54 protein-coding genes, 1 tRNA gene and 1 other RNA gene (1 of these 56 cut by a window edge) are annotated in these 57,671 nt (G+C 38.7%); 24 read left to right on the forward strand and 32 right to left on the reverse strand.

Features of this window, described 5'->3' with window-relative positions:
* Positions 1-40: 40 nt before the first annotated feature.
* Positions 41-2,071 (reverse strand): FAD-dependent oxidoreductase, encoded by a 2,031-nt coding sequence (locus tag ACB088_RS10940; RefSeq protein ID WP_375036966.1) that lies wholly within the window; start codon positions 2,069-2,071, stop codon positions 41-43.
* Between the two features lie 447 nt (positions 2,072-2,518).
* On the opposite strand from ACB088_RS10940, the gene argG reads away from it, so the two are divergent.
* On the forward strand, positions 2,519-3,877 hold the full coding sequence (gene argG / locus ACB088_RS10945; protein ID WP_080595329.1) for an argininosuccinate synthase: 1,359 nt from the start codon (positions 2,519-2,521) through the stop codon (positions 3,875-3,877).
* A gap of 62 nt (positions 3,878-3,939) precedes the next feature.
* On the opposite strand, the gene ACB088_RS10950 is transcribed toward argG, so the two are convergent.
* Positions 3,940-5,202 carry a GGDEF domain-containing protein gene (locus tag ACB088_RS10950; RefSeq protein WP_375036967.1) on the reverse strand — a complete coding sequence of 421 codons (1,263 nt, stop codon included), beginning with the start codon at positions 5,200-5,202 and terminating at the stop codon, positions 3,940-3,942.
* A 149-nt stretch (positions 5,203-5,351) separates the two neighbouring features.
* Here ACB088_RS10950 and pyrC point away from each other — a divergent pair, with 149 nt between their 5' ends.
* The 5 genes from pyrC (at position 5,352) to ACB088_RS10975 (ending at position 10,323) form a co-directional block, all read left to right on the forward strand.
* Positions 5,352-6,386, forward strand: a complete 1,035-nt coding sequence (gene pyrC, locus ACB088_RS10955; RefSeq protein ID WP_003652801.1) for a dihydroorotase — start codon at positions 5,352-5,354, stop codon at positions 6,384-6,386.
* Complete coding sequence (rnt, locus tag ACB088_RS10960) at positions 6,371-7,033, forward strand: ribonuclease T (protein ID WP_003652803.1); 663 nt, start codon at positions 6,371-6,373, stop codon at positions 7,031-7,033. Before pyrC ends, rnt begins: the two co-directional genes overlap by 16 nt.
* An 18-nt stretch (positions 7,034-7,051) precedes the next feature.
* A tRNA-Glu gene (locus ACB088_RS10965) sits at positions 7,052-7,127 on the forward strand.
* A gap of 183 nt (positions 7,128-7,310) precedes the next feature.
* The gene (locus tag ACB088_RS10970) at positions 7,311-9,425 is read left to right on the forward strand and encodes a TonB-dependent siderophore receptor (RefSeq protein WP_375036968.1); all 2,115 of its coding nucleotides are present in this window, start codon (positions 7,311-7,313) and stop codon (positions 9,423-9,425) included.
* 214 nt (positions 9,426-9,639) lie between these two features.
* Complete coding sequence (locus tag ACB088_RS10975) at positions 9,640-10,323, forward strand: glutathione binding-like protein (RefSeq protein WP_375036969.1); 684 nt, start codon at positions 9,640-9,642, stop codon at positions 10,321-10,323.
* A 5-nt stretch (positions 10,324-10,328) separates the two neighbouring features.
* Here the strand turns inward: ACB088_RS10975 and ACB088_RS10980 are convergent, their stop codons facing one another.
* The 6 genes from ACB088_RS10980 to ACB088_RS11005 form a co-directional block, all read right to left on the reverse strand.
* The gene (locus ACB088_RS10980) at positions 10,329-11,573 is read right to left on the reverse strand and encodes an NADH:flavin oxidoreductase/NADH oxidase family protein (protein WP_004641875.1); all 1,245 of its coding nucleotides are present in this window, start codon (positions 11,571-11,573) and stop codon (positions 10,329-10,331) included.
* Positions 11,574-11,758: 185 nt separating this feature from the next.
* Positions 11,759-13,354 (reverse strand): ABC transporter ATP-binding protein, encoded by a 1,596-nt coding sequence (locus ACB088_RS10985; RefSeq protein WP_375036970.1) that lies wholly within the window; start codon positions 13,352-13,354, stop codon positions 11,759-11,761.
* A complete protein-coding gene (locus ACB088_RS10990) occupies positions 13,329-14,339 on the reverse strand; it encodes an ABC transporter permease (protein ID WP_045434482.1) in 1,011 nt (336 codons plus the stop codon). The genes ACB088_RS10985 and ACB088_RS10990 overlap by 26 nt, the downstream gene beginning before the upstream one ends.
* Positions 14,339-15,391 carry a microcin C ABC transporter permease YejB gene (locus ACB088_RS10995; protein WP_375036971.1) on the reverse strand — a complete coding sequence of 351 codons (1,053 nt, stop codon included), beginning with the start codon at positions 15,389-15,391 and terminating at the stop codon, positions 14,339-14,341. Before ACB088_RS10995 ends, ACB088_RS10990 begins: the two co-directional genes overlap by 1 nt.
* Before the next feature lie 31 nt (positions 15,392-15,422).
* Positions 15,423-17,258, reverse strand: a complete 1,836-nt coding sequence (locus tag ACB088_RS11000; RefSeq protein WP_375036972.1) for an extracellular solute-binding protein — start codon at positions 17,256-17,258, stop codon at positions 15,423-15,425.
* A 15-nt stretch (positions 17,259-17,273) separates the two neighbouring features.
* On the reverse strand, positions 17,274-20,486 hold the full coding sequence (locus ACB088_RS11005; RefSeq protein ID WP_375036973.1) for a LysM peptidoglycan-binding domain-containing protein: 3,213 nt from the start codon (positions 20,484-20,486) through the stop codon (positions 17,274-17,276).
* A gap of 232 nt (positions 20,487-20,718) precedes the next feature.
* Here ACB088_RS11005 and dnaQ point away from each other — a divergent pair, with 232 nt between their 5' ends.
* The 3 genes from dnaQ (at position 20,719) to nudC (ending at position 24,613) form a co-directional block, all read left to right on the forward strand.
* Entirely contained in the window at positions 20,719-22,095 is a 1,377-nt protein-coding gene (gene dnaQ, locus ACB088_RS11010) for a DNA polymerase III subunit epsilon (RefSeq protein WP_375036974.1), read from the forward strand.
* 131 nt (positions 22,096-22,226) lie between these two features.
* Complete coding sequence (locus ACB088_RS11015) at positions 22,227-23,870, forward strand: chemotaxis protein (protein ID WP_375036975.1); 1,644 nt, start codon at positions 22,227-22,229, stop codon at positions 23,868-23,870.
* The gene (gene nudC / locus ACB088_RS11020; RefSeq protein WP_004641863.1) at positions 23,870-24,613 is read left to right on the forward strand and encodes an NAD(+) diphosphatase; all 744 of its coding nucleotides are present in this window, start codon (positions 23,870-23,872) and stop codon (positions 24,611-24,613) included. Before ACB088_RS11015 ends, nudC begins: the two co-directional genes overlap by 1 nt.
* Before the next feature lie 28 nt (positions 24,614-24,641).
* Here nudC and ACB088_RS11025 read toward each other — a convergent pair whose 3' ends face one another.
* The 3 genes from ACB088_RS11025 to ACB088_RS11035 all read right to left on the reverse strand — a co-directional run bounded on the left by ACB088_RS11025 (position 24,642) and on the right by ACB088_RS11035 (position 26,695).
* Positions 24,642-25,505, reverse strand: a complete 864-nt coding sequence (locus tag ACB088_RS11025) for an alpha/beta hydrolase (RefSeq protein WP_092707513.1) — start codon at positions 25,503-25,505, stop codon at positions 24,642-24,644.
* A gap of 3 nt (positions 25,506-25,508) precedes the next feature.
* Entirely contained in the window at positions 25,509-26,216 is a 708-nt protein-coding gene (locus ACB088_RS11030; RefSeq protein ID WP_003652832.1) for a BON domain-containing protein, read from the reverse strand.
* A 77-nt stretch (positions 26,217-26,293) separates the two neighbouring features.
* Positions 26,294-26,695: a YraN family protein gene (locus ACB088_RS11035; RefSeq protein WP_005042129.1), complete on the reverse strand. Its 402-nt coding sequence runs from the start codon at positions 26,693-26,695 to the stop codon at positions 26,294-26,296.
* A gap of 209 nt (positions 26,696-26,904) precedes the next feature.
* Between ACB088_RS11035 and rsmI the strand changes: the two genes are divergently transcribed.
* On the forward strand, positions 26,905-27,741 hold the full coding sequence (rsmI, locus tag ACB088_RS11040; protein WP_092707515.1) for a 16S rRNA (cytidine(1402)-2'-O)-methyltransferase: 837 nt from the start codon (positions 26,905-26,907) through the stop codon (positions 27,739-27,741).
* Between the two features lie 131 nt (positions 27,742-27,872).
* Here rsmI and ACB088_RS11045 read toward each other — a convergent pair whose 3' ends face one another.
* Positions 27,873-28,763, reverse strand: a complete 891-nt coding sequence (locus tag ACB088_RS11045) for a LysR family transcriptional regulator ArgP (RefSeq protein WP_375036976.1) — start codon at positions 28,761-28,763, stop codon at positions 27,873-27,875.
* Positions 28,764-28,868: 105 nt separating this feature from the next.
* Here ACB088_RS11045 and ACB088_RS11050 point away from each other — a divergent pair, with 105 nt between their 5' ends.
* A complete protein-coding gene (locus ACB088_RS11050; RefSeq protein WP_133746547.1) occupies positions 28,869-29,471 on the forward strand; it encodes a LysE/ArgO family amino acid transporter in 603 nt (200 codons plus the stop codon).
* A 57-nt stretch (positions 29,472-29,528) separates the two neighbouring features.
* Here ACB088_RS11050 and ACB088_RS11055 read toward each other — a convergent pair whose 3' ends face one another.
* Positions 29,529-30,170, reverse strand: coding sequence for a cation transporter (locus tag ACB088_RS11055; protein WP_004641857.1), 642 nt, complete (start codon positions 30,168-30,170; stop codon positions 29,529-29,531).
* Positions 30,171-30,235: 65 nt separating this feature from the next.
* Here ACB088_RS11055 and ACB088_RS11060 point away from each other — a divergent pair, with 65 nt between their 5' ends.
* Positions 30,236-30,637 carry a MerR family transcriptional regulator gene (locus ACB088_RS11060; protein WP_375036977.1) on the forward strand — a complete coding sequence of 134 codons (402 nt, stop codon included), beginning with the start codon at positions 30,236-30,238 and terminating at the stop codon, positions 30,635-30,637.
* A gap of 60 nt (positions 30,638-30,697) precedes the next feature.
* On the opposite strand, the gene ACB088_RS11065 is transcribed toward ACB088_RS11060, so the two are convergent.
* The 5 genes from ACB088_RS11065 to ACB088_RS11085 form a co-directional block, all read right to left on the reverse strand.
* A complete protein-coding gene (locus tag ACB088_RS11065; RefSeq protein WP_003652849.1) occupies positions 30,698-30,949 on the reverse strand; it encodes a hypothetical protein in 252 nt (83 codons plus the stop codon).
* 206 nt (positions 30,950-31,155) lie between these two features.
* A complete protein-coding gene (locus ACB088_RS11070) occupies positions 31,156-32,388 on the reverse strand; it encodes an FAD-dependent monooxygenase (RefSeq protein ID WP_375036978.1) in 1,233 nt (410 codons plus the stop codon).
* Positions 32,385-33,593 carry a 2-octaprenyl-6-methoxyphenyl hydroxylase gene (gene ubiH / locus ACB088_RS11075; protein ID WP_375036979.1) on the reverse strand — a complete coding sequence of 403 codons (1,209 nt, stop codon included), beginning with the start codon at positions 33,591-33,593 and terminating at the stop codon, positions 32,385-32,387. The genes ACB088_RS11070 and ubiH overlap by 4 nt, the downstream gene beginning before the upstream one ends.
* Before the next feature lie 31 nt (positions 33,594-33,624).
* Complete coding sequence (pepP, locus tag ACB088_RS11080) at positions 33,625-34,944, reverse strand: Xaa-Pro aminopeptidase (RefSeq protein ID WP_375036980.1); 1,320 nt, start codon at positions 34,942-34,944, stop codon at positions 33,625-33,627.
* Between the two features lie 67 nt (positions 34,945-35,011).
* Positions 35,012-35,641 (reverse strand): UPF0149 family protein, encoded by a 630-nt coding sequence (locus tag ACB088_RS11085; protein ID WP_005042155.1) that lies wholly within the window; start codon positions 35,639-35,641, stop codon positions 35,012-35,014.
* Between the two features lie 64 nt (positions 35,642-35,705).
* Here ACB088_RS11085 and ACB088_RS11090 point away from each other — a divergent pair, with 64 nt between their 5' ends.
* The 3 genes from ACB088_RS11090 to ssrS all read left to right on the forward strand — a co-directional run bounded on the left by ACB088_RS11090 (position 35,706) and on the right by ssrS (position 36,920).
* The gene (locus ACB088_RS11090; protein WP_042898254.1) at positions 35,706-36,266 is read left to right on the forward strand and encodes a hypothetical protein; all 561 of its coding nucleotides are present in this window, start codon (positions 35,706-35,708) and stop codon (positions 36,264-36,266) included.
* Positions 36,263-36,547, forward strand: a complete 285-nt coding sequence (locus ACB088_RS11095; protein ID WP_003652859.1) for a cell division protein ZapA — start codon at positions 36,263-36,265, stop codon at positions 36,545-36,547. Before ACB088_RS11090 ends, ACB088_RS11095 begins: the two co-directional genes overlap by 4 nt.
* A gap of 189 nt (positions 36,548-36,736) precedes the next feature.
* A non-coding RNA gene (gene ssrS / locus ACB088_RS11100) (6S RNA) lies at positions 36,737-36,920 on the forward strand.
* A 125-nt stretch (positions 36,921-37,045) separates the two neighbouring features.
* Here ssrS and ACB088_RS11105 read toward each other — a convergent pair.
* The 3 genes from ACB088_RS11105 to ACB088_RS11115 form a co-directional block, all read right to left on the reverse strand.
* Complete coding sequence (locus ACB088_RS11105; RefSeq protein WP_375036981.1) at positions 37,046-37,366, reverse strand: hypothetical protein; 321 nt, start codon at positions 37,364-37,366, stop codon at positions 37,046-37,048.
* A 92-nt stretch (positions 37,367-37,458) separates the two neighbouring features.
* Entirely contained in the window at positions 37,459-37,572 is a 114-nt protein-coding gene (locus tag ACB088_RS11110; protein ID WP_004641844.1) for a hypothetical protein, read from the reverse strand.
* Between the two features lie 114 nt (positions 37,573-37,686).
* Positions 37,687-38,031, reverse strand: coding sequence for a hypothetical protein (locus ACB088_RS11115; protein ID WP_375036982.1), 345 nt, complete (start codon positions 38,029-38,031; stop codon positions 37,687-37,689).
* A 222-nt stretch (positions 38,032-38,253) separates the two neighbouring features.
* Between ACB088_RS11115 and ACB088_RS11120 the strand changes: the two genes are divergently transcribed.
* The 5 genes from ACB088_RS11120 to ACB088_RS11140 all read left to right on the forward strand — a co-directional run bounded on the left by ACB088_RS11120 (position 38,254) and on the right by ACB088_RS11140 (position 44,678).
* Positions 38,254-38,838, forward strand: a complete 585-nt coding sequence (locus ACB088_RS11120; protein WP_375036983.1) for a 5-formyltetrahydrofolate cyclo-ligase — start codon at positions 38,254-38,256, stop codon at positions 38,836-38,838.
* Positions 38,839-39,296: 458 nt separating this feature from the next.
* Positions 39,297-41,726: an endopeptidase La gene (lon, locus tag ACB088_RS11125; RefSeq protein WP_045434518.1), complete on the forward strand. Its 2,430-nt coding sequence runs from the start codon at positions 39,297-39,299 to the stop codon at positions 41,724-41,726.
* Between the two features lie 305 nt (positions 41,727-42,031).
* A complete protein-coding gene (gene rlmH, locus ACB088_RS11130) occupies positions 42,032-42,511 on the forward strand; it encodes a 23S rRNA (pseudouridine(1915)-N(3))-methyltransferase RlmH (RefSeq protein WP_375036984.1) in 480 nt (159 codons plus the stop codon).
* A gap of 112 nt (positions 42,512-42,623) precedes the next feature.
* Complete coding sequence (locus ACB088_RS11135; protein WP_056478551.1) at positions 42,624-43,400, forward strand: class III extradiol ring-cleavage dioxygenase; 777 nt, start codon at positions 42,624-42,626, stop codon at positions 43,398-43,400.
* A gap of 168 nt (positions 43,401-43,568) precedes the next feature.
* Complete coding sequence (locus ACB088_RS11140; RefSeq protein ID WP_375036985.1) at positions 43,569-44,678, forward strand: META domain-containing protein; 1,110 nt, start codon at positions 43,569-43,571, stop codon at positions 44,676-44,678.
* Between the two features lie 55 nt (positions 44,679-44,733).
* Here the strand turns inward: ACB088_RS11140 and gdhA are convergent, their stop codons facing one another.
* The gene (gdhA, locus tag ACB088_RS11145; RefSeq protein ID WP_375036986.1) at positions 44,734-46,137 is read right to left on the reverse strand and encodes an NADP-specific glutamate dehydrogenase; all 1,404 of its coding nucleotides are present in this window, start codon (positions 46,135-46,137) and stop codon (positions 44,734-44,736) included.
* A gap of 272 nt (positions 46,138-46,409) precedes the next feature.
* On the opposite strand from gdhA, the gene ACB088_RS11150 reads away from it, so the two are divergent.
* Together ACB088_RS11150 and nth are read left to right on the forward strand one after the other, a co-directional pair.
* Positions 46,410-47,201, forward strand: coding sequence for an RnfABCDGE type electron transport complex subunit B (locus ACB088_RS11150; RefSeq protein ID WP_045434527.1), 792 nt, complete (start codon positions 46,410-46,412; stop codon positions 47,199-47,201).
* Positions 47,202-47,891 carry an endonuclease III gene (gene nth, locus ACB088_RS11155; protein ID WP_199990210.1) on the forward strand — a complete coding sequence of 230 codons (690 nt, stop codon included), beginning with the start codon at positions 47,202-47,204 and terminating at the stop codon, positions 47,889-47,891. It begins immediately after the preceding gene.
* Between the two features lie 37 nt (positions 47,892-47,928).
* Here the strand turns inward: nth and ACB088_RS11160 are convergent, their stop codons facing one another.
* From ACB088_RS11160 to ACB088_RS11175, 4 genes are all read right to left on the reverse strand, one after another.
* Complete coding sequence (locus ACB088_RS11160) at positions 47,929-48,066, reverse strand: hypothetical protein (protein WP_375036987.1); 138 nt, start codon at positions 48,064-48,066, stop codon at positions 47,929-47,931.
* Positions 48,067-48,138: 72 nt separating this feature from the next.
* Positions 48,139-48,792 (reverse strand): adenylate kinase, encoded by a 654-nt coding sequence (gene adk, locus ACB088_RS11165; protein ID WP_003652994.1) that lies wholly within the window; start codon positions 48,790-48,792, stop codon positions 48,139-48,141.
* An 86-nt stretch (positions 48,793-48,878) separates the two neighbouring features.
* Positions 48,879-50,192 carry a hypothetical protein gene (locus ACB088_RS11170; RefSeq protein WP_375036988.1) on the reverse strand — a complete coding sequence of 438 codons (1,314 nt, stop codon included), beginning with the start codon at positions 50,190-50,192 and terminating at the stop codon, positions 48,879-48,881.
* A gap of 59 nt (positions 50,193-50,251) precedes the next feature.
* The gene (locus ACB088_RS11175; protein ID WP_375036989.1) at positions 50,252-50,770 is read right to left on the reverse strand and encodes a hypothetical protein; all 519 of its coding nucleotides are present in this window, start codon (positions 50,768-50,770) and stop codon (positions 50,252-50,254) included.
* A gap of 235 nt (positions 50,771-51,005) precedes the next feature.
* On the opposite strand from ACB088_RS11175, the gene mrdA reads away from it, so the two are divergent.
* A complete protein-coding gene (mrdA, locus tag ACB088_RS11180; RefSeq protein ID WP_375036990.1) occupies positions 51,006-53,003 on the forward strand; it encodes a penicillin-binding protein 2 in 1,998 nt (665 codons plus the stop codon).
* Positions 53,003-53,548: a 16S rRNA (guanine(966)-N(2))-methyltransferase RsmD gene (gene rsmD / locus ACB088_RS11185; protein WP_092707554.1), complete on the forward strand. Its 546-nt coding sequence runs from the start codon at positions 53,003-53,005 to the stop codon at positions 53,546-53,548. Before mrdA ends, rsmD begins: the two co-directional genes overlap by 1 nt.
* A gap of 73 nt (positions 53,549-53,621) precedes the next feature.
* Here the strand turns inward: rsmD and ACB088_RS11190 are convergent, their stop codons facing one another.
* From ACB088_RS11190 to ureC, 6 genes are all read right to left on the reverse strand, one after another.
* Complete coding sequence (locus ACB088_RS11190) at positions 53,622-54,077, reverse strand: hypothetical protein (RefSeq protein WP_199990310.1); 456 nt, start codon at positions 54,075-54,077, stop codon at positions 53,622-53,624.
* 57 nt (positions 54,078-54,134) lie between these two features.
* Positions 54,135-54,704 (reverse strand): HupE/UreJ family protein, encoded by a 570-nt coding sequence (locus tag ACB088_RS11195; RefSeq protein ID WP_375036991.1) that lies wholly within the window; start codon positions 54,702-54,704, stop codon positions 54,135-54,137.
* 9 nt (positions 54,705-54,713) lie between these two features.
* Positions 54,714-55,328: an urease accessory protein UreG gene (ureG, locus tag ACB088_RS11200; protein ID WP_002117800.1), complete on the reverse strand. Its 615-nt coding sequence runs from the start codon at positions 55,326-55,328 to the stop codon at positions 54,714-54,716.
* A 24-nt stretch (positions 55,329-55,352) separates the two neighbouring features.
* Positions 55,353-56,018 (reverse strand): urease accessory protein UreF, encoded by a 666-nt coding sequence (locus tag ACB088_RS11205; protein ID WP_375036992.1) that lies wholly within the window; start codon positions 56,016-56,018, stop codon positions 55,353-55,355.
* Positions 56,005-56,487, reverse strand: a complete 483-nt coding sequence (gene ureE, locus ACB088_RS11210) for an urease accessory protein UreE (protein ID WP_133746562.1) — start codon at positions 56,485-56,487, stop codon at positions 56,005-56,007. The genes ACB088_RS11205 and ureE overlap by 14 nt, the downstream gene beginning before the upstream one ends.
* Before the next feature lie 70 nt (positions 56,488-56,557).
* Positions 56,558-57,671, reverse strand: partial view of an urease subunit alpha gene (gene ureC, locus ACB088_RS11215; RefSeq protein ID WP_375036993.1) — the 3' portion only. Its footprint extends 587 nt past the window's final position; only the last 1,114 of its 1,701 coding nucleotides appear in the window; its start codon lies off the right edge, out of view; it ends in the stop codon at positions 56,558-56,560.

Genomic DNA, 57,671 nt, shown 5'->3' on the forward strand with positions numbered 1-57,671 from the left:
TCATCGCTTTGTGTTCAAGTGCGTATTGTTTCATCAAATATTACAATCGAGCAGCCAATTCTGCTCCTTCTTTGATCGCACGCTTCGCATCTAGCTCCGCTGCGAGCTTTGCACCACCAATAATGTAGTAGTTCGCTATAGTCGACTCACCTTCTTTTGGCATCAAGTCTTTTACCGACTCTTGACCTGCACATACCACAATCGTATCGACACGTAAAAGCTGGTCTTGACCATTATGCTCAATCCAAAGCCCTTCATCAGTGACTGCTTTATATTGCACACCACGGAGCATACGCACTCCATGCTTTTTAAGCTGTGCACGGTGTACCCAACCTGAAGTCTTGCCAAGACCAATTCCTAATGGCGTAGTCTTACGTTGCAGTAAATAAATCTGGCGAACTGGAGGTTCAATCTGAGCAGGTTGTATGCCTCCCTCAGAAATATAGTCAGGATTTGGGTCTATCCCCCATTCACGTTGCCAATCTGCTAAAGGTTGAGGCTGTGGTTGATGTGGAGGTTTAAGTAAAAACTCAGACACATCAAAACCAATACCACCAGCACCAATCACTGCAACTTTTTGCCCAACTTCTGCCCCTTTTAAAACCTGAGCATAAGAAAGAACTTGTGGTGCATTGCTTCCTTCAATTTTTAATGCACGAGGGATTACACCTGTTGCAACAATGACTTCATCAAAACCTTCACGTTCAAGTTGCTCACGGTTCACGCGAGTATTTAAACGTACATCCACCCCAGTTTTTTCGAGTTGGACTTTAAAGTAGCGAATCGTTTCGTGAAACTCTTCTTTACCCGGCACTACCTTGGCAAAGTTGAACTGCCCACCCACATCTAAAGTCGCTTCAAATAAAGTGACCGCATGACCACGGCTCGCCGCAACTGTCGCTGCTGACATTCCCGCAACCCCGCCACCGACAACTGCAATACGTTTAGGCTGCTTGGTTTTTAAATACACCAGTTCAGTTTCATGGCCTGCACGCGGGTTCACTAAACAAGACACTCGCTTATTTTTAAAAGCATGGTCTAAACACGCTTGGTTACAAGCAATACAGGTATTAATTTCATCAACACGGTTAGTCGCAGTTTTATTTACCCAAAAAGCATCAGCCAATAATGGACGTGCCATTTGAACCATATCTGCTTTACCACTTGCCAAAATTTCTTCAGCAGTTTCAGGCATGTTAATACGGTTCGACGCAATAATCGGAATAGAAATATGTTGTTTTACATGAGCCGTGTAATCGACAAAAGCTGCGCGAGGCACAGACGTTACAATGGTCGGAACACGGGCTTCATGCCAGCCAATGCCGGTATTTAATAAAGTTACACCTGCCTTTTCTAGAGCTTTGGCAACAATCACGACTTCTTGCATGGTATTACCATCGTGCACAAGGTCGAGTAAAGACAAGCGGAAACAAATAATAAATTTCTCGCCAACTTTTGCACGAATAGCCTTAACAATCTCGACCGGAAAACGCATACGGTTTTCAATTTCACCGCCCCAACGATCAGTACGTTGGTTTACGTGGCTACTTAAAAACTGGTTAATTAAATAACCTTCAGAACCCATAATTTCGACACCGTCATAACCTGCTTTTTTGGCAATGTCGGCGCACTGTGCATAATCTTCAATTGTGCTAAGAATATTTTTTTCAGAAAGCTGGCGTGGTTTAAATGGCGAAATTGGAGATTTAATGGCTGTTGAAGACACAACGAACGGTTGGTAACCATATCGTCCTGCATGCAAGATTTGCATTAAGATTTTAGAGCCATGTTTATGAACAGCATGCGTTACCAGACGGTGCTGAGGAACATCAAATAGACTGTTCATGGTTCCACCAGCAGGTGCTAACCATCCTTGACGGTTCGGTGAAATACCACCAGTCACAATCAGGCCAACCCCACCTTTGGCACGCTCTTCAAAATAAGCAGCTAGTTTTGGGTAATTATAGAAACGATCTTCTAAGCCCGTATGCATGGATCCCATCACCACACGGTTTTTAATAGTGGTAAAGCCTAAATGTAATGGTTTTAATAGATTGGCGTAACTTGTCATGCTGCGTCCCAATAGTTTTTTGCAACTTGTTGCATAGTACTTTAATACTTTTTTTCCGCTTTTGGATGACCCAGTAAAGAAATTTATTGGAGCTTATGGTCAATCCATAAAAACCAATCGTATTGGTTTTATTTAATTACACTAATGAAATCTGGTTCTTTCTCCAATTTATATAATAAAAACTACATAATCACGCCAAGAATGATGACACTTCATATTTCATCCTATTTTCTTTTTAAGTCATTAAAAGTCTTTTCTTATTTAGACAACAATACTTCGTTCACCTCTTATCATTCTATAAATACGCTTAGATTTTTTATCAAATTAAAACTTCATATCACAACGAGTGAATTAATGCTTTTTTTGCCAAAAAAAGCACCATGAATAGTGCTACAATAGCCGCCATTCAGAATTCTCGAGACCACCTACACGGGGTCTTTTTTATAAATGTTAGGATTAGCAATGACTGATAATGCAACTATCTTGCAGCATGTACCAGTAGGCAAAAAAGTTGGGATTGCCTTCTCCGGAGGCCTAGACACTTCAGCTGCTCTATTGTGGATGAAACAAAAAGGCGCAGAGCCTTATGCATACACTGCAAACTTAGGCCAGCCTGATGAAGATGACTACGATGCAATTCCAAAGAAAGCAGAACAATACGGCGCTGTAAAAGCTCGCTTAATTGACTGCCGCTTACAACTTGCGCTCGAAGGTATTGCTGCAATTCAGTGTGGTGCATTCCATATCAGTACAGGTGGTGTTCCTTATTTCAATACGACTCCATTGGGTCGTGCAGTAACAGGTACTATGTTAGTTACTGCAATGAAAGAAGATGACGTAAACATCTGGGGTGACGGCTCAACTTATAAAGGTAACGATATTGAACGTTTCTATCGTTATGGTTTGTTGACCAACCCGAATCTTAAAATTTACAAGCCTTGGTTAGATCAAAACTTCATCGATGAACTCGGTGGTCGTGCTGAAATGTCACAGTTCCTGATCGACAACGGTTTTGACTATAAAATGTCAAAAGAAAAAGCATATTCAACTGACTCAAACATGTTGGGTGCAACTCACGAAGCAAAAGATCTTGAATACTTAAATGCTGGTATCAAAATCGTTGACCCAATTATGGGCGTTGCTTTCTGGAAAGATGAAGTTGAAATCAAGCCAGAAGAAGTGACTGTACGCTTTGAAGAAGGTGTGCCTGTTGCATTGAACGGTCAAACTTTTGACAATCCGGTTGAGCTTATTCTTGAAGCAAACCGTATTGGTGGCCGTCATGGTCTAGGTATGTCTGACCAAATCGAAAACCGTATTATCGAAGCAAAATCTCGTGGTATTTATGAAGCACCGGGTATGGCTCTTCTTCATATTGCTTATGAGCGTTTGGTTACTGGTATTCACAACGAAGATACGATCGAACAATACCGCATTAACGGTTTACGTTTAGGTCGTTTACTTTACCAAGGTCGTTGGTTCGACTCTCAAGCACTGATGTTGCGTGAAACTGCACAGCGTTGGGTTGCTAAAGCTGTTACTGGTGAAGTTACGCTTGAACTTCGTCGTGGTAATGACTACACCATCATGAACACTGAATCTCCAAACTTAACGTACGAAGCTGAACGTTTAACAATGGAAAAAGGCGATTCAATGTTCTCGCCTATGGACCGTATTGGTCAGTTGACTATGCGTAACCTCGACATTACCGATACACGTGCAAAACTTGAGATCTATACAGATGCTGGTTTGCTTTCAATCGGTCAAGGTTCTGCGGTGCCACAACTCGATAGCAAGAAAAAATAATTTTTCTTAGCTCATAAAAAAGCCACCTACAAAGGTGGCTTTTTTATTTTAAACGTTTGAGCTTAAGCAATTTCTGGTAACTGCAAAGGCTGATAATAAATCTGGTTACGTCCAAGTTCCTTAGCCCGATATAAAGCTTGATCGGCAGCATGAATTAAATTTTCCTGAGTTACTCTTAAGCCTTCTGTGTAAACAGTAAAACCTAAACTAATGGTCACATGCTTAGAAACTAATGATGCAGCATGAGGAATCGCTTGTCGCTCTATAGCTTTATAAATATTGGCAGCCACAGCATATGCACCTTGAGCCGGCGTTTTTGGTAAAAGAACGACAAACTCTTCTCCTCCATAACGGGCAACAAAATCAACATGACGAATCGAATTTTTAATTGCAGAGGCAATAGATGAGATGACTTTGTCCCCCATCTGGTGCCCATAAAAATCGTTATAGTTTTTAAAAAAATCGATATCAATAAATAAAACTGCCAATGGACGTTGTTCTTGCTTTGCCCGATAGTAAAAAAAGTCGAACATCTCATCGAAAGTGCGTCGATTAGAAATTTTAGTGAGTGCATCTTGCTGACTTAAATGAAGCAGCTCAGATGCCTCAATACGTAAAATCTGTTCGTTAAGCTCAGCAAGCTGATTATTTAAAAAAAGGCTTCTTTCTCTAGACGTGAGCATCGTACTAATGGAAAAACCTAAAATACAGCTCCCAAACAGTGCTCTTCCCAAAGCAATATAATCACAATTTGCTTGCAATAAAATCAATAGAGAAAAAACAAAAATTGCGGCGATCAAACCGACATAAAGCATATGTAAAGGCTTTATACCGCTCAAGATAAAGCCAAGCATATATAAAAAAGAAAGTAGTAACATCGACTGATTTTTAAGAGCGATATTTCCTACACTAAGAAGCAACATTGCATTGACAATAATGGTAAAAAATACAATCCCACACGCAGCAATATAAAAATATTCAGAGAGTTTTTTAAACTTGGCAAAAACCCAAAATAACAGTAGCGCACCTGCAATATTAATTGCACTTAATATGCAGTAAATAAAATCCCAAGTTATGTAAGGTACACCTATCACCAAATAGTCTGTAGGTAGCGCAAGCAAAATAAAAATGAGATAGGTTAGAACACCACTTGCTAAAAATTTTGAGATATTTTGTTTTGTTCGCTCAAGATTTAAACACCAGAATTTTTTTTCTAATTGATGAGGCAAAGGTGTATTGGCATAACGATGGGTATGTAAAGTTACCAGATATTCTATTTCTTCTTTTGCTTTAAGTAATTCATGTACATTTCCCCTATTTACCACTACCCGTTTCCTGCCTCTTACACATTAACAAAATATAACATTATTTTTTAACGCCTCTTGCGCTTTATTTTGCCATTTGTCCGTAATTCTCGTTACCATTTTCACACTTTATCGATTATCATTTGTTTTATTTCGAAGTTTGAACTGCCTTGGACTCTATTACCCTGCTCCAGCCAGATGATTGGCATGCACATTTACGTGATGGTTTAGCATTAAAACGTACCGTACCTGATTTGGCTAAACAGTTTGCTCGTGCGATCTGTATGCCAAACCTTGTTCCGCCAGTAAAAACAGTGGAAGAAGCATTGGCTTACCGTGAACGTATTCTTGCTCATGTTCCCGAGGGTCTCAATTTTGACCCACGTATGGTGCTTTATTTTACTGACTTCACCTCACCAGACGAAGTTCGTAAAATTAAAGAATCTGGACATGTCAATGCAATTAAACTTTATCCAGCTGGCGCGACCACCAACTCTGATAACGGTGTAAGTGACATTCGTAAGGTTTATGCAGTTATTGAGCAATTAGAAGAACATCAAGTTCCGTTACTACTTCATGGTGAAGTAACTCATAACCATGTCGATATTTTTGACCGTGAAAAACGTTTCCTTGATGAAGTACTCAACCCGCTTTTAAAACAGTTTCCAAAACTTAAAGTGGTACTTGAGCACATTACCACAAGCGATGCGGCTCATTTTGTTTTAGAACATGACCGTAATGTTGCTGCAACAATCACGCCTCAGCATTTATTATTTAACCGTAACGACATGCTGGTCGGTGGTATTAAACCGCATTTCTATTGTTTACCAATTTTAAAGCGCCAAACACACCAAACAACTTTGCTTGAAGTTGCAACGAGTGGTAATCCTAAATTTTTCTTAGGTACAGACAGTGCGCCTCACTCGCAAGATGCAAAAGAAAATGCGTGTGGCTGTGCGGGCTGTTATAGTGCACCAAATGCAATTGAACTTTATGCTCAAGCATTTGACCAAGTAGGCAAATTAGAACGCTTAGAAGGCTTTGCAAGCCATTTTGGCGCAGACTTTTACGGTCTACCACGTAATACTTCTACTATTACCTTGGTAAAAGAAGATAATCTTGTACCAGAATCTTTTGATTATTTAGATGATCAAAAAATTATCCCGCTGCATGCCGGGAAAACGCTGCAATGGAGAAAAGTGTGACACAAGAAACCTCTGTCCCGGTCATTGGCCAACGTTTTCGTGGCTTCTTACCTGTTGTTGTTGACGTTGAAACGGCAGGTTTTAATGCCCAGACAGATGCATTGCTAGAAATTGCGTGCATTCCAATTGTGTATGATGCTCAGGGGCAATTTGTCCCTGGTCCAGCATTTCATGCGCATATTAACCCGTTCGAAGGGGCTAACCTCGACCGCCGTTCGCTAGACTTTATTGGTATTGATCCATTCAATCCAATGCGTATGGCAATGGCTGAAGATGAACGGACTGCATTGCGTCGTATTTTTAAATCGGTAAATGAAGTTCGTAAACAACAACATTGTACCCATGCAGTGTTGGTCGGCCACAACGCTCATTTTGATCTTGGCTTTGTTCAAGCAGCGATTGCTCGTACAAGCACAAAAAACCAGAACCCATTTCATAGTTTTTCAGTCATGGATACGGTTACTTTAAGTGCTGTTATGTTTGGACAAACTGTCCTTGCCAAAGCCTGTATTCAAGCTGGAATTGAGTTCGATGGTAAAGAAGCACACTCTGCTTTATACGATACTCAGAAAACTGCTGAACTGTTTTGCTATATTTTGAACAAACTGTCTCCTTACCTACTTGACAGTTTGGTGGCGGCTTCATAAGATACCGCCATCCTCAACGTCCCTATCGTCTAGAGGCCTAGGACATCGCCCTTTCACGGCGGTAACCGGGGTTCGAATCCCCGTAGGGACGCCATTATTCTATTCTTATAAAATTTCTTTTTAGTTTCTTAACATTCTATTTATTTTTTAACCCCTCTTATTTTCAAATAAAATACATTTGTATTTAAATATCACTGATCCAGTATTTCCTTTACATAGTTTTACAATATAATAATTCTTATTTTCATACTGATATTTATTATCAAATAGGTTTTAAATGGATCTTAAGCTTCGCCTCCTCTCCCTGAGCATTGCTCAAATCTGCTGTTTATCAACTGCTTTTGCAGAAACAGATAATTCTTCAACGACTCTTGCGACGATTAAAATTAAAGCTCAACAAGCATCTGACCAAACTTACAAAGTCGGTAGCTCGAGTAGCGCAACACGTAGTGAAATTGCATTAAAAGATACGCCACAATCGGTGAGTGTTGTAACCCAAAAGGTGATTGAAGATATCGGTGCGACACGCTTAATTGAAGCACTTGATTTAGCTGGTGGTGTTGGGCGTGCTAATAACTTTGGTGGTCAAGGCTTAACTGGTTTTAACCTTCGTGGTTTCACCAGTGGTGAATTTTATCGTAACGGATTCCCAATTAACCGTGGTTATCCAAATGCACCAGATAGCAACACAATTGAACGTATAGACGTTTTACGTGGCCCCTCTTCTAGCTTATATGGCCGTGGTGATCCTGGTGGTACGTTTAACTTAATTTCTAAAATACCGAAGTCTGAGCAACAAACTACTTTAGGTGCTCAGCTTAACAGTGAAGGTTTATACCGCACCACTGTAGACACCACAGGCACCATTCCAAATGCAGAAAATATCGGTTATCGCCTAAATGTAATTGCAGAAGGTGGTGATAGTTATCGTGACCATGTCGAATCCAAACGTTATGGAATTACGCCAGTCATTCAATGGCAAGCGACTGATGCAACTAAAGTCACTTTTGAAGCCGATATTTTACGCAACCAGCATCCGCTTGACCGTGGGCATACGCGTTATCCTGCACAGAAGTCTCTTAATAGTTCACCAGAAACCTATTTATGGGAAACAGGTAAATACAGCAACCGACTCTACAATGATAACAATATGACTCAATTACGAGTCGAACATGACCTTGGAAATGACTGGAAGCTCAATGCGGGTGTGCAATACTTAAATGGCAAATTATATGGCTATGCGGTAGAGGCAAATGGCATTCAAAATGACGGCGAAACTTTAGGCCGAAATTACAACTACCGCGAATTAAAATGGCAAGACACTGATGCACAAATTAACCTAACAGGTAATTTCCAACTTTTAGGTTTAGCACATACCTTAGTGACTGGGCTTGAATATGAAAACTATGATTACAAGTCATATATTATTCGCTCAAGTGGAGATATCGGTAGCTACCCTATTAATATTAATGATCCTGTTTTAGGACAACCTCTACCTGAACTTAATCGTGTGACCACCCATGATCGTGAAAATTTAAAAACAACAGCCGTTTTTGTACAAGACCAAATCGATTTAAATGAACGTTTAACTGCTTTATTGGGTTTACGCTTTGAGCACTATGAGCATGACTATAAAAACCTATTACCAAATACTGCAAACTGGAATACTAGTCATGATGCCTTTATTCCTCGTTTAGGGTTAGTCTTTAAAGCCCGTGATGATCTTTCAATCTACAGTAATGCTGCAAAATCATTTAAGCCAAACACTGGCGCTAGCCGCAATGGAGAAGGTTTTGACCCTGAAGAAGGCATCGCTTACGAGTTAGGTTTTAAATGGCAAGCGCTAGAGAATATGCTATCAGTTGACTCTGCTATTTTTTATGCTGAAAAAGAAAATGTATTAACTATCGATCCTATTGATTCAGCCTATAAGGTTTCTGCTGGTGAAGTTCGTAGTCGTGGTATTGAGCTAAATATTGCAGGGCAAATTACGCCTGCTTGGAAAATTATTGGTGGATACGCCTATACAGATGCTGAAGTGACTAAAGACAATACTTTGCAAAAAGGAACCGCTTTAGCCAATATTCCAAAGAATAGTTTCAACCTTTTAAATATTTATGAATTTCAGGATGGAGCTTTACAAGGTCTAGGTCTAGGGGTTAATCAAAAATATATTGATAAGCGCGCAGGACAAACAGCCAATAGTACTTACACCATGAAAGGTTATGCGGTTACCGACTTAGTTTCTTACTATCAAGCAACGCCAAAACTTCGTCTTAATTTAGATTTGAAGAATATTTTTGACAAAGTTTATGATGAAAGTGCTTTCAATTTATATGCATATCCGGGCGAACCACGTACTGTTCAGTTTGGTATGAGCTATACGTTCTAACTTGAAAATATAAAAATCCTTTCACGGCGATAACCCAAGTTCTAATCCCATAAGGATATCAAACTCTAAAAAGCCACTGCATTTTAAGGCAGTGGCTTTTTATTGATTTTCTATCATAAAAAATATAATCTTTTGATTTATAAATACTTTATTATACTTAAGTTATCTTCTGTCCTATACTAAGAGTAGATCAAAACTATAATTTGAACATGACATGCAAATTCGATTATTTCATCTACAAAATTCACGCTCTCAACGCATTATTTGGTTTTTAGAAGAATTAGGACTCAATTATGACCTGATTATTAAATATCATTCAGACGTAGACGAAAATAAAAACTCACCTCACCAATTATCAAAATTTCCTACTATCGAAATCATTGAACAAGGAGAGATTTCAATCTTAGCTGAAACCTCAGCAATCTTAGATTACTTATCTCATTTACATCCCCAATTGGGACAGAACAATTTATTAAGCCAGCATCTCCAAAATTTTTATTATTGGAAAAATTATTGTGAGGCGACATTCATTCCCGATTTGGTACTCAAACAAATCTTTCACCAAATTGTACAACGTACACCTTTTCCAATCCGTTTCATTCCTAAACTTTTAAAATATGGATTTGATCGAGGCTATCTCAATCAATCATTACAACGACAAATGAACATGATTGATAAACACTTAGAGCGCCACTTATGGTTTGCTGGAGATCAGTTTACTATTGCTGATATTTTGATGTGGTTTCCATTACTGGCTTGCTCACAAAATTACAGTCAGTTTAAACATATACAACGTTATCTTGCCCAAATAGAAAACAGACCTGCCTTTAAGAATGCTTTAATTAAAGGTCAATGGTCTGCTTCTACATTTAACGCTTACTGGACTATTGCATGGTAATTAATTTACGCAGATTTACGTGAATTCACGCGACCTTTTACCACAGCTTTAATATTGCCTTTGGCATAATTAAAAAAGACGACTAGTGGTGAAAGTTTTGGATTTGGCTTTTTGCCTTTACCAATTGTCTTAAATTGAGCGGCATACCAAATAATTTCCATAATTGCCATTTTATCGACAAAAGGTAGGCCTGTTTTAATTGGTTTTACTGCGTAGCGTACGTCCTGCCCTGCAATTAAACGGTCTGTTAAATCAGTCTCAACTGCAAGCGGACGCGCAATACCAATAAAATCACAAGCCCCACTTGCGAGTGCTGCATTCATCCCCTCTACAGTACGGAATCCACCTGTCACCATGAGTTTACATTTAACGTGTTGGCGGATCTTTTCAGCAAAATCTAAGAAATAAGCTTCACGCGCAATTGTACTTGTCTTGCGCTTGTCAGCTTTAGCCCCAGCCATGGCAGGTGCTTCATAGGTGCCGCCTGAAATCTCAATCAAATCAATGCCAGCTTCATCGATCGCTTTAAACACTGAAATTACATCTTCTTCAGTAATTCCACCACGTTGGAAATCGGCAGAGTTCAGCTTGACTGAAATGATAAAATTCTCGGAAGTTGCTTCACGTACAGCTTTATAAACTTCTAATAAAAAACGAGTACGGTTTTCAACTGAACCACCCCATTGGTCGGTACGCTTATTCGTTAAAGGCGATAAGAATTGACTAATCAAATAACCATGCGCACCGTGTAATTGCACCCCTTCAAAACCTGCTTTTTCACAAATACGAGCAGCGGTTGCAAATCGATTAATGATATCTAGAATTTCATCATGAGTTAATTCACGTGGCGTTCCAAACATAGTCGCTAAAGCTGGGCTAAATGGTACTGCTGATGGTGCGACAGTCTCTTTATTTAATCCTTTTGGACACTGACGTCCTGGGTGGGACAATTGGATTAACTGCACCATTCCATATTTTTTACCTAATGCTGCCCACTCTTTTAAGCGCTCTAAATCCCGTTCGGTTTCAATAACAACAACACCGGGTTCATTTTTTGCGCCCACATTGACCATGACGTTACCTGTGATTGCACAGCCAAGCCCACCTTTTGCCCATGCCCCATATAAGCCTAAATGTAAGTCATTTGGTTGACCTTCATAATTTGCAAGCGCCTCACTCATTGCACCTTTAATAATTCGGTTTTTGAATGTGGTATTGCGAATTGTGATGGGTTGAGCAATCTGGTTCATGGTTAATCTCTTTTTAGTTTTTAGAGCAATTACTCTAATTTAGATGAGTTATAGGGCATGTCAAGTCATAATCGATAACTGACAATAGCATATGTCAATTTTAAAGAATATAAAAATATGCAACTTTTTGCATAAAAATCAAAAATAAATTATTCCATTTAAAAACAATTGATTAATGATTTATTTTAAAAGTTTGCTTTAATTAATTGTCTTGTATATTCAGTTTTAGGCTTAGAAAACAACAGTTCAGTTTTCTGATATTCAACAACTTTTGCATGGCGCAATACCATGACTTTATGGCACAACGATTTGACTATATTTAGATCATGGCTAATAAAGATATAGCTCAAATATTCAGTTTTCTGTAATTGTCGTAAAAGCTTAATAATGGCTTTTTGTGTAGTTCGGTCTAATGCAGAAGTCAGTTCATCCAAAATTAAAAGTTTAGGCTGAACCACTAAAGCTCTTGCCAAAGCAACACGTTGACGCTGTCCTCCTGAGAGTTCATGTGGGTAACGATGTTGAAAATCTTCAGGCAGTTCAACCTTATTAAGAACCGATTTAACTTGTTCTTGAATTTGGGTGTTCAATACTTCTTTTACTTTTAAACCTTCAGCAATAATCTGCCCAACTGTCATTCGGGGGTTCAAACTACCAAACGGATCTTGGAATACAAGTTGGAAATCAGATCTCGCCAAACGTAAAGCTTTGGGAGCCAACTGATTCAAATCTTGTCCTAAAAAATTAATCCGCCCTTCACTTTTAATGAGCCGCACTAAAGCCAGAGCCAAAGATGACTTTCCAGCGCCACTCTCCCCAACAACTCCAAGTGATTCACCTTCAGCAAGATCAAAACTCAAACCTTCTATTGCAGTCACATAGCCCTGAACGCGATTAAAAATACCTTTTCTAATTGGGAATTGCACGCTGAGTTGTTGAACTGACAATACATTCTTTTCGATTTCAAAAGGTTCTGCATTTCCAAAATCATGTTCTAATAATTGCTGTGTATAAGCGGTCTTAGGATTTTCAAAAATCTGACCAAGCTCACCTTGCTCTACAACACGCCCACTTTGCAATACAACCAGCTCATCGGCATATTGACGTACCAAATTTAAGTCATGGCTAATTAAAATAAGTGCCATTCCATATTTTGATTGTAAAGATTTTAAGAGTTCTAAAATCTGGATCTGTAAAATTACATCAAGTGCTGTAGTCGGCTCATCAGCAATCAAAATTTTGGGTTGCAGTGCCAATGTCATGGCAATCATGACACGTTGTCGTTGACCGCCAGAAAGCTCATGTGGATAGCGTTTTAAAATCTGTTCTGGCTCACTAATTCCGACATCTGTGAGTAACTCAATGACTTGTTGTCGAACATCCTGTTTACTCAAACCTAATAAAACAAGGTTTTCACCTACAATCTTTTCAACCTGATGCAGTGGATTTAAAGCCGTGGCAGGTTCTTGAAAAATCATTGCAATTTGTCGACCACGCACATTGGATTGAGCTTTTTCATCTAACTCAAGAATATTTTGGGAGCCAATCCAAACGCGACCTGTTATTTCTAATTTTTCTTGCAGTAATCCCATGATTGCTAAACAGCTAAGTGATTTACCTGAGCCACTTTCCCCAACAATAGCCAGTGTTTCCCCTTCACTAAGCTGCATATTAAGGTCTTCTAACAAAATCTTTTGATTTAGCGTTTGAATAGAAAGATGTTCAACCTTCAACAATGCAGGAGTAACATTTATATTATTTTCTTGGGTCAAAAGCATCACGAGCAGCCTCCCCAATATAAATTAAAAGTGAAAGAACAATAGCCAGACTAAAAAAACCTGAAATCGCTAGCCATGGTGCATCTAAATTATTTTTACCTTGGAGCAATAACTCCCCTAACGATGCTGCATCGGGTGGTAAACCATAGCCTAAAAAATCAAGAGCAGTTAAGGCACTAATATTAGTTGTTAAAATAAATGGTAATTGGGACAAGCTCGAACTGATTGCATTCGGCAAAATATGCTTAAAAATAATAACGCGATCAGTCACTCCCAAAACTTGGGCTGCACGAACATAATCAAGCTGGCGAGCTTTTAAAAATTCTGCCCTGACAATCCCCACTAAAACTGTCCAGCCAAAAAATAACATAATGAAAAATAGCCAATATACATTGGGTACAAACATGCTGACCAAAATCATGACCATAAAAAGCATGGGCAAGCCATTCCAGACTTCAACCAAACGTTGTCCCAATAAATCTACCCAACCGCCATAGTAACCTTGAATGGCGCCCACAGTAATGCCAAACAAAGCGGAACAAAAGGTTAAGGCCAAACCAAAAAGTAAAGATACTCTTAAACCATAAAGAATACGGGCAAAAACATCTCTTCCCTGATCATCAGTTCCTAACCAGTTCTGCTTGGAGGGTGGTGATGGCACAGGAACTGCTAAATCTAAATTGGGAGTTTGATATGAAAATTTAATAAGTGGCCAGACTGCCCATCCTTGAGCATGAATAAGTTCTTGCACAGCCGGATCTTTGTAATCTGCTTCTGTTTCAAACACGCCACCAAACGTCGTTTCTGGATATGTCTTAAACACAGGCAAATAGTAAGAATCTTCATATTTCACCAATAAGGGTTTATCGTTAGCAATCAATTCCGCAGCTAATGACAAAATCAAAATTAGACTAAATAAAATAAAGCTGGTCCAACCCAACTTATGCTGTCTAAAACGTTGTAACCGTGTCCGCACAATCAAAGACATTATTTGCCTCCTTGTGCGTCAAAGTGAACCCGAGGATCAATCCATTGGTACAGCACATCACAAATGAGACGTAAAATTAGACTAAATAAAGTAAAGAAAAATAAGACGCCAAAAATAACTGGATAGTCCCGCTGGACAATGGCTTCAAAGCCCAATAAACCCACACCATCTAAATGAAAAATAATTTCTACAAAGAGATTACCTACAAAGAAAATACCCGCTAACACTTCTGGCAGCCCTGCGAGCACGACTAAAATAGCATTACGAAATACATGCTTATATAAGACTTGCTGGCTATTCAATCCTTTTGCATAAGCAGCTAAAACATAGGGTTTATTGAGTTCTTCTAAAAACGAATATTTGGTTAAATACGTTAAACTGGCAAAACCGCCTAATACCATCGTAATAAGTGGCAAAGTCATATGCCATAAATAGTCGGTAACTTTGCCCCAAAGACTGAATTGATGAAAATTATCTGACACAAGATTTTGTAATGGAAACCATTGAAAATAAGATCCGCCTGCAAAAAAAACCACAAGCAAAATAGCGAATACAAAACTTGGTACGGCATATCCCACCACAAGTACTAACGAAGTGGAGCGATCAAACCATGAACCTTGCTGTCTTGCCTTCTTAATACCAAGCGGAATAGAAATTAAATAAATCAGAAAAGTACTTACCAGCCCAAGCGAAATAGAAACAGGCATTTTGTCCCACAGCAATTGCACGACTGGTTTATCTTTAAAAAAACTCTGTCCAAAATCTAAAGTTAAATAGCCTTTTAACATGAGGAAAAAGCGTTCAGGAGCAGATCTATCAAAGCCATACTGCGCCTTAATTTGTTCAACCATTTCAGGGCTTAATCCTTGAGCACCTTGATAATAAGTGTCTGCACTTAATGCACGTCCAATTCCCAAATCACCTTCAGCTTGATGTATTGCTTGCTCAACTGGCCCACCCGGTGCAATTTGCACAACCACAAAGTTAATCAATAAAATGACAAACAATGTGGGAATCATTAAAAGAAGTCGCTTGAGAATATATGAACCCATATAACAGGATTTCCTTTATGGCAGGTGCTTTTTATTGTTGATGTAAATATTTGGCAACTTTTTTGGCCTTGTTTGCATCACTCCACCAATAATCTATTCCAGACGAAAGTGCTGGTTTAGTTTTAGGTTGTTGATACATATTCCAATAAGCATACCAGTTTTCACCTTTACCATAGGTCGGAATTTGATAATAACCAGCCCTCAGTAATCGATCGAGAATACGAGTATAAATAATCTGTTGGTCACGGCTCTTACTCGCAACAAGTTTTGAAATCACTTGATCAATTACGGGGTTGCGAATACCCGCATAATTGTAATTTCCATCCTGCGCTGCTGCGATGCTCCCCCAAAACTGAGTCTGCTCATTGCCCGGATTGAGAGATTGCGGCAAATTCATGGTGGTCATATCAAAGTCGTAACGGCGGGTGCGCTCTAAATATTGAGGAGCGTCGACTTGACGTAAATTAACCTGAACACCGAGTTTTTTAAGATTACGGACAAAAGGCATGAGTGTTCGTTGTTTGCCATCTTGTTGAATTAAAAACTCAAGCTGAACTTTTTTACCTTCAGGCGTCAACAACTGTTCATCTTTAACTTTATAACCAGCCTGTATAAGCAATTGTCGTGCAATTAATAAATTTTGACGGTTAAATCCACTCGCATCCGACACTGGGTATTTCCAATCTGCTAAGACACCCTTTTGCATTATTGGAGATAACTTAGGCAGCAATGGTTTCAATATTGCCAATTCAGTTTTTGAAGGTCGACCTGTTGCTGCTAATTCGCTATTTTCAAAATAACTTTGAAGACGTTGATCTTGACCATAAAACAAAGCTTTATTCTGCCATTCAAAGTCATAGGCATAGGTTAAGGCTTGTCTAAAACGAATATCATTTAAGGGTTTTCGTCGTGTGTTAAAGACATAACTTTCAGTTGCAATTGGGTTATGGTGACGGAACTTATATTGAGTAACTAACCCTGTTTTTACTGCCGGAAAACGATAATCTGTTACCCATTTTTTGGGGTTAGTTTCTTCATGCAAGGTGTATTGCCCAGATTTAAACCCTTCAAAAGCAATATCCCAATTTCGATAATAAACATATTTTAAACGATCAAAATTATAGCGCCCCTTATTAATAGGCAAATCTTTTGCCCAGTAATTCGGATTTCTTTTATAACTAATGCTTCTACCTGCATCAACTCGTTCAATCACATAAGGTCCCGAGCCAACAATTGGTTGTAGAGTAATTCGGCTAAAATCTCTTTTTTGCCAATCTGTTTTTGAATAAATCGGTAAGGTTGCCAAAATAAAAGGCATTTTAGGATTATGCGTAGACTTAAAACTAAACTTTACTTGATGGGCATTTATTACTTCTGTTTTTGCCAAATCAGCAAGGTACATCTGCAAACCTAAATTGGACTTACTCTGATATGCATCAAAGCTAAATTTAACATCTGCCGCAGTTACTGGCTGTCCATTACTAAAACGAGCCTTAGAGTTTAAATAGAAAGTAACAGACTGCGTTTTTTCTGGGTCATACGTAACTTTCTCTGCCAAAAGAGGATATAAAACCCCGACCTCATCTAGCGATTGGGTCATTAAAGTATCAAAAAGATAATTAACGCCTTCTGTCGCATTCCCCTTACCATTCATACTATTGAGGTTATCAAAAGTTCCTTGAGCCGCCTGACTTAACAAGCCACCTTTAGGTGCATTAGGATTTGCATATGGCATAGCCATCATTCCTAAATATTTAGGCTTGGAATGAATCGCTATATATGAGGTAGTTTGCTGTGCAGAAAAAACAGCATGAGAAATAACACTGAGCCCGACTAGCAGGCTCAGTTGAAAATATGATTTATGCATAAGTTGCTAATTATTTTATAAATTAGGCACTTTAATGACATCGCCAATGCGAAGCTGAGTCGAAGGTGTCAAATTATTCAGCTCAGCCAAGAAATTGGTTTCTAAACCATATTTGCTTGCAAGGCCAATTAATGTATCGCCACGCTTCACTTTGTATTCCACAACAGTTTTTGGAATCACAATATTTTGACCGCGCTGTAAATTAGCACTCGCTTTTAATGCATTCATTTCAGCAAGTTCACGCACTGAAATACCTGCACGACTCGCAATACTATTTAAAGACTCACCAGATTTAACAGTATATCTTTCAGTGTTTTTACCAGCCGCAACTGTTTTAGTTGAAGACTTGGTATCAACTTTAGCTGTTTCTACTGTAGGCACATCACCTGTCAGCTTTAAACGTTGCCCTACACGAACGCTACTGGTACGTGAAAGACCATTCAATGCAGCAAGATAATCCAACTGTAAGTGGTAACGGTTAGCAATATTACCTAAGCTATCACCAGATTTAACTGTGTAGTTCTCAGGTGTTTCTTCTTTAGTATTTTTAGAAGGCTTACTTTGTGCTTCTTCAACACTACCTGTGAGTTTTAAACGTTGACCAGCACGTAAACCAGCACTACGAGACAAACCATTTAAGTCAGCCAAATAGCCTGTTTGCAGGTTATATTTACTAGCAATAGCATTTAGGCTATCCCCAGACTGTACAACATATTGTTCAGGCACACTTAGACCAGCTGGTACTTTTAAAGTTTGCCCAAGCTGTACATGACTATTCGCTTTTAAGTTATTTAACTCAGCTAATTCAGCTAGGCTAATTTTTGATTTAGTTGCAATACTCGATAAAGTATCACCACGCTGTACTTTATAGCCTTCTGTTTTATAAGAAACACTTAGCGTCGCTTTCTCAGATTTACTAGAAGTTTTAGTTTCAGCAACTTCATCTACCGAAATATCTTGTGTAGGCACATTAATTTTTTGGCCTACCATCAAGTTACTGCCCGCAGTTAAACCAGGCGTTAATTCAGCAAGCTCTTGATTAGAGAGCGCATAACGGTCTGCAATCAATTTAAGATATTCGCCGCGTTTGACGGTATAGCTCTTAGTTGCAATACGTCGTGCATTTGCTTGAACTACTTTTGGTTCTGCTTTAGCAGTTGAGCGGCTATTCTTCGGCTCTTTTAACTGTAGTTTTTGCCCAACAAACAAACCATCAGTTACTGATAAATCGTTATATTCGGCTAATTGCTTTACTGACAAATTAAACTGGTTAGCAACACCGCTTAAGCTATCGTTGGCCTGAACCACATACACATCTGGTTTAGCCGTACTTTTTGAAGTACTTTGAGTTTCTTGTAGTTTCGCATCATAAAGATAAAGACTAGTTCCTACAAACAAAGTCTTTTCTGGATCAATCTGGTTCCACTTAGCAACATCACGCCAGTTCACACCATTCTTCATGGCAATAACTGCTAAAGTATCGCCTGGTTGAATTGTATAAGTACTACGCTTACCTTTAGGCTGTACAACTACGACATCAGTATCAGTTCTGATATAAGGTTTATCTTTATTACGTTGCCCATCTTCAGAGTTAGCTACAGTCGCGTCTTCAGCTAAAGTTTTTGGATAAGCAAAACCTCTACTTACCTCTTTACCTTGTTGCTCTGCAACTGACTGGCTCGTCTGAATTGCGGTTAACCTAATTTTGCCATCATAAGGATCGACAATTTCAGTTCCTTGCGGCGCAATTGCTTTTAATTCAGCAACGACTTGATCTTTCTCAGCTTGAGTTGCTTGAGGTTGTAAAGCTTGATCTACAGTTTCTTTTGCACCTTCAGCGCGAACAGCAGCTAAAATCTTTTCACGTTCAGAAGCCGAAATTGGTGGCTCCATCTTAACAGGCTGTTTAATGTTAGCTGCATTCGTCACAGCTACAGGAATACGCGGCGCACTAGGTACATCTGCCGATGCTGCAAATGCAGCTAACGCATCTGAACCACGTGGTGTAGATTTTGAAGCAGTTGAAGTATTCTTCACTGGTGAAGAAGGTTTAACTGGCTGAACTTGTGTTGTTGGTGTTGTTCTTGTTGTCACTGTAGTAGAAGGACTAACAGTTGTCGGTGTAGACGGTGAAGTTGCATTTGCCCACCAACCTGAGCTACCACCCGTTTTTTTCCCTTTTAATTTATTATCAATTGAAGGACTTAAATCAGCTGGAATCAAAATACGCATTGGACTCGCAGGGTCTACTGCTTCACCACGATATCCTGGGTTCAATGCATAAAGTTCTGCACGGCTTAATCCTGCTGTAGAAGCAATTTCATTTAACGTTAAAGGTGCTGATAAAGTCACTTCACGGAAATGGGGTCTATTTGCAATAGGTGGTAGTTCTACGCCATAAGCCTTTGGATTTTTAATAATTTGAGCAACAGCTAAGAAACGTGGAACATAGTTCATTGTTTCTTGAGGTAATTTTAATGACCAATAGTCAGTTGGTAAACCCGCAGCTTGGTTGCGGTTAATCGCCTGTTGAATACGTCCCGGGCCAGCATTATAGGCCGCCAAAGCAAGTTCCCAAGAACCAAATTGATTATAGAGGCTGCCTAAAAATTCATAAGCTGCGCGAGTCGACTCAACGACATCTCGACGCCCATCATACATACCTGTTTGCTTTAAGCCATAAATACGACCAGTACTTGGAATAAACTGCCATAGCCCTGCTGCTGCTGCACTACTTGTTGCAGCTGGGTCATAAGAACTTTCAATTACCGGTAATAATGCGAGTTCTGTCGGTAATCCACGGCGTTCTGCTTCTTTCACAGTATGGTACAAATAACGGCTGGCACGAGCACTTAAACGATCAAGGTAAGGCTGACGAGAAATAAACCAACTACGCTGAGCTTCAATACGTGAATCCCAGTGATTCAAGTCCATTTTGAAACCAACGGACATACGCTTCCAGACATCACCATGCTTCAAAATAAGCAGACGATCACCTTCTACAGCGCGCATATCGGTTGCTGAAAGTAAGTCTTCCAAAGAGTCAAGACTACTTGCATCTAAATAACCTGCACCACTCACCTGTTTAGATTTAGAGGTTTTTGCAGATTGCGGAGTCGATGAACAGCCTGTTGTAATACCCAACGCAGCTAAAGCAGAGCTAAGTACGGTAATTTTGAACAATGATGCCGCAGATGGCTGCCACACAAATGTGGTTGGTTTATACATAAAAACTTCCAAACAACTCGCGTAATATTTTTTGGGGTCTGGCCACAAACCCTAGGTCTTCGATGCCATTGTATTAAAGCGTGCAAGATAGACAAGGCAATAATTTGATGTCATTTGCATGGAAATGTTACAAGAAATTAAAAAAACCTTGCTTTGTAACGATGGAACCGAACTTTTTGCGTATACAATACACCATATTCAGTTCTTTTTCTTTTAGTTTAGGTTTCGATTTATGTCTCAAACAATCACACTGTATGTTGATGGTGCATGTCGTGGCAATCCGGGTTTAGGTGGTTGGGGCGCATATGTCATTACCGAGCAGGGTGAACATAAATTATTTGGCGGTGAACCGGATACAACCAATAACCGCATGGAGCTCACTGCTGCTATTGAAGGTGTTTCATTTTGCCCAACCGATGCTCATTTAATTATCTGGACAGATTCAAATTATGTGAAGCAAGGGATTACTGAATGGATTCATGGCTGGAAAAAGAAAAACTGGAAGGATGTAAAAAATCCTGACCTTTGGCAAAAATTAGATGCTGTCTGTGCCGGTCGAAATATTGAATGGCATTGGATTAAAGGCCATGCTGGACATGCAGGCAACGAAATGGCCGATGAGCTTGCAAATATCGGAGCTGATCAAACTGCCCTGCAAAAAAAAACAGTTCAAGCGACTGCCCTGCAAGATATAAAAAAGCCTGAACAAGATTGGTTGCTTGATGACCCTTTTGGGTTTGATATGGCAGAAGTAACCGAAGAAGATAATATTGATCTTGAACAGCCCGAAGAAGTTGAGATGATTATTGTGGAAGAAGAAGTTATTGAAGTTGAAGTTGCTGAGCCAGAAAGTAAGCAGCCAATCAATAACATTCACCCTCAAGTTGTTGTGACTGAAGCCAAATTACAATTACAAGGGCCTCGACAACTGATTCTTGATACAGAAACCACTGGTTTCTATTTCCAAGATGGTGATCGCATTATTGAAGTCGGCGCCATTGAAATGATTAACCGAAAACTCACCGGTAGCTCGATTCATATTTATATTAACCCGCAAAAACCAGTGGGCGACTCAGAAAATATCCATGGTATCAGTGATAATTTCTTAAAAGATAAACCGCTCTATGCAGATATTGCCGATACGCTCTTTGATTATCTAAAAGGCGCAGAGATTATTGCCCACAACGCGACCTTCGATATGAACTTCCTTGATATGGAGTTTAGACGCGCAGGCCTTCCTGCGCTTTCTGAAGTATGTGAGGTAACAGATACTTTAGCTTTAGCAAAAAGCAAACATCCAGGACAAAAAAACTCGCTTGATGCCCTCGTAAGACGTTATGAAATTCCAGCACGTGACCGTACTTTCCACGGTGCATTACTCGATGCTGAAATTCTTTCAGATGTTTACCTAGCAATGACAGGTGGACAGGTTTCTTTTGATATAGATGCCTTATCTCAAAGTGAAAATAGCCTGAACACAGCAAATAAAACCAGAGTTCAAATTGAACTACCAGTTATTCTTCCTTCCGAAGAAGAGCTAAATACACATGAGACTTGGGTCAAAGAATTTGAGAAAAAGCATGGAGAACCTTGCCTTTTTGCAAAATAAATTTTTGATTCTTTAGCGTTTTTAGCTTTTCCCCTTTGTAAGTTAAGTTATATTAGTCACATAGATTTTTAGCTCAAATTACCGAGCACTACGAATATAACAATTGATTTTTTTTGCAAAGGGGAACGTTTATGTCTGAGCATACTTCGATTCATTTCGATCCAACAGCTTTACTCATCATTAAACATGAAATTGATCGTTCAATAAAACTGGTTGAAGGCGCAGTAAGTACTTTAATTGAAGAACAAACACTCCCTTTCGGTATTGATGATGCATTAGAACAATTTAAGCAATGCACTCAAGTCCTCCGCTTAATTGATATCCCCTATCTTGCAAAAATCACTCAATATTCAACTGAGCTGATGCAAAAAATTATTGCGAAACCAACGCAAATTAATACCAATGATGTGGTTGCACTTAGTGAAGGCACGACCATGGTAAAACGGTATATTGAGTTTATCTGTTTGCGTGAATTACAAGTACCTCAGTTTCTTCTTAATACATTAAACAATTTAGAATTAGCTTTAAATAAACCACTGACATCTTCTGGACAAGCGATTGCTCCTTTACTTGCAAATACTGCGCTTGAACTCCCATTACCAGAAGTATTGATTAATGAAAAAACTCAGTTTATCCATCAACTCTATAAGCTATCTCTACATCAATTTTTAAACAAGACAGAAGCTAATCATAATTTTCAAGCTTTTAAACTTATTGGGACCTATTTGGTCAGCATGGCAAACCATCAGCCAAGCCAACAATATTGGCAACTCGTAAATTATGCTTTCGGCCATATTGATAACCTGCTTTTAAATGATTCACGCCTACGTGTACTCATTAATATTGAAAGTTATATTGGTCAGTTCTTAACAAGTCCTGAAACTTTTAAGCCTGATTTGGCTGCACTTGCAGATATTTTAAGTATAGTTATCGCTCAAGAAGATGAGGTTGCTCACCATATTCGCAACCAACTCCATATCGGTGAAGAAATACCTACAGACACTCAATTGCTCGTTTTAAGCCGTCATCTTTATGGGCCTGACTTTGACACTATGCACACAGTCAGCCAATTAATATTGAGCGAAATGAACAAAGTGCGTAATGATATCGAATATAACTATCAAAATATGTCGACTGAAAAAGCACAGCAATTACAAACGAGTCTTTTGCAATTAGCCTATACATTTAAACTGCTTAATCTTGATGAAGCTGCATCTGAACTCTCTCAACAGGCAAATAGTTTAAGTCAGCTCAATATACTAAGTAATGAAAACTATGCTCAGCAGCTTATGGACAGCATTTTGTCTGCCATGAACTCAATTGGTATTTTGGTACGCCAATATACGTCTAGTCGTTTACAGCTTAATGTGAATAATACAAATATTTCTTTAGATCGTCTTGATGAGGCACATCAAGCCTTACTCACCGAGACAAAAAATTTAATTGATTTTATTTGTCAGAGCCTTACGTTATATGCAAATGATCAGACACAAAATATTGAAGCAATTGCAGGTTCATTAAAAGAGCTAGCAGGTGCGGCCGAATTTCTAGGAAGCACAATTCAACAAGAGGCTTTACTCCAAACTGCTCAATTTGTTCAACAACAACTTGAACAAAACCAACCTTTTAATACAGACCAAATTCACTGTATTTTTAATGTATTAGCAGGCCTTGACATGTTGGTTGACAATTTAAAAAATAAACAACCTGTTCTACAATCCATGTTTAATGTAGCATTGTCGAGTAGTCAACAACTTCAAAAAAAGGCAGCTTAATGTCTGAATTATCACTTGCTTATATTTTCCATCATCAACAATTACTGGTTGATCAAAACCTTCAACTACCCAAAGTCGAAAAGTTAGCAAGTGATTTACTTTTCACTCATGATGAGCAGGTCATTGCACGTGACTTGCTTGCTGAGGAAGCTATACCTGAAGGCTTACAACTGGTTCCAATTCGCCAACTCATTACAAGTTGGTCGAAAGAACAGTTTTTGCAAGCGAGCCGTGCTGTACAGTTACTTGAATGGCGACGCAATCATAAGTTTTGTAGTCACTGCGGACACCCAACCGAAGTTCATCCAACTGAATATGCAATGGTGTGTCCTTCTTGTCGTTATCACCAATATCCTCGTGTAAACCCGTGCATTATTACCGTCATTACTCGAGGTGATGATGAAATCTTGCTGGCAAAGTCTGTCCACAATAAAACCAATATGTATGGTTTGATTGCAGGTTTTGTTGAAGTTGGTGAAACTCTTGAAGAAGCGGTACAACGTGAAGCTTTTGAAGAAGTAGGCCTAAGACTCAAAAATGTTCAATATATGTCAAGTCAGCCTTGGCCTTTCCCGAGTAACCTTATGGTTGCGTTTAGAGCAGAATATGAGTCTGGTGAAATTAAGCTGCAAGAAGAAGAAATTGCAGATGCACAATTTTTCAAGATTGATCAATTACCTGAAATTCCATTTAAAGGTAGTATTGCTCATTCAATGATTATGCAGATTACCCAAGCTGGGTAATCTGTTGTGTTTTAAACGATATTCTCGTTTAAAACACTTCTTCAAGAAAATGTAAAATAGTTCTTTTAGTCCTAAAATAATGACTAATAAAACTAGAGAGACTGGCCAAAATTGTAATATGTCCAGTTTTAGGAATCACGGCGATATGGCTGTGATTACCCTTCTCTCTAAGCGCTTGATCCATATCTAAAGTATTGTGTTTTTTTACAATCTGATCGTTTTCAGCCATTAAAAGGTAATGTTTAATATTATTTTGATTAACGAAATAATATGGCATGACTTCTTTATAAGAGGTGCTTTGATCAAAAGCATCTTCGGCCAGTGGATCACCTTTATAGTCAAAATGATATGGGCCAGCTAAACCGATTATTGCCTTAATTTTCCCTAAACACTCAATTTTAGTTGAATCCGGGTGATAAACAGCAGACATCACATTAAATGCCCCTGCCGAATGCCCCATAAGTACAATATTTTCTGTAGAAATTTCCAGTTTCCCTTGGTTTTGATGCAAATAATTCAATGCTTGAGTCAGGTCATCAACAAAACTTGGGAAAATATTTTTAGGTGCTAACTGGTAGTTAATAACAGCAACATCATAACCTTCTTTGGCAAATGTCTCACCAATAAAAAGATAATCTCGTTTATTACCATGCTGCCAAGCCCCACCATGCACAAAAACAATGAGAGGTTGATGAGTTAGCTTTTTAACAGATCGGTAAACATCCAAACGGTGGCGAGGCTTTAGGCCATAACGAATATTTGGAACCTGTTCAAAACCATCTTTTGGCGTAAAACGGTTTAAAGCAAAACTCCCCAAATCATACAGGCGGAACTCTTTATAGAGAGTTCGCGCCTGTTCAATTTTGCTTTGTAGTTGTTCAATCAGATTCATATATTACTGTGCAGTCGAAGCAGGATCTGTTTGGTCAGGATCAATTGCAACAGGTGTTTGAACTGTTGGTTGAGCAATGACGTTATTAATAATCGGTGTAGTTGTTGCACTACCCGTACTTGCGGCTGGTGCAGGCGCCAAATCAACGTTATCAATTAAAGTAACAATTTTGGTAACGTTACCGACGTTTTGTAAGACGCTATTTAAATCATTAATTTCAGCTGTATTTAAACGTCCCATTACATAAAGTACGCCGTCTTCGGTATGTACCAAAACCTTACTATCTGAAACCACAGGTGCCTTCATTAAAAGAGCACGTGTATTTGCTGTTACACCTGCATCTTGCATGATGGTGTTGTAGCTAACTTTGTTACCCACCGTAATATAGTTATGTACGGCTTTCACATCACTCATGGCTTTAAGATTGTCTTCTGCCAATTGTTTCAAGTACGGGTCTGGCACTTGGCCAGTTAATAAAACTGTACTATGGAAGCTTTCAATATTAATACGTGACTGCTTGAAACGTTGATCAAGTTTATAAATGTTGATATTGGCTGTACGTTTAATTGAAGAGTCAATGAATACTTGGCCCAAACTGCGGACACCGCTATCTGTGCCCACTGGAGCTGTGCCTGTTCCACCAGAAATAAAACTTGCGCAACCTGATAAACTTGCGACACAAAGCATTGTTACAGCAATACGTTTTAACACTCCACCAGACTCCTATCAATTTCTTGGCTTGATCATAAAGCATCAGACTTAAATTTGCTCAAAAGAGTAATGAACTCTTAATCCAAAGTAAATGCATTTTCGATCCATTGCAGATCATAATGGAATTTTGAAAAGTCTTGCTGTACTGTTTTTGCAATTTTCTGTGGAAAATCAAAACAAATCACATCAAAACGACAATAAAAATCCTGATAAGATGGATAGCGCTGTAAAAAACGCATCGCAGTTTTGATAATTTTCTTCTGTTTTGTCCACGTTACCATTTCACAAGCTTGCCCATAATTTCCTATAGTGCGTGCTTTTACTTCAACAAAAACTAACTCTTGCCCTCTTTTGACGATTAAATCAACTTCGCCACGGCGTGAATGGTAATTACTTGTGACCCACACATAGTTTTGTGCTTGTAAAAGGTTTAACGCAGTTTGCTCTGCCCATTTCCCCAACTGCTGTGCTAATAACATTTTTATTCCCCCAAATTAAAAAGTAGCTCTAGATATTTTTATGCGTCAGTTATTTTCTTAAATTCATCTGCCATATCAGATCTGAATTGAACAAATGAAAATCAGATCATTTTCGAAAAGCTCAAGCTGGCAGACATTGTTCACGCCCAAATCATAATTTCGGGTAAACTACCCCATTAAAATTGTTTATCTGTACGGAGTAAAACCAAATGAGTGCTCAGTTATTTGTTGTAGCCACCCCAATCGGGCACTTAGATGATATGACTTTCCGTGCAATTGATATTTTAAAATCAGTTTCTATTGTAGCTGCCGAAGATACTCGCCAATCAGCACAATTATTTAAACACTATAATATATCGACTCAACTTACTGCATGTCATGACCACAATGAAAGCAATAAAATTGAGCAATTAGTTCAAAAACTACTTGCTGGCGATAGCGTTGCTTTAATTAGTGATGCAGGTACACCGCTCATTAGTGACCCCGGCTTTAAATTAGTTCGTGCTGCTCAAGAGCATGGTATTAGAGTGGTTCCTGTGCCGGGTGCATGTGCTGCCATCGCTGCTTTAAGTGCTGTAGGTTTACCGAGTGACCGTTTTAGCTTTGAAGGTTTCCTTCCATCTCGAGCTTCACAACGTATTTCTCAATTAGAAAAACTTAAAAACGAAACACAGACCTTAATTTTCTATGAAGCACCTCATCGTATTTTAGAGTCTGTTAAAGATATGGCTCAGGTATTTGGTGAAGACCGTCCTGTAGGGTTTGCACGTGAAATTACTAAAACCTTTGAAACCATCAAAAAAATGACCTTAAAAGATTTGGTCAGCTTCATTGAAAATGACCATAACCAAGAAAAAGGTGAAATTGTAGTAGTTGTAGGTGGCGCCGCTGCAAAAACAGATCTAGAGCAAGAAAAACTAGACGAGCTTTTAAAGCGTTTACTTCAAGATTTATCTGTTAAAGCAGCATCTCAACTTGCTGCCGATTTAACAGGAATTAAGAAGAAAGTCGCTTATCAACGTGCGTTAGAGTTAACACAATCGTAATTTTTTAATTAAGCATGGTGATGACGAATAGTCTGTGTCATCACCATGCTTGAATTTTGCATAATAGTATTAAAGATAAAAATAACTTCAAAATCAGAATAAACTTTATGGCTTTTAAAAGTACCTAAACTCTATCTCAATATGTGTTTCGCTGACTCCACAATGGTCTCCGTCAAAACATCTAACTGTTTAGACTGTCTTTTCCAATGATGCCAATATAATGGAATGTCGAGCTCAGCTTCGGGTATAACATCCACTAAAGTTCCATTGGTTAACAAAGATTGCACCTGTAGTTCTGGAACCATGCCATATCCTAAACCCAATTGAATCGCTTTCACAAAGGCATCTGTTGCGGGAATAAAACTATAGGGATAACTTTGCAAAGACAAGCCATAATATTTTAGTAATACCTCTGAATGCATAAGGTCTTTATGGTTAAAAATTACAGCTGGTGCATTTCTTAAAGTTTCTCGGGTTACGCCATGTTTAAACCAATCAGCAGCAAATTCAGCTGAAGCCAACATTTTATAACGCATTTTTCCGAGTGGTTGAGCTAAACAGCCTGACATGACCTGCTCTTCTGCCGAAATACAGGCGTTGACTTGTCCTGTTTCTAATAAAGTATGCGTGTGAGATTGATCATCAATTTTTAGTTCTAATACTATTTTTTCTTTAAAAAGCGTTTGTTGAATGCTAGGTAGTAACCAAGTTGCTAATGAGTCTGCATTTGAAGCAAGAGCAATTTTGTAGAACTCTGATTCAGATGATTTACCTATCAAACCTTGTAATAAGTTTTGCTCCATTAATCGTGTATGACGTAAATGCTGTAGTAGCGTTTGCCCAGCTTGTGTGAGTACACATGGGCGCCCACGTATAATTAAAATTTGGCCTAAATACTTTTCTAAAGCCTGCACGCGTAAGGATACTGCCGAGGGAGTAATATATAAATACTCTCCTGCCGCATCAAAACTTCCCACTTCTGCTACTGCAAGAAAGGCTTCACATTGTTTGCTATCTAACATATCAAACCTAAATTTTTTTTAGCCAAACCTAAATATTCTTAATTTTACTTATTTCTTAAGAAAAAGTCAGATAATTCCCCCAACTGATTTTTTCACCTTACTGTTATGTTCTCTCTTAGTATATTTTTTAAAGGTTTCGGTATTGGTAGCGGGCTTATTGTAGCAATTGGCGCTCAAAATGCTTTTGTTTTAAAACAAGGCCTTAAACAGCAATATGTATTTTGGTTATGTTTAATCTGTGCGCTGTCCGACTCGATTCTAATCGCTTTTGGTGTATTAGGTTTTGCCGAAATTATGACAGCATCACCAATTTTAATTACGGTCGCTAAATATTTAGGAGCAACGTTTTTATTCGTCTACGGTGCGAAAGCATTCTATGCGGCATTTAAGACCACCCAGAGTATGGAACTTGATAGCAGCCAGAAACAGACTTTAACGCAAGCCCTAGTGACCTGTCTTGCCTTTACTTGGCTTAACCCACATGTCTATTTAGATACCATCGTTCTGATTGGTTCAGTTGCAACCCAACTAGAAGACAAAGTTAGTTTTGCTTTGGGCAGCATTGTTGCCTCTTGGATTTTCTTTTTCAGTTTGGGCTATGGCGCAAGATTATTAAAACCATTATTTATCAATCCAAAAGCTTGGAAAATTTTAGATTTCATTATAGGTATTGTCATGTGGAGTATCGCAATATCACTACTCATCTAATTCATTTAAAACAGCAAAAAGTACCATGTTTAAATGGTACTTTTTATGTGCTTAAAATTATGCTTGAGAACCCAACACCAGCTTTGACTGTTTTCTTTCTTGCTGTGATTGCTTTATAACAGCATAACCAGAAGATACACCTAAGTAAGCAATTACAAAGGCAACAAATAAATCGGGAAATACGCTGCCTGTTCCAAATACCCCAACCGCCGCTAAAATTACAGCAACATTGGCAATAGAATCGTTTCTACTACATAACCAGACAGAACGCATATTAGCATCTCCATCGCGGAACGCATAAAGCATCAGAGCGACTGAAACATTCGCAATTAAAGCCATCACGCCAATTGCGCCCATTACCATAGGTTCAGGTGGAACACCATGGAAATATGACCACACCACTTTTCCAATGACAAAAACGCCAAAAGCTGTCATCGTTATTCCTTTCATTAATGCTGCTGTTGCACGCCAATATAAGCTCATCGAAAGAACAACTAACGATAACGCATAGTTTGCTGCATCTCCGGCAAAATCTAATGCATCTGCCCATAGTGAAACTGATTGAGCTTTGTAACCACCCAAGATTTCCACTACGAACATCAATGCATTAATGATAAGTGCAATCCATAGTGCTTTTCTAAACCGTGGACTCACTTTCTTTGAAGGAGAACAAGTTGAAGCACAACCACATCCAGCCATTTTATTTCCTCTAAAACTCTTTTATAGTCATTAAAAACCCTTGAGTAGCTCCAGAGTCAAGCCTTATGAATCTTTCTATTGGTCAATTATCAAAAAAAGCGGATGTTCCAATTGATACGATCCGTTATTACGAAAAAGTAGGTGTACTTGATCGTATCCAACGTTCAGAAAATAACTATCGTGTTTACACCGAGCAAACACTTGGCGACCTATTGTTTATTAAGCATTGCCGTGAATTAGATATTTCACTCAGTGATATTAAAACGTTAAAAGAAATGAAAACTCAGCCTAAACAGGCATGTACGAAAATTGATAATTTAGTAGATAAATACTTAAATGAAGTATCAGAAAAAATTGAACGATTATTGCTTCTAAAAGAATCTTTAATTGATTTAAAACAGCACTGCTCTACCAATCGAACGGTAGATGAATGTGGGATTTTAAAAGAACTGCAAAGCTCTTCTTAAACCTGTTTTGATAAATTCATACAAATAAAAAAGCACCACTCATGTGATGCTTTTTTAAGATTAATGGTCGCTATGTTCATCAGGAGGAACTTCGGTAATTCTCCCACCCCGAGCTAAAAATGCAGCGATTTCATCTTCCAGCGCTTGGCGCTGTTTCTGTTTAGCAGTGACAGTCAGCGTTTCTGCCTCCGCAAGATCAGTATCACTCATACTGCCTGCTTCTTCATCAGCTGCACCGCTTTCTGCTGCTTTCGCTTCATCTTCATCTACAGCAGAATCTTCTGCATCTTCATAATCATTGATATCTGACATTTCACACTCCCCAGAATGATTTTATTGCATCATTGCTATGGTCCCAAGACCTCAGAAATTTAGCAACCTCTTTGCATTTAGCAAAGAGCCAATTTGGTCAATTCCGTATCTTTTATGACCAAGTTGGTAATGATATATAAATGATTGTTCAAAAAATATCTACTGGCATTTAATTCGCTTAGTAGAGTATAGGCCCAGTAAATATTTTAATGCCTATAGCGGGTACTTTGTAAAGCCCCTAAACCATTTGCTTGTTGCATAAATTTATCTTTTAAAACCGGAATCTGCTCAACTTGCTTAAGGCCCATATTACGAGCCCACACTATAGGGAATAATTCACTACTTTCAAGCCAACCAATTGCCGACATGCTATGCATCATGGCGTCATTCTGACCTTTACGGCGATGCTCATAACGCATTAAAGTTTGTTCATGTGCCCATACACCACGGCTTAAATCGTGAAGCAACACGTCACACAGTATTGCTGCATCAAGACAGCCAATATTTACCCCTTGTCCAGCAAGTGGATGAATCACATGTGCAGCATCACCAATCAAAGCTAAGCCTGCTTTTACGTATTGTTTTGCAGCACGAGCTTTGAGTGGAAACTGTGCTCTGGAACGAACTTCTAACACCTCACCCAACATATGTTGGCTTTCTTGAGTTAAAAGCTGCATAAACGCAGTATCGTTTAAAGCTGAATATTCATCGGCATAATCATCTGGTAATGTCCAGACAATTGATTGCCAGTATCCGTTTTCAGTTTCTTCAAGACTTGCCATAGGTAAATATGCCAAAGGTCCTGTAGGTAAGAAAATTTGACGGGCAACAAAATGATGAGGTTTTGCAGTTCTAATGGCACAGCTAATCGCTGCTTGTTTGTAATCCAGTACATCGAGGTCAATAAAAGCCTGTTCACGTACGAACGAATTCGCGCCATCTGCACCAATAAGCAGTTTAGTTTTAAGCGTAGTACCATCTGCCAATTGAATATGCCAACATCCAACACCCTGCTCAATACGAGTAACACGAACTTGGGTACGGTAATCTGTTAATTGCTCCAACATTTTTTGTTGAATGGCAACATTTAATACACTCGGTTCAACCATAGAACCTAACGCTTGTTCCGGCATCGGTCTTTGTATGGACTCATGGCCAAAATTAATTTCACCATAACCATTAAGATTCCAGACCTGCATGCCCGTATAAGGCATTTGACGCGCAAGATCATCCCAAACATTTACAGTTTTAAGCAAATGAATGGTCGCTTGGCTAAGCGCTAAAACACGTGGATTCATCACACTTAATGTTTTCTCAACATCAAGTACAGGAGCCGCATCAAGCACTGTGGGTTGTACGCCACCTTGCGCAAGTAATAAAGCAGTTAAACCACCAACCAATCCACCACCAACAATGACGACATCCAACACTTCACTCATGCTTTTAACCCCATTGCATAGTTAGCCACCAACGGTTTTACACCCGGAATAACATCAAATGCAATTAATCCCGTATTACGAATTAATTTTAATAATGGATTTTGGTTACTAAAACCACGAACGACAGTATCACAGAACTTAATCACCCGCTGCTGATCTGATAAACGAGCTTGTTCATAGGCAAGTAAATTATCAGGGTTACCCAGATCATCAGAAGTGCTTAACTGGTTCACTAAATAACGCACCAAAACATATGCATCACGTAGGCATAAATTAAAACCCTGTCCTGCAACTGGATGAATTGTATGCGCTGCATTACCCATTAAAATAACGCGACCAACAGCTTGTTTATGTGCAAGCACTTGTGAAAGTGGATAGCTAAAACGTTTACCCGTTTTTTCAAATTTACCCGCTCGGTCACCATAGGTTTGTTGCAAGGCACTTAAGAAGTGTTGGTCATTTTCTTCGCCTAGCCATTCATTTTCAGTGCCTTTTTTCACAGGCCATACAACCGAACGGCGGTACTCACCAGGTAAAGGCAATAAAGCTAAAGGACCTAATGCACTGAAGCGTTCAAAGCCAACATGCTCATGCGGTTTCGATGTCTGAACCGTGGTGACAATTGCAACCTGATCATAATCATGGACATCCACACCCACGCCAATTGCCTGACGACAAAAAGAATCACGTCCATCAGCCGCAATTAATAATTTTGACTCAAGTTTTAAGGTTTCCTCACCACGCTGAGCTTCAATATGTACTTGTTCAGCATCTTGAGTTAAAGCTGTCACTTGTACGCCATCAATTAGCTCAATCAAAGGTTGCTGACGCACTTGAGTTAACAGAACACGACCAAGCCAAGCATTTTCAATCACCTGCCCAAAGCTTTCGACTTTTTCTTGTTCTGCGATTAAACGTGCTTTACCAAAACTGCCTTGCTCAGTAATGTGGACTTGTAAAATTGGAGTAGCATGTTGCTGTAATGCATCCCACAACCCTAGCTTTTGATAAATTTGCACACTACGACGTGATAAAGCCGTATTACGTGCATCAAAACTAGAATGGTAAGGGGCAACATTTTGATCATCATAGTTTGGGTATGTCACAGCTTCTAATAGCTTTACCGCAATATTGGCCTTCGCTAGCATGAGTGAAAGGCTCAAACCAACCATACCCCCACCTACAATAATCACTTGTTGTTGCATCGAGTTTTGCTCCTTTGGCGAATACGTTTAATTATGCTTTAGCTTGCGCCATTAAATGTTCAATATCTGCAATATCTTTAACCACATTAGCAGTTAAAACTCGTGGCCCTTTCGACGTTGCGACCACATCATCTTCGATACGAATACCAATACCACGCCATTTTTCATCTACAGTTTCATCATCTGGCGCAATGTATAAACCAGGTTCAACTGTAACAACCATACCCTCTTCATATTGACGCCAGTCTTCACCTTTTTTGTAAGATCCGACATCATGTACATCCATGCCTAGCCAATGACCTGTGCCATGCATATAAAACTGACGGTACGCTTCGGTTTCGATGAGTTGATTAACATCACCTTTGAGCAAACCTAAATTAACCAAGCCTTCAGTTAAAATTTTGACTGCAACTTCATGAGGTTCACGGTAAGAATTGCCAATACGAACTGCATCAATAGCTGCGTATTGAGAAGCCAATACAACTTCATATAAGGCTTTCTGTTCAGCACTAAATTTGCCATTTACTGGGAAAGTACGGGTAATATCCGATGCATAAAACTCATATTCACAAGCTGCATCAATCAAGACTAAATCACCATCTTTTAATGGCTTATTATTTTCAACATAGTGCAAAATACAAGCATTAGCACCACCACCAACAATACTGTTATAAGACGGGACACAGCCGTTTTGTCCAAAAATATAATTCAGCTCAGCTTCAAGTGCATATTCCATCATCCCCGGACGTACCATTTGCATCGCACGTGTATGTGCCTCGGCACTAATTTTTGCAGCAATTTGCATCAGCTCAATTTCTTGTGGTGACTTAACTAAACGCATTTCATCAATAACACGGTCAAGCTGTACCATTTGAGCTGGAGCACTCTCATGTCGGTGCTCGTCATCTGTTTTTTTAATCCACTGGCTAACCCGTGCATCAAACTCAGCATTGTGCCCAATCCGATAATAAAGACGCTCTTTATTTAATAATTTTTCAATAATCTCTTCATCAAGCAGATCAATTGCATATGCTTCATCTGCATCATAGTCTTCAATTGCACCATCAACACCTGCACGGTAACCATTCCAGATTTCCATCTCGCGATTACGTTCACGGCAAAAAAGACTATAGCTATATTCTTCATCCTCGAAGGTTTCAATGACAGCAACTGCCTCAGGCTCAGCAAAGCCAGTCAAATAGAAAAAACTACTATCGGCACGGAATTTATAGTCCGCATCACGATTACGGTACATTTCCTCACGCGTTGCAATAATTGCAATACTGTTTGGACCCATTTTTTCTGCCAGACAGTCTCTACGATGTCGAAAATCAGCTTGAGGCAATTTCATAATGATCTACTTGATTTAGAATTTTAAAGTCAAAAAATAAAATACAACCAATAACACATCGCCTCAATTAGCTTGGGCGATGTGGAGTAAACATTTCTACAATAGTTTGTTCTGTGTCTACAGCAGCAGATTTAATTTTTGCATGAAAGTTTTTCAATAAAGAACTGTCAGCTACAGTGATTTTTTTTCTACCAATAGACAAGCTTACAGGTATTAAGCGTACAAATTCATACAATTCTTCGTAGCTGCTTTCACCTTCCTCATCATTGTCAGAGTCTTCAAATTCGACCGCTGCAATATCTTGAAGGTTCTCAATCAACTCTCGTTCATCATCACGAATATGACCCGATGCCAGCCCAAAACCTAATACAACACCCGCACACCAATCTGATAATGCTTGTACACGTTCTTGAAGCGTATGTTCATCATCAGGAAGCATTGGTAAATAATCTAATTCATCATCAGATATAGCGTGAACGACATCTTCTGCTTCATCAGTTAAAAGTGCTAAAGCATCTTCACTTAACTCTGGCACATTAAGGGTTGTTAAAATTTGTGACCATTCTTCACGCGTTGGCGCTTCTGTCACACAAACAATACCTGTTAACAGACCATGTAACTCACTAGGGCTTGAAATTTCTTCAATTCCTTCAAAATGAGCGTTCCAATCTGTCCAGCCTGAAATATCGTCTTGCATTCGTTTATCCAATCTCTATACTTTGTATATATTACCTTTGATTGCAATTCTGTGCGACCTCGTTATGTTAGAACAATTACAGCGGCTACAAGCGCATATTAGCGTATTAAAAACACGCTTACATCATTTAGAGAGTGAACATGCGGCACTCTCAGAAGCTAATGAACTGGCTGAAACAGAGCATCACGCACAAGTTGTGCAAAAAAATAGTATTATCACTAAAAAACAAGAGGAAATTGAGTCTGTAACTGAGCAACTATCTCAGTTAAAAGGTCAATTTCAACAATTGAATCAGGATGCTAACACACTTGCTGAACGTTATAGCCGATTAGAAAAAAGTACGACTGATTTAAAAAATCGTTTTCAAGAAATTCTTGCCGAACGAAATGAATTACGTGTTGCAAAAGAAAAGTTACAAGCCCACCAGCGTCAAACCCAACAAGAGCTTCATGATTTACAACAAGATCGTGATCGTTTGTTACAAAAAAATGAGCTTGCCAAATCAAAAGTTGAAGCCATTATTCAACGTTTAGGAATTTTAGGTACTGCCCAAGATCAACATGCTCAAGAAATTCAGCAGCTTGCCCATCCTAATGCTGAAACTGGTGAGGAGACCCAATCATGAGTGAACAAGTCATGGTAGAGCTTAGGCTGATTGAGCAGACCTTTAGACTCGCGACTACTTTAGATAAAAAAGATGAACTTGAACGTGCAGCAGAACTTCTCAATGAAAAATTTAATGAGATGCGTCGTAGTGCTCCACGTGTTGAGCACAATAAACTGGTCATTATGGTTGCTCTACAATTGACTCAAGAAGTACTAAGCCTTAATAAGTCTTTGCAAGAATACACTCACTGTGAACGTTTACTGCAAACGATATTGGATGATGTTGAACAAATTGTTTAATAAACTATCCATATAAAAAACGCCTTGCTCTATGAATAATAGATGCAAGGCGTTTTTTATTTAGACTATTAGGACAATTGAAAATTATTTTATGCTTGTTAGTGTACAAAGCTTCATCAAACGCAAACTAAGTTTACAGTTCCAGAGGTTTAGGTGATTGCCAACATGGTCAGATCGGTTATACTTAAGCTGTCTCTGGGATGTTCGCCAGCGGGTCTATTCCCCTGCCGATACTTAAACTTATGGATGTGTTCTGTATATTTAGAGTGTATGCCTACCTTCGTGTAGGAAACCCAGCAAGTATACGTCGCCTCCACCTTGAACTCATCGGGTTCAGGGTAACGACACATGCAGCGGCATCTTCGGAGCATTTAGTTTTAACTTTAAGAAAAATTCAAAATATTTATTTTAATTTAACCTTTCATACAGACCTGTCAGTCTAAAATTCCTTTTTAAACATTAAATTACGCTATTAATTTACCCTACACCTCTACCATATTATTTTTCATTTCTATTAAGACACTCTTCATACCAAGCTGTTTGAAAATCTTCTATTGCTTTTCTTTTAAAGAAACTGGTTTTGAATACTTTGGCAGAGTAAGCCGAATTAATTAAATCCTGATAAAGTTGTTTTGCTTTAGGATCTTCTAGACCATTCGCTATCTGTTGCAAGTCTTGAGATGGAACTTTTTGTTGACGTGCCTCCATGACAGTATAAGCAACTTTTTTCACTACATTACAAATCTCGGGATCACTTACGTTTTCGTCCGCATGACAACCTAACGCTAAAAAACTAAGAAGAAACAATGTAAACTTCATGACCCTACCTTATTTTTATAGTTTAAAATGAATAACAGAATTTAATTATTAAAAAAGAAATAGCAGATTTCTTACTATTTCTTTTTAAAAGATCACGCTGGATTAATCACGTAAAAATAAACAATAAGCCCAGCTAAAACGGTTGAAGCAATTGTTAAGTATGTACCGACCGTATTAAAACTCTGTAAGAATTTCAAGATTTCCATATCTAGAACCCCCTAAATTAGCAACTATAAAGACAAAATGAAATTTATCACAATTCAATAATGCCAATCAATTCACACTTATCGGATTTTTTGAGATTTTAAACATGAATTAATTTATTGGTTACACCTAATGGTAAAGGCATCTTTGTAGTAATCAGTTGCACTCTTCAGATCTGACAATAATTTTTCTTCGGTATAAGGTTTAGGTGAAATTTTAATTAATGCAGGCATATATTGGGTCTTATAAACTTCAGGATAATCATGGCACAAGATTTTGACTTTAACTTCTTGTGGCGTATTCGGATTATCTAGTTGATCTAAAAACTCTCCAATTTTACGGTCAGACTCTTCGAATTGAGCTTTATAGTCCACTTCAGCAGCTTCAGGTTCTGTTTGTTTTGTACACCCGCCTAGCATCAATACGGCGCTTATTGTAATGGTTAAAATTTTTAACTTCATAGGCTTAACAATTTCACATTCATCTTTTTAAATATTCTTATCTCATTAAATGTAAATAAATACTGGTAATACGTAAAGAAATAGAATTTTTTATCGCTAAAGAAGATACCTCGCATCAAATAAATTTAAAGTTCTTTTCTAATTACTCTTCTATTTTCATAAAGCTATAAAAAATAGGTATAATTTTGCTCGACTGACCTCAAATCTTTGTTAGATTTACACATGAATGAACTTAGTTTTATTAGAAAAAATTTAAGATCTAAAAGACGCTCTTTAACCCCATTGGAGCAAAAACAAGCTCAGCTTAATGTTCTCCATCATTTAAATACGCTTGCTATTTTTCACTCATCAAAAAAAATTGGTTTATATTTACATGCCTTTGGAGAGGTTCATACAGACCTTCTCATAAAGTTATGTTTTCAAAAAAATAAACAAGTTTATTTACCTATGATTTGCTCTATGAATCAACGTTTAGTTTGGGTAAAGATATCTAGAAACCAATATTTAAATCGACGTTTTTCTCATCATCCATTGGGTATGAAAGAACCTATGGCAACAAGAGGAAAACATGTATCTAAACTTGATTTACTGTTAATGCCACTTTTAGCTTGTGATCAATACGGTACGCGTATTGGTATGGGAGGTGGCTATTATGACCGTACATTGGCAAGTGCAAAACATAAGCCTTATCGTTTAGGTGTGGCCCATCAATTTCAATTTATTAAGCATACTTTAAAACGTCAAAGTTGGGATCAACCATTAGATGCTTTGCTCACCCCTCAACATATTTATTATTTTAAAAGATAATTTTTATATAAAAAATTTAAATTCAACAACTTAAAATCAATCTTTACTTTTCATGCCTCTAAAATCATAAAAGTAACCATCCTAAGGATGGTTACTTTTAAGTGACAGACCGCTTTACCAATTTATATTAACACGCCTATTTAGTGTTCAACATCGAATAAGTTTTGCATTATTGTTAACAATACATTGCTTATAAATGGCATAAGAAACTGGTTACTTTCCATCCAAATGGTTTTTTTGTTATATGAATATTTCATAATTATTAAGCTAAATTACTTATCCTTGCTACAAAATTTTATTCTTCTTAAGAATTAATTCATTGATTCATAATATTTTTAAAAAAAGTTGACTAAATTAGTCATTTTTTCCACATTTTCTATTGAAAGGCCCTTGTAATTTTCAAAATACACATCACTATAAAAACATGGCAACCTCGTTGTCACTCATTAGGAGTGCCCATGTCTGAACTTATTATGAATGAAAAAACTGACTTAGAGCCTCAGGTTCCAAGTGTATTACCACTTTTAGCGTTACGTGATGTAGTGGTCTATCCACACATGCAAATTGCGTTATTCGTGGGTCGTGAAAAATCGATCAATGCAGTTGATGTGGCTCGTAACAGTGACAATTTAGTATTTGTAGTTGCGCAAAAAGATTCGCTTACAGAAGATATTGATCACGATAACCTTTATCAGTACGGAACTGTCGCTAAGATTGTTCAGGTCGTAAATCATGAAAATGATGAAAACTGCATCAAAGTACTGATTGAAGGGTTACAGCGCTCTAAGCTTGAAAAAATTATCGATGAAGATAGCCATTTGACTGCTGAACATAGCTTAAGTCCAATGACAATTAACGTAGATAAAGCTACTCAAGAAACTCGTTTACAAGAGTTACGTACTTTATTTGCTCAATATGCTGAAGCAAAATTACGTAATGCACGTGAACTGGTTGCAGCTGCTAATAAAATTGAAGACTTGCTACAGCTTATGTTCTTCGTGGCAACACGTGTGCCTCTAAATATTGAAATTAAACAGAAGTTTTTAGAGCACGATGAGTTTGAAGCACATTTGCAAGAGCTTATGAGCTACTTGGTTAATCAATCTGCAGAACAGCAAATTGAACAAACTTTGCATGACAGCGTAAAACGCCAAATGGAAAAAAACCAACGTGAATACTTTCTAAATGAAAAAATGAAAGTCATTCAACGTGAACTTTCTGACATGAATGGCGGCGCTGAAGATGACGTTGCTGAAATAGAAAAGCGTCTTGCTGAAGCTGATTTACCTGAACACGTACGTAAAAAAGCTGAAGCTGAGTTCCGTAAGCTTAAAGCAATGCAACCAGCATCTAGTGAAGCGGCTGTTGTACGTAACTATCTAGAAGTAATTTTAGATACGCCGTGGAATAAAGCGAGCAAAGTGAGTATTAACCTTGCGAAAGCTCAAGAGATTCTTGATACAGATCATTACGGCTTAGATGACGTTAAAGATCGTATTGTTGAATACTTGGCTGTTCAGTCTCGTGTTAAAAAACTCAAAGGTCCGATTCTATGTTTAGTAGGCCCTCCTGGTGTAGGTAAAACTTCACTTGGTGAGTCAGTAGCGAAAGCAACAGGTCGTGAGTTTGTTCGTATGGCGCTTGGTGGCGTACGTGACGAAGCTGAGATTCGTGGTCACCGTCGTACTTATATTGGTGCGATGCCAGGTAAAATCGTACAGTCTTTAACAAAAGTTGGCGTGAAGAACCCATTGTTCTTACTCGACGAAATTGACAAGATGGCACAAGACTACCGTGGTGATCCAGCTTCTGCATTGCTTGAAGTATTAGATCCATCACAAAATAGTAAGTTCAACGATCACTATTTAGATCTGGATCTTGACCTGTCTGAAGTGATGTTTATCTGTACTGCAAACAGCATGAACATTCCAGAAGCATTGCTTGACCGTATGGAAGTTATTCGTCTACCGGGTTATACCGAAGATGAAAAAGTGAACATTGCTGAACGCTACCTTGTTCCAAAAGCAATTAAGAACAATGGTCTACGTGCAAAAGAGTTAACAATTCATGAAGAAGCGATTCGTGACATTGTTCAACGCTACACACGTGAAGCTGGTGTTCGTAGTTTAGAACGTGAAGTGTCTAAAATTGCGCGTAAAGTGGTAAAAGAAGCCGTAAGTAAAAAGTCTAAAAACTTACAGCTTGATATTACCTCTGCTAATCTTCCAGAATACTTAGGTCCACACAAGTTTGACTTTGGTATTGCAGAAGATGAAGCGCAAGTAGGCCGCGTAAATGGTCTAGCTTGGACATCTGTAGGTGGTGAGTTACTTACCATTGAAGTTGCAGCTGTAAAAGGTAAAGGTAAATTCATTACCACTGGTTCACTCGGTGATGTCATGAAAGAGTCTATTACCACAGCAATGACTTTAGTACGTACGCGTGCCGATGAGCTAGGTATTGAGGCTTCTCGTTTTGAAGAAACTGATGTACACGTTCACTTACCAGAAGGTGCAACACCAAAAGATGGTCCATCTGCTGGTTTAGCATTAACCACTGCCCTTGTATCAGCATTTACAGGTATCGCGATTCGTCCAGATATCGCAATGACTGGTGAAACAAGTTTAGGCGGTCGTGCAATGCGTATTGGTGGCTTAAAAGAAAAACTTCTTGCAGCACACCGCGGTGGAATCAAACTTGTATTTATTCCACAAGATAATGTTCGTGATTTGGCAGAAATTCCAGCCAATGTTAAAGAAGGTTTAGAAATCAAAGCTGTAAAAAGTATTGATGACATCTTACCTTTAGCATTAGTTTCGATGCCAAAGCCTTTACCAAAAACACCGATTGTAAAACCGGTGGAAGGTTCAAAAGCAGCACGTCACTAATTAAAATGTGAAAAAAGAGAGCTTCGGCTCTCTTTTTTTTGTTACACAATTTGATTGAAAAATATCCAACCATCCTCATAATAGGTATTAAGAGTATTTAATTAAATTAAGTGCCCTTCGTTATCTATTATTTTATAGATAGCCTTGTTTTTATTCTCTATGATCATCTGAACTCCAGACAGATGATCATTTGATCGCAGTCCAACACCGTTTTTTGGACTGCGTTTTTTATGCCTATTTTACTACCGCGAACTTATCTTTTCCTCAGGTATAATGCGCAAGCTGTTTTTGAATGAATAGATAACATGAAAATTCGTATTCTGACCATTGGTCAAAAAATGCCTGCTTGGGTTCTCACTGGGTTTGAAGATTATTTCAAACGTATCCAACCTTTTGTGCAAACCCAAGTCATTGAACTTCCTATGGCCAAACGTGGTAAGAATGATTCAGAAGCAGATATTTTAAAGTATTGCCAAATTGAAGGCGAAAGTATTCTAAATGCGTTAAAACAAAATGAAACTTTAATTGCCCTAGAAGTCGGTGGTCGAGAACTCAGTACAGAAAAATTAGCTGATACCATGAAACAATGGATGCTTGAAGGTAATGATGTAGTACTTGCGATTGGTGGCCCAGATGGTTTATCGGATCAGGTACGTAAAGCTGCTGCATGGCATTGGTCACTTTCAAAACTTACAATGCCTCATCCTTTGGTACGGGTTTTATTAATTGAACAACTATATCGGGCGATGACTATTAATCATAATCATCCCTATCACCGTGCATAAAAACAACAACCGTTTCATTTTAGGAACAATCCGTTGAAATCAGGATACTTTTAACATGTCCTGATTTTGGCATAATGACTATTATTCTGCTTTTCAACTCAGGTGTAATGCAATGGAACTACAAACCCTTCCTGGACTGTTTATTTCACATGGTTCACCCATGCTTGCACTTGACCCGGAACAAGTAGGACCTGCTCTACACCGTTTAGGTGCAAATCTTCCTACACCAAAGGCAATCATTGTGATGTCTGCGCATTGGGAGAGTAAAGCACTTGAAGTGTGTATTTCGACTCGTCCCGAAACATGGCATGACTTCCGCGGTTTTCCTAAAGAATTATATGAAATTCGTTATAGCGCACCCGGTCAACCAGAACTCGCCGAAGAAATCTTAAAATTACTAGCAGATGCTCATTTTGTTGCCCATGCTAATAGCACCCGTCCTCGTGACCATGGTGTATGGATGCCTCTATTACATATGTATCCTGACGCTGATATTCCTGTAGTCGAAATTTCTTTGCCAACAAATTTAAGCGCACAAGAAATTTATCGTATAGGACAAACTCTCGCACCCTTACGTGACAAACAAGTTCTACTCATTGGTTCAGGCAGCATTACCCATAATCTTGCAGAGTTATCTTGGCAAGGAGACAACTCTAAAGTTCCTGAATGGGCTTCAACTTTTAGAAATGCTGTTGTTAATAAACTTACCCATCAAGATTATGATGGTGTACTGGAATGGCAGTCATTGCCTTATGTAAAACGTAATCATCCTACCCTTGAACATTTTGCGCCTTTGTTTTTTGCTATGGGTTCAGGCAATCGCTTTACGATTGTTCACAGCAGCTTCACAATGGGCTCACTAGGCATGGATATCTATCGTTTTGATTAATTATTAGCAAATACCCCGTTTTTCGGGGTATACCATTATTTTTGTTGAAAATTAGAATAACTTACAAACTTATACATTTTAAAAACCGAAACAATCAAATGTTTACATTTTCTTTTTTTAAGAATGTTTTAAGCTTATTGCTGTTGTTTTTTTACTTGAAGTTTTTAAATGAAAATTAAATATTTAATTCTTGCGTTATTACCTTTTTCTTTGATGGCGTGTCAAACAGTTACAAATACTCCTGCTCCGATTGTATCTGAGCAACAACAAAACCTTGCAGCCACTTTAGGTGAATATGCTTGGACTTATCAAAATGTAAAAGCTTCTAAACCACTCGTACTTAATTTTAATGCAGATGGTAAATTAGCAATTAATACGGGTTGTAATGGCCAAGGCGGTACTTGGAAAATTGAAGGCAACCAACTTGTTACATCTAACCTTGTTTCAACCATGATGGCTTGCCAAGACGATTTAATGAAACAAGAGCAACTTTCTACTAGCATCTTTAATGAAGCGAAATTACCAATCGAAATTAGCAACAATAATGGTCAGGTGATTTTAAGCGTGACAGATAAAACTGGTCAAAAGCACATTTTCCAAGGTCAAAAAGCAGTGAATACTCAAGCTTTAACAGATTATTCTTGGTCTTACCAACCTGAAAATACAAAAAAACCAATCGTTCTTAACTTTAGCAATGACCGTTTATCTATCGCAACAGGTTGTAACCGTCAAGGAACAACTTGGAAAGTTGAAAACAATACGATTGTAACGTCTGACGTAATGTCAACTATGATGGCTTGTGAACCTGCTTTAATGAAACAGGAACAATTTTCTAGCAACCTCTTCCAAAAGCGTGCAATTCCATTTGAGCTTAATACAACAAACGTTGATCAACCGACATTAACGGTAACTGATGCGCAAGGTCAAAAATATACCTTTACTGGTAAAATGACACCTGAAGCAAAATATCAATCTGAAGGGAAAACTATTTTCCTAGAAGTTGCTCCACAAACTAAATCATGTACTGGTGTAGCACCACAAACATGTATGCAAGTTCGTGAAATTAAATATGATGACAAAGGTGTTAAAACTTACGCTGACAAAAACTGGTCATTATATTATGGTCAAATTGAAGGTTTTGAACACAATCCAGACCAACGCGTAATTTTACGTGTAAAACGTTTTGAAGTGAAAAATCCAGCAGCAGACCAATCTAGCCTAGCAGATGTGTTAGATATGGTTGTAGAGCAAGAGTTAGTTAAAAAACCTAAAAAATAAGTTTTTAGATTAAAAAAATCCGATGCTCAGGCATCGGATTTTTTTATTTCTATTCTTAGAAAATACCTTGGGCAAGCATTGCATCAGCTACTTTTACAAAGCCTGCAATATTGGCGCCATCAACATAGTTAACAGTACCGTCTTCTTTTGTACCGTATCTTACACAATTGGCATGAATGTCTTTCATAATTGCATGTAGACGCTCATCGACCTCAGCATGTGTCCAGCTTAAACGAATTGCGTTTTGAGACATTTCTAAACCAGACGTTGCAACACCACCTGCATTAGATGCTTTTCCTGGCGCATACAAAATTTTAGCTTTGATAAAGTGTTCAACTGCCTCAAGTGTAGATGGCATATTAGCGCCTTCAGCCACACAAATTACACCATTTTCGATCAACGTTTTAGCGTCTTCACCTGTTAATTCATTTTGCGTAGCACATGGTAAAGCAATATCAACAGGAATATGCCAAGGTGTTTTACCTTCAAAATATTCAAAGCCATGTTTAGAAGCAAACTCGGAAATACGGCCACGTTTAACGTTTTTAAGATTCATGACTTCATCAAGTAATTCATCTGTAAAACCATTTTTTACATAAACAGTTCCGTTAGAGTCAGACAAAGTAACAACTTTTGCCCCTAAGAACATGGCCTTCTCTGCCGCGTATTGCGCAACATTACCCGAACCAGAAACAGAGACTGTTTTGCCAACGAAAGACTGGCCACGCGCTTTTAGCATTTCTTCTGCAAAATAAACCGTACCATAACCAGTTGCTTCTGGACGCATTAAGCTACCACCAAATGAAATTCCCTTACCGGTAAAGACACAAGCAGTGTCGTTACTCAGCTTTTTCATCATGCCTGCCATATAACCGACTTCACGTGCACCCACCCCAATATCCCCCGCAGGAATATCAGTATTCGGTCCTAAATGACGGTATAGCTCAATCATTAATGCCTGACAAAATCGCATAATTTCAGCATCAGATTTACCCTTCGGATCGAAATCTGAACCACCTTTCCCACCACCCATAGGTAAAGTGGTAAGTGAGTTTTTAAAAGTCTGCTCAAAACCTAAAAATTTTAAAATTGATAGATTGACCGATGGGTGGAAACGCATTCCCCCTTTGAATGGACCAATTGCTGAATTGTATTGAACACGGAAAGCTCTGTTAACTTGAGTCTGACCTTGATCATTCATCCATGAAACACGAAATTGAATAACTCGCTCCGGTTCAACAAGGCGTTCTAACAATCCCTGTTCCGCATACTCTGGATTTTTTTCAATAAATGGCCACAAACTCATCATTACTTCTTCGACAGCTTGCAAAAATTCAGGTTGATGCGGATCACGCGCTTGCACGTAATTCAGGAATTCATTCAGATTGTTGTATTTCAATGCACGGTCCTCAGCATAGTCATGAATTAAATTGGTGCAATACATTATTAAATGCATCATTTAGCAGCAAAATATTAAATCCCTTTCCATCAATTTTAACAATAGTTATTTTAAATTATTTTATTCATCTTAATTATCAAAAACTTATTTTTAGAAAAACTACTCAAAAATAAGAAATAGTAATTTAACTCTTCACTTTTATTGATCTATTATTGTGCAACATTAGCTACATTTTAGGTCAATTAAAAACCCGATAAATTCGTTAAAATCCATTGACCTTACTTAGGTTTTTCTTCATTATCGCATCGTTTTAACCAAGCTATTTGCCCACTATGAATTCATCTATTTCTCTCATACGCGAGATTGATGCGTTATTACCACAAACACAATGTGGTCTATGTGGACATCGTGATGGATGTCTACCCTACGCAAAGTCGATTGCTGAAGGTGAAGAAGCAAATAAATGTGTTCCAGGTGGACAACCTGTTGCTGATGCACTGGCAAATCTACTCAATCGCTCTCCACTAACTGCTGAAAGTAGCGTATGGCCTGTACAAACAGATGGTCGTCCACAGCGAATGAAAGCGATTATTCGTGAAGACGAATGTATTGGCTGCACCAAATGTATTAGTGCTTGTCCTGTAGATGCTATCATTGGCAGTGGTAAGCTCATGCATACCATCTTGACCGACTTATGTACGGGTTGTGAGTTATGTATTCCACCTTGCCCAGTAGATTGCATTGATCTGGTCGAAGACACACAAGCCTTACCAAATGAACAACAGCGTGCCGCAGAACAAAATGATTTAAGGCAACGCTACTACTCACATATTCAACGTGAAGAAAAGCGTCGCAGTCACCGTAAAGGTCCTGTGGTACGCGCTGAAATTGACACTCAACTGTTTGCTCAGTTCTCTCAGGTACTTGATGAACTACCTTCAATTGAGCTCATCGAGAAACCTAAAGAAGCTGTGTTAACTGATGCAAAAACTACGATTGAGTTAGCCAAAATCCGCACCCAAATTAAGAAATTGGAAAAACAGCTAGGTGTGCGTGAAGATGCTAAAAAGCGTCTTCAACTTGAAGAACTACAACAGCAACTTATGCAACTACAGGAGGTCTGAATGGCTGTCAAAAATATGACGAAAAAGCAGATTCAAATATTCTTTGAACGCCTTCGCGAACAACGACCGTCACCTCAAACCGAGTTAAACTATTCATCTTCTTTTGAGTTACTTATAGCTGTTATGTTGTCAGCTCAAGCTACCGACGTGAGTGTGAATAAGGCAACTGATAAGCTTTATCCTGTGGCCAACACCGCTGAGAAAATCTATAACTTGGGCGTAGATGGTTTAAAGGAATATATTAAAACAATTGGTCTTTACAATGCCAAAGCCGAAAATGTCATTAAAACCTGTAAGATTTTAATGGAGCAATTTAACGGCGAAGTTCCAAGTAACAGGAAAGACTTAGAGGCCTTGCCAGGTGTGGGTCGTAAAACTGCAAATGTTGTTTTAAATACAGCTTTCGGACAACCGACTATGGCCGTCGATACACATATTTTCCGAGTGGGAAATCGAACTGGCTTAGCCGTAGGTAAAAATGTACTTGAAGTTGAACACCGCTTAATTAAGGTCATTCCTAAAGAATTTATTTTAGATTCACATCACTGGCTCATATTGCATGGCCGTTATTGCTGTATAGCCCGTAAACCTAAATGTGCTGAATGTGTGGTTGCAGATGTTTGCAACTGGCCTGATCGTTTTGAATTTGGCGCGCAAAAACAAATTACTATTAAAAATATTGAAGCTTAAAAATATGGTTGGGTATAGGTAACATACCCAATCAAACTTACTTTAGACGCTTGTTCTGATTACGATCTTCTTTTGCTTGTTTTTGTACCTGCCTAAGCATTTTATAGCTCTGATAACCCAAAAATATGACGAGTGCCAGACTTAGCAATACCACCAAAATCAATATGATTTTCATATTGTTCTCCTGCACTGAATGAAAGAAAAGAGCCCTCATGATGAGAGCTCCTTGTCACAAATAATATTTTAATTATTTATCTAAAATATTAAATAAGTCTGTTTGTACATCTTCAATTGTACGTAAACCATTAAGCTTGTCATAAGTCGGCGCATTCTCACCAGATGCAGCACGGCTTTGATAGAAACCAACCAATTGCTCAGTTTCTGTATGATAAGACGCTAAACGTTTACGAATCGTTTCTTCTTGGTCATCTGGACGTTGAACAAGATCTTCACCAGTTTCATCATCTTTACCTTCCACTTTAGGTGGGTTGTAAACTGTATGATAAACACGGCCAGAAGCGGGATGCTGACGACGACCAGAAAGACGTTGTACGATTTCTTCATCAGGAACATCAATTTCAATCACGTGATCAATGCTAATCCCCTCTTTTTCCAAAGCTTCAGCTTGTGGAATAGTACGTGGAAAACCATCGAAAATGCAGCCATTTGCACAGTCAGGTTGAGCAATACGTTCTTTTACTAAACCGATAATAAGTTCATCTGAAACCAAACCACCAGATTCCATTACACTTTTAGCTTTTAGACCTAATTCAGTACCTTCACGAATTGCAGCACGGAGCATATCACCGGTTGAAATTTGTGGGACATTGTAGCGCTTACAGATCAACTGAGCCTGAGTCCCTTTGCCTGCCCCAGGTGGTCCGAGTAAGATAATGCGCATAAAAAACATCCTCATTTAAAACAATGAATGTGAAGCCTGGCAGAAAAAGTCTCATTAATCTTCAATAGATCCTGCCCGACGTCGAATTATAAGAAAGCCACAAACAAATGTATTGTACCAGCAATAAATCCGGTTACCCCACCTAGTACAATAAGAATCCACTCATCCTCCTGAAATGCAGGACGCAATAAATTCTGAAACTCTTTTGGTGTCAGTTCGCGAATACGCTCTTTAAACATTTGAAAAATCTTCTGTGCCCGGCTTGCGTTCAGCCCTGGGTCACATACGGGTCCCATCGTAATTTCAATTGAACGATCAATCAAGTCCGTCTTTAACCTTGCGTACTCTCTTGGCCCTAAAGAAAGCTGTAAAGATGTACGAACTAACGGTGTTTCCATAATTTCGTTAATATGACGCTTCACAATGCGGCGGGTTTTATCTTTACGCGGCCCGTACATCATTTCGGTCATAATCGATTTTAACGTAATCAGATCTTCTGTTACTACGCTTGAAAACACATCAGAGACTTCCTCTTGACGCTTCATGAAAGCACCTTGGAAATTATAGGTCCCAATTCGAAGAACTGGTACAATCCAAGGGAACTTACGATCTTTTGTTAACCTAAAAATCTGTGGGTAACGAATATAATGTGGTTCAAGAGGGTTAAACACCATCCAGATTGCAATCCAGTTCGTTAAAAAACCCCAAATTGAAGCCCAAAACGGGACTGTCCAGTGCCAAGGTACGACAAACCAAACAATCATTTGGAAAATACCAAAGAACATTCCAATTAAAGCGCTAATATGCCAAATAAAGTTGATTTCTTTTTGACCAACCTTTAAGAACATGCGTACCATCAAACGACGATCGCCTTCCATTTGGCTCACCACCATTTCACGCATATTAACCAGTGACTCGACGTTCATGGTCAGCTCAGTCACTAATTCTCTTAACACGCCTGGTAATTGCTTATGCGCCTGAGCATAAATGCGGCGTTTAATTGAATAAGGTAAGTTTTCCCAAAGTACAGCATTCCGATCGATCATGACTTCATCAATAAGATGTTCAAGCTCAAACCCAACTTGTTCACCAATAATACGTGCCATGTCTTCAGGATCCATTGCTTCTAAAAATTCACGCAATGAACCTAATTTAGATAAAGTGTTATCAGTAATAATACCTGAGATACGTCCAGCCTTACGTGGCACAATACCTTGCCAACCTACTGGTAGTGGACCTAAGTGGAAACCCCAAAATTTGATTGGGTAAAACACCATTTTTAAAGCCATCCACACGTGTGCCCATGTAACAAAGGCAGTGACTGGAATAATACTTAAAACGGCCCAAAAATCAGGTCTGTGTAAAAAGGTCTGCCACAATCCGCTGACGTACTCTAACATGTAAGACTCTCGTATTTATTTGTGCTCTGCTTATGGCGAGTTAACAATAAACTGCTTTTTTATAAACCAAAACTTAGAGAATAAGAAAATTGAATTTGTGGTTTAGTATCCGCGGCAACATTTCCATTTTGGTCAGTCAACTTTTCAGCCGCACCAATACCCACACTAAAAGTACTAATTCTTTCTGAATTCAACAATACATAGGCCAAATCGACACCAGCGCCTAAACGGGATTTATAATCACCATCGACCTCTTTACTATCGAGATGCCCAGCATAAAAACCGATATAGTAACCATTTTTATCTGTGCCGGTAAGATAATAAGGATATCGAAACCCGACTTGTCCACCAGCAGTTTTGTCACCATTCAAAAATGCGCCAACTTTTGCATAGGCAATACCATAAGGGTTTACCCATTCGCCGTTTAGATGTAATAATTTTTGTGTAAAACCAGCACCCACATTCCACGTAGATGCCGTATGTCCTGCTAATTTTGCTTCTGGAAGAAACGAATAGTCTTGAGCTTGAGCCCAACTACTTACCGTCAAAACTGCAAGTAAGGGATAAATTTTTCTCATTATTTTCTCCATTTTCCCTAATCGTATGGTGAGAACAACCCTATTCTATTGAATGAGAGACTTTAACAGAATTATTTTGCTTCTTATATACAAGTATCTACAATTTTGTTGTCTGCAAAGTCAAAACGTATCTTATTAAAAGGCAATGAAACTTTGAAAATTATGCAATATTTTAAGCTCTCTTGCGTTAGAATAAGCAGCTATTTTTCTACCCTATGTCATTAAGTCGATCCTTATGAAGCAGCACTTTCCTTTAAAAGATATCCAGCAAGAAAAGCGCATTTATCGAGGACGAATCTTTTTTGCCGTAGGTCTGGTTATCATTTGCTTATTAGTATTAATTAGCCGATACGCTTATCTACAAATTTTCCACTACGATGAATTCTCTACTGCATCTGACAAAAACCGGATTCGCTTGCAGCCACTTCCACCGGCTCGTGGTTATATCTATGACCGAAATGGTGTATTACTGGCAGACAACTATCCTGTTTTTACAGCAACTTTAAGTAAAACAGATGTAGAAGACGCCGACCATGTTGTTGAGCAGTTACAGCCTATTTTAGATCTAACACAAGAAGATATTGATCGTTTCAAAAGTCGTATAAAAACTGCTCGAAAAACTGAACGTGTCGCGATTAAACTTAATCTAACTGAAGCCAATATTGCCAAGTTCAGTGAAGCTAAATATAAGTTTCCCGGCGTAAGAATCGAAACACAAATGACCCGTTATTACCCACATGGTGAGTTATTTGCTCATGTGATTGGTTATGTAGGGCGTATTAACGATAAAGAATTAAAAAGTATTGATAAAGATTTATATGCTGGAACCAACCTGATTGGAAAGATTGGGGTTGAGAAAAGCTATGAAGATTTGCTACACGGAACACCAGGGTATGAATCTGTTGAAGCAGATGCCCACAGTAACATATTGCGCCATTTAGGCCGCAAAGATCCTACTCGCGGGAATGACCTCTATTTATCTTTAGATTATGGTTTACAACTCGTTGCTTCTCAACAGCTCGCAGGCCGTCGTGGTGCCATTGTAGCGATCGACCCTCGTACTGGCGAAATTCTGGCTTTAGTATCTAGTCCAAGTTTCAACCCTAATTTATTTGTGACTGGCATTAACCATAAAGATTATAGTTCTTTACGTGATAGTTTAGATCAACCGCTTTATAACCGTGCTGTACAAGGTGCATATCCACCAGGTTCCACCATTAAACCAATGGAAGCAATGGGTGGTTTACACTACGGTATTGTGAACTGGTCAACAGCAATTTCTGACCCAGGTTATTTTCACTTACCTGGTGATTCGCATAAATTCCGCGACTGGAAAAAATCTGGTCATGGCATCGTAAACATGCATAAAGCCATCATTATGTCATGTGATACCTATTTTTATATTCTTGCCCATCAAATGGGTATTGATCAAATGAACCAATGGATGCGTCAATTTGGATTCGGTCAAAAAACAGGTGTCGACTTACCAAGTGAAAGTGAAGGTCTTTATCCAAATCCTGAATGGAAAATGCGTACTCGCAAAGCCAAGTGGATGAAAGGTGAAACTATTTCTGTGAGTATTGGTCAAGGTGCTTTTACAGCTACCCCATTACAGCTTGCTATGGCAACCGCAATTACAGCCAATCGTGGTTCTCATGTCACCCCTCACGTTTTACGTGCAACTCATGGTTCAAAACCATTTACTGTGCGTAATGCGCCTGATGGAAAAATCAACTTCAATGGAACGGATGAAGACTGGATTCAAATGCGCGATGCCATGGTTGATGTAATTCAATCAGGTACTGGCCGAGGCATTCGTACATCTCTATATCAAATTGCAGGAAAGACAGGAACTGCGCAGGTTAAAAGTATTGCACAGGGTAAACGTTACAATGAATCAGCCCTGAGCGAACGTCAACTTGACCATGGTTTATTCGTTGGCTTTGCACCAGCGGACAAACCAGAAATTGCAATTGCCGTAATTTGGGAAAATGGTCGTCATGGTGGTTCTGCTGCCCAACTTGCAAAACCTATTTTTGATTATTGGTTATTAACTCGTAAGAAAAACCCGATTCGACCAGCAAACCATCAAGTTAATGGCGGACTGATGACTGCAGGAATTAAACCAGGTGAACTCTCAAGCGGTGGTGAAAATCCAAGTTCTGCTCCAGTAGCAGCAGCTTCAACCCCAGCTGCACCAATTCCTTCTGCAACGAATGAGGTTGATGATTAATGAAAAATCAATTACGCATTATTGGTGGCGAATGGAAAAGAAGAGTACTTCCATTTGCCAGTATCGATGGATTACGTCCAACGCCAGACCGTGTACGTGAAACTTTGTTTAACTGGCTCATGTGGGATATTCAAAATGCGCATGTTCTTGATGTGTGCACAGGCTCTGGCGCATTAGGTTTTGAAGCATTGTCACGTGGCGCTGCATCAGTTTATATGATTGAACCAGACAAGACTCAGGCACGTTTTTTAAAAGATAATGTTGAGCTATTAAAAGCTCAAAACTGTCATTTAATCAATACAACTGCCCAACAAGCTTTACCCCGTTTAAAAGAACAGTTCGATGTGGTGTTTTTAGATCCACCTTATAGTCTAGATTTATGGCAAGAACTCTCGAACTTGGCAGAACCGCATATTAAAAAGAATGGGTATATTTACGTTGAAGCTGACCGAGATTTATCTCAGCTTCACCTTCCTTCAACATGGCAACAAGTTAAAACAACGAAAGCTGGTACAGTACACGCAGGGCTTTATCAGAAAATTTAATCATATAGCATTTTTATGATGAATTAATTTACCTGATCTATTTATTTGAATTAGATTATTCTCATTTTGTATTTCAAAATAAATAGATCGTAAAAAATCGTATGAGTTGACCTCGATCATAAGGAAAACTCGAAATATATTCATAACCAATTTTCAGTCTTGGATTAACACTATAATTAACTCCATATCCAACTGAAATGGATAAGTCTTGAATATTAATATGATTCGTTAAACCATTGATGTTTTTGTTCTGAAGTTGTCCCGTATCATAGGCTGTATAATTATAAATCACCCAACGCTCATTTGAATAAAATTCATTTTTGAGCACATTATAGTTATTAACTTCATCATCATGCTCAATGGCTAACCGCCTTTGTTCCAAGTTTAAATCTGATTGATCTAACAACTGGTCTGAATCTAGGAAAGTAGAATCACTTTCTGGTTGAAAAAAATCATAGGCCTGAACATATCCACTATAAAAGATAATAATTGCTGTAAAAACAGTATAAATATTTTTATGCACACACATTTTATTTTGCAAATCCAAAAAGGTAGCTTAAAGCTACCTTTTTTTGCAAGGTTTTAATTAACTTAAACCAATCACTGCAACAACTGCCGCACAAGCACCTACAATTTTTTTGCCATAAGGCACATATCGTGTAAGTGCAGCACCTAATGCCAATCCACCACAATAAATTAAAGCCATAGCCGCAACCATACCTGTTACTAATGCAACGACATGGCCTGCCTGTGCTAACTCAACACCATGCGCTATACCATGAAAGCTTGCAAGTAATGCCGCAGCGATAGGTAAAACACGATTTGATTTTGTCCACAGTGCAATTGCTGTAACAATCAAAGAAGCAACAATCCCATATTCAGCAACATTTACAGGCACTAAACCTTGAGCACCGATTAAAAAACCTACAATAAGGGTAACACTCAAAGTAATGACACCTGCAACTTTCCATTGCTTAGCTGCTGACCAGAGTAAAACACCGAAAGCTAAGGCCATCACTAAATGATCTAAACCAGTAAATGGATGAATAAAACCTGCCATAAAACCCGAATGTTCATGGTCATGTCCAGGGTGTGCCATTACAAGTGTAGGTAGCAATGCAAGGAGCCCTATGCCCCATTTTTTTATGAAGTCCATAATCTCTCCTTAAGCTTTAAACAGCCCTTGTTTCTCGATAAATTGAATAATTTCTTCAAGACCGTCTTGTGTTTTCATATTTGAAAATAAGAATGGTTTTTCGCCGCGCATGCGTTTCGCATCTTGATCCATCACATCAAGATTTGCACCGACCATTGGCGCAAGGTCAGTTTTATTAATAATGAGTAAATCTGATTTGGTAATGCCAGGCCCACCCTTACGTGGAATTTTTTCGCCACCGGCAACATCAATTACATATAACGTTAAATCAGAAAGTTCGGGGCTAAATGTTGCCGCTAAATTATCACCACCACTTTCAATAATAATGAGTTCTAAGCCTTCAAATTTTTCGCACAAATCATCAATTGCAGCCAAGTTAATTGAAGCATCTTCGCGAATTGCTGTATGTGGGCATCCCCCTGTTTCTACACCTACAATACGATCTGGCGACATTGCTTCGTTACGGGTTAAAAAATTTGAATCTTCTTTGGTATAAATATCATTCGTTACCACAGCCATGTTGTATTTATTACGCAAGGCTAAACATAAATTAAGAGTAAGCGCAGTTTTACCCGAACCCACCGGCCCGCCAATTCCAACTCGTAATGGACTACGTTCTGTCATGATTTTTATCCTTTTTTCCTAAACTTAAGATCTGAATAACCGTGAATATTGTGTTTCGTGTTTCATGCTCAGCATGGCATAACGAGGTAAAGCGCTGCTCAATTGCTCATCATTAAGTTTTAAGGCTTTCTCTATCGCCTGTGGTACCAAACCATGTAAATGCCATAAAATTCTTTGTCCAGCCATTTGCCCTAACGGTACGGTTTTTACCGCAGCCAGAACCTGATTTTCTAAAACAGTAAAGGTATAAGCTGTGAGCACATCAGCGTCTTTAAGCTCAAGCCGACCACAGAGCTGTGCATAGACAGGCACAAAACCAAACTGCTTTTTAACCTCAACAGTTTTTTTTAAAACATCTCTAATCCATGCATTTAAAGAAAATGCCAGCTGCTGAGATTCCGCTAAAAGCTCTTTGCTTTCTCGGCTTGCTCTATATAAATTTGCCCAAACCAGAAACTGATCTTGGTCATCATGATGTTGCATAAGACGTTTCAGTACTGGCAGCTCAAACCGCACTAACAGCATTTCAAGCACTTCTTCGAAATAAGAAATTGCCGACGTTTCATCGTGTATTAAGCCAATATCAATGGCTGTTTCTACACCTTGTGAATAACAATATGCTCCAACTGGCAATGCCGTAGAAGACAGTGTCAGTAATTGAAGTAATTGCGCCGCGTTATGAATGGACATGGTGCAAAGCTTTGATTGGGCTTAAGCGATGATCATGGCTATGCTGTGCATAGGCACCGCTTTCAGGTTCAAACGGATGATCAATCTCTGTCACTTTCAGACCTAAGCCCTCTACCATTTCTGCAAGTACATGATCAGGCTCAAAATATAAAGCAGTAGGTGTAAGCATTAATGGCACATGTCGATTACCTAGATGATAGGCAGCTTTAAGCAAATCAAAATCGGTTGCAGCAATCACTTGCATCAAACGTTCAGGCTTAGCATCAACACGTAGTACATCACCTTGTTGAGTTGCAATATATGAACCACTGCGCAAAATGCCAGTACGTGGTAAATCGGCACCAATATCTACGCCACTCGCTAAAGCCGCTCGAAACCGTGATTTTTGGCGGGTATCAAAAGTCAGTTCAACCGTTTCAAATGTTTGATCAGGAGAAATATCTTCAAGACGTTGGGTATAGATTTTCATTTAGCTTCTCTCCTTATTTATTTCATATCTACAAATACAGCAATGAGGTGAATTACCTCTATAAAAATCATCAAAACAAGAAATAGCGCTGTGCCATCGGTAATACTTCAGCAGGTTCACATGTTAATAATTCACCATCCGCTCTCACCTCGTAAGTCTCGGGATGTACATGCATGACAGGACAATATGTGTTGTGTTTCATATCGGTTTTGCTAATCGCACGCGTATTTTTACATGGGCTAATTAACTTTTTAAGGTCTAATCTCTCAGCAACTTTTTCATCAATCGCTGCTTGAGATAAAAAGGTAATACAAGTGTTATGTACGCCACGTGGATAGGCACCAAACATTGGACGGTAATGCACTGGTTGAGGTGTCGGAATTGAAGCATTAATGTCACCCATCGGTGCTGCTGCAATCATGCCACCCTTAATAATCATAGATGGCTTCACCCCAAAAAAGGCAGGTTTCCACAACACCAAATCAGCAAGTTTTCCAACTTCAACCGAACCAACCTCATGACTTAAACCATGTGTAATTGCAGGGTTAATCGTATATTTGGCAATGTAACGTTTAACACGATTATTATCATGAAATTCGTTATCACCCTCTAATGGCCCACGTTGAATTTTCATTTTGTGGGCAGTTTGCCAAGTACGTAAAATCACTTCCCCTACACGCCCCATTGCCTGAGAGTCCGATGACATCATGGCAATTGCGCCTAAGTCTTGCAGAATATCTTCGGCTGCAATCGTTTCACGGCGAATACGACTTTCTGCAAAAGCGATGTCTTCAGCAATTGCTGGGTCTAAATGGTGGCAGACCATCAGCATATCTAAATGTTCATCAATGGTATTGATGGTATAAGGTCTTGTTGGATTAGTAGAAGACGGCAAAACATTACTTTGTCCAATTGCTTTTAAAATGTCTGGTGCATGCCCACCACCTGCACCTTCGGTATGGTAGGTATGAATCGTACGATTTTTAAATGCGGCTAGAGTCTCTTCTAAAAAACCACTTTCATTTAAAGTATCTGTATGAATCGCGACCTGCACATCGTACTCATCTGCAACGCTCAAGCAGTTATCAATGGCTGCTGGTGTTGAACCCCAATCTTCATGCAGTTTTAAGCCAATCACTCCAGCTTTAATTTGCTCTCGAATTGGGTCTGGTAAACTTAAATTA

Origin of the sequence: Acinetobacter sp. RW6 (assembly GCF_041956835.1) — a bacterium.
Taxonomy (GTDB): Bacteria; Pseudomonadota; Gammaproteobacteria; order Pseudomonadales; family Moraxellaceae; genus Acinetobacter; species Acinetobacter calcoaceticus.

Coding starts and splice junctions, on each gene's coding strand:
- ACB088_RS11120 (WP_375036983.1), top strand. CDS start 38,254: ATGAATGAACTTAGTTTTATTAGAAAAAATTTAAGATCTAAAAGACGC.
- ACB088_RS11035 (WP_005042129.1), bottom strand. CDS start 26,695: ATGTTATTAGCACAGCAGTTGGGGAAATGGGCAGAGCAAACTGCGTTA.
- pepP (WP_375036980.1), bottom strand. CDS start 34,944: ATGAAATTGCCTCAAGCTGATTTTCGACATCGTAGAGACTGTCTGGCA.
- argG (WP_080595329.1), top strand. CDS start 2,519: ATGTTAGGATTAGCAATGACTGATAATGCAACTATCTTGCAGCATGTA.
- nth (WP_199990210.1), top strand. CDS start 47,202: ATGGCTGTCAAAAATATGACGAAAAAGCAGATTCAAATATTCTTTGAA.
- ACB088_RS11160 (WP_375036987.1), bottom strand. CDS start 48,066: ATGAAAATCATATTGATTTTGGTGGTATTGCTAAGTCTGGCACTCGTC.
- ureE (WP_133746562.1), bottom strand. CDS start 56,487: ATGAAAATCTATACCCAACGTCTTGAAGATATTTCTCCTGATCAAACA.
- ACB088_RS11195 (WP_375036991.1), bottom strand. CDS start 54,704: ATGGACTTCATAAAAAAATGGGGCATAGGGCTCCTTGCATTGCTACCT.
- ACB088_RS11115 (WP_375036982.1), bottom strand. CDS start 38,031: ATGAAGTTAAAAATTTTAACCATTACAATAAGCGCCGTATTGATGCTA.
- ACB088_RS10940 (WP_375036966.1), bottom strand. CDS start 2,071: ATGACAAGTTACGCCAATCTATTAAAACCATTACATTTAGGCTTTACC.
- ACB088_RS11070 (WP_375036978.1), bottom strand. CDS start 32,388: ATGAGTGAAGTGTTGGATGTCGTCATTGTTGGTGGTGGATTGGTTGGT.
- ACB088_RS11025 (WP_092707513.1), bottom strand. CDS start 25,505: ATGAATCTGATTGAACAACTACAAAGCAAAATTGAACAGGCGCGAACT.
- mrdA (WP_375036990.1), top strand. CDS start 51,006: ATGAAGCAGCACTTTCCTTTAAAAGATATCCAGCAAGAAAAGCGCATT.
- rnt (WP_003652803.1), top strand. CDS start 6,371: ATGGAGAAAAGTGTGACACAAGAAACCTCTGTCCCGGTCATTGGCCAA.
- ACB088_RS11140 (WP_375036985.1), top strand. CDS start 43,569: ATGAAAATTAAATATTTAATTCTTGCGTTATTACCTTTTTCTTTGATG.
- ACB088_RS10980 (WP_004641875.1), bottom strand. CDS start 11,573: ATGAACCAGATTGCTCAACCCATCACAATTCGCAATACCACATTCAAA.
- ACB088_RS11190 (WP_199990310.1), bottom strand. CDS start 54,077: ATGTGTGTGCATAAAAATATTTATACTGTTTTTACAGCAATTATTATC.
- ACB088_RS11135 (WP_056478551.1), top strand. CDS start 42,624: ATGGAACTACAAACCCTTCCTGGACTGTTTATTTCACATGGTTCACCC.
- ubiH (WP_375036979.1), bottom strand. CDS start 33,593: ATGCAACAACAAGTGATTATTGTAGGTGGGGGTATGGTTGGTTTGAGC.
- gdhA (WP_375036986.1), bottom strand. CDS start 46,137: ATGATGCATTTAATAATGTATTGCACCAATTTAATTCATGACTATGCT.
- rsmI (WP_092707515.1), top strand. CDS start 26,905: ATGAGTGCTCAGTTATTTGTTGTAGCCACCCCAATCGGGCACTTAGAT.
- ACB088_RS11150 (WP_045434527.1), top strand. CDS start 46,410: ATGAATTCATCTATTTCTCTCATACGCGAGATTGATGCGTTATTACCA.
- lon (WP_045434518.1), top strand. CDS start 39,297: ATGTCTGAACTTATTATGAATGAAAAAACTGACTTAGAGCCTCAGGTT.
- ACB088_RS10970 (WP_375036968.1), top strand. CDS start 7,311: ATGGATCTTAAGCTTCGCCTCCTCTCCCTGAGCATTGCTCAAATCTGC.
- adk (WP_003652994.1), bottom strand. CDS start 48,792: ATGCGCATTATCTTACTCGGACCACCTGGGGCAGGCAAAGGGACTCAG.
- ACB088_RS11005 (WP_375036973.1), bottom strand. CDS start 20,486: ATGTATAAACCAACCACATTTGTGTGGCAGCCATCTGCGGCATCATTG.
- rsmD (WP_092707554.1), top strand. CDS start 53,003: ATGAAAAATCAATTACGCATTATTGGTGGCGAATGGAAAAGAAGAGTA.
- ACB088_RS11090 (WP_042898254.1), top strand. CDS start 35,706: ATGTTAGAACAATTACAGCGGCTACAAGCGCATATTAGCGTATTAAAA.
- ACB088_RS11085 (WP_005042155.1), bottom strand. CDS start 35,641: ATGCAAGACGATATTTCAGGCTGGACAGATTGGAACGCTCATTTTGAA.
- ACB088_RS11000 (WP_375036972.1), bottom strand. CDS start 17,258: ATGCATAAATCATATTTTCAACTGAGCCTGCTAGTCGGGCTCAGTGTT.
- ACB088_RS11065 (WP_003652849.1), bottom strand. CDS start 30,949: ATGTCAGATATCAATGATTATGAAGATGCAGAAGATTCTGCTGTAGAT.
- ACB088_RS11050 (WP_133746547.1), top strand. CDS start 28,869: ATGTTCTCTCTTAGTATATTTTTTAAAGGTTTCGGTATTGGTAGCGGG.
- ACB088_RS11015 (WP_375036975.1), top strand. CDS start 22,227: ATGTCTGAGCATACTTCGATTCATTTCGATCCAACAGCTTTACTCATC.
- nudC (WP_004641863.1), top strand. CDS start 23,870: ATGTCTGAATTATCACTTGCTTATATTTTCCATCATCAACAATTACTG.
- ACB088_RS11105 (WP_375036981.1), bottom strand. CDS start 37,366: ATGAAGTTTACATTGTTTCTTCTTAGTTTTTTAGCGTTAGGTTGTCAT.
- rlmH (WP_375036984.1), top strand. CDS start 42,032: ATGAAAATTCGTATTCTGACCATTGGTCAAAAAATGCCTGCTTGGGTT.
- ACB088_RS10975 (WP_375036969.1), top strand. CDS start 9,640: ATGCAAATTCGATTATTTCATCTACAAAATTCACGCTCTCAACGCATT.
- ACB088_RS10990 (WP_045434482.1), bottom strand. CDS start 14,339: ATGTCTTTGATTGTGCGGACACGGTTACAACGTTTTAGACAGCATAAG.
- ACB088_RS11170 (WP_375036988.1), bottom strand. CDS start 50,192: ATGTTAGAGTACGTCAGCGGATTGTGGCAGACCTTTTTACACAGACCT.
- ACB088_RS11095 (WP_003652859.1), top strand. CDS start 36,263: ATGAGTGAACAAGTCATGGTAGAGCTTAGGCTGATTGAGCAGACCTTT.
- ACB088_RS11175 (WP_375036989.1), bottom strand. CDS start 50,770: ATGAGAAAAATTTATCCCTTACTTGCAGTTTTGACGGTAAGTAGTTGG.
- ACB088_RS11060 (WP_375036977.1), top strand. CDS start 30,236: ATGAATCTTTCTATTGGTCAATTATCAAAAAAAGCGGATGTTCCAATT.
- ACB088_RS11110 (WP_004641844.1), bottom strand. CDS start 37,572: ATGGAAATCTTGAAATTCTTACAGAGTTTTAATACGGTCGGTACATAC.
- ureG (WP_002117800.1), bottom strand. CDS start 55,328: ATGACAGAACGTAGTCCATTACGAGTTGGAATTGGCGGGCCGGTGGGT.
- dnaQ (WP_375036974.1), top strand. CDS start 20,719: ATGTCTCAAACAATCACACTGTATGTTGATGGTGCATGTCGTGGCAAT.
- ACB088_RS10995 (WP_375036971.1), bottom strand. CDS start 15,391: ATGGGTTCATATATTCTCAAGCGACTTCTTTTAATGATTCCCACATTG.
- ACB088_RS11205 (WP_375036992.1), bottom strand. CDS start 56,018: ATGTCCATTCATAACGCGGCGCAATTACTTCAATTACTGACACTGTCT.
- ACB088_RS11045 (WP_375036976.1), bottom strand. CDS start 28,763: ATGTTAGATAGCAAACAATGTGAAGCCTTTCTTGCAGTAGCAGAAGTG.
- ACB088_RS11055 (WP_004641857.1), bottom strand. CDS start 30,170: ATGGCTGGATGTGGTTGTGCTTCAACTTGTTCTCCTTCAAAGAAAGTG.